Here is a 55,855-nt window from a genome sequence, read left to right on the forward strand (position 1 = left end):
CCCCTGAAGCGCACCGATTGCTCGCTGGTTTCGGACGGCGCCGCCGCCCTTGTCCTTGCCGACACCGCGACGGCGCTGAAGATGCGCCGCGCCGTCGCCTTCCGCGCCAACCAGCATGTGCAGGATTTCCTGCCGATGTCGAAGCGCGACATCCTCGCCTTCGAAGGCTGCGAGCAGGCCTGGAGCCAGGCACTGAAGCAGGCCGGCGTGACCCTCGACGATCTATCCTTCGTCGAGACGCATGACTGTTTCACCATCGCCGAACTGATCGAATACGAGGCGATGGGGCTGGCCAAGCCAGGTGAGGGGGCGAAGCTCGCCATGAGCGGCGAGACGGCGAAGGACGGCCGGCTGCCGGTCAATCCCTCCGGCGGGTTGAAGGCCAAGGGTCACCCGATCGGCGCTACCGGCGTGTCGATGCATGTGCTGAGCGCCATGCAACTCACCGGCGAGGCCGGCGGCATCCAGGTGCCTGGCGCAAAACTCGGCGGCATCTTCAACATGGGTGGCGCCGCGGTCGCCAACTACGTTTCCATTCTCGATCGGATCAGATAAAACCGGCCCCGCATTTCACGGGGAATTCATGACAAATCCGGTTCTGGTCGAGGTTCTGCGCGGCGCCATAGTCGAGAGCGCCCATCGTGGCGCCATAGCTGTTTTCGACGCCGACAATAGGCCGGTCTGGGAGGTCGGCGACACCACACGTCCGGTGTTCCCGCGCTCGGCGGTCAAGGCGATCCAGGCACTGCCGCTGGTCGAAAGCGGCACCGCGGATACCTATGGCTTCGGCAACCGCGAACTGGCGCTTGCCTGCGCTTCCCACTCCGGCGAGCCGGCGCATGTCGAACTGGCGCGGTCCATGCTGGCCAGGGCAGGGTTGGACCAAACGGCGCTGGAATGCGGCGCGCACTGGCCGTCGAACCATCAGGCGGAGATTGCGCTTGCCCGCGCTGGCGGCTTGCCAAACTCATTGCACAACAACTGCTCCGGCAAGCACTCCGGCTTCCTCTGTACCTGCGTACACTCGGGCATTGCCCATGGCGGCTACGTCAGGGCGGATCACGCCTTGCAGGAGATGGTGCGCGACGCAATGCAGGCGGCGACGGGCGCTGCCCATGGCGCCGGCGAGCGAGCGATCGACGGCTGCTCGATCCCGACCTACGCGGTGCCGCTCAGGAGCTTCGCCCTCGGCTTTGCCCGCATGGCGACTGGGACCGGTTTTGGCCCTGAACGAGCGAAGGCTGCGAAGCGGCTTTTGTCCGCCTGTATGGCTGAGCCATTCTTTGTTGCCGGCACCGGTCGCGCCGACCTTGCGCTGATGGAGGCTGCTCCTGGGCGGATTTTCGTAAAGGGCGGAGCCGAGGGGGTCTGTTGCGCAGCACTCCCCGAACTTGGCTTCGGCATCGCGCTCAAATGCGATGATGGCGCTGGCCGTGCGGTTGAATCCATTGTCGCCGCGGTCATTGCCAGGCTCCTGCGCACGGATGAGGCCCTGGCGGCGAAGCTGATCGAACTGGCAAACGCGCCCATCGAAAGCCGGGTTGGCGCCAAAGTGGGTTCGCTCCGGCCGACAGTTGCCTTCAGCTGACGTGATTGCGCTCGACGGTCAGATGCGCATAGCCGGCATTGCCTGATGAGGCGAGGTCGCCGGTCACCGGCTCGGCCCAGCGCTGGCCGATGATCGCGCCGTTCTGCGTGCCATCGATGACGTTGTCGGAAATGACGGCCGTACCGGCACCCTCGACCACGCTGACGACGATGCCGGTTCCGGCCTTGCGGATGATGTTTCCCGTGGCGACCACATTGCGCATATACGGCCCCCAGCCGATCTGCATGCCGTAGAGCGGCGCATTCTCGACGACATTGCCCGACACCGTCGTGTCGGCTTCGACGCTGATGCCGACGCCGAAGCCGGGTGGGTCGGCAGGGTAGGGGCCGCTGATCGAGAGATTGCGCACGATATTGCCCTGGCAGACCCCCATGCGGCCGCCTTCGTTGAAATTGACGATCGAGATGCCATTGGCGGCGCCGTCGACGATGTTGTTGCCAATGATCGCGCCTTCGAAGGAGAACTCGGAATAGAGCGCCGTTTCGCCCGATCGCGAGCAGGTGTTGCCGGTCATCTGCAGATTGCTGGCGCTGTTGGCGCGGATCGCCGAAAACGCGCAGTCCGAGACAATATTGCCCGAAATGACGACATTGCCCGCACGGAAGGCATTGATGCCGTTGCCGTTCTGGCCGGTTCCGCCGCTGCGCGCCTGGATCCGTTCGACGCGGTTGCCGCTGACGATGGTGCCATCCTCAGCCGCTTGCCAGCGGTGTACAAGGATGCCGCCATTGCCGCAATCGGAAACGCTGTTGCTTGAGATCTCCAGGCCGCCGGCCTCGACCGAATAGATGCCGGCATCGGCCGCGCCCGATATGTCCGAGCGCTCGATGCGGCCGCAGGCATGTTCGAGCGACAGGCCGTGCTTGCCGCTGCCTGATATCTGGCAATTGTCGACGACGAGGTGGCCGACGCGGCGAAGATCGAGCAGGCCTTGCGCATAGTCGCCCATCCAGCGGTTGCTGCCGTCGAACACCAGCCCGCTAAATTCGATATGCTCGGCCTGCTCGGCCATGAAAAGATGGCCATTGCCGCCATAGACGATCCGCGATGCGCCCGGCACGCCGGACAGCCTGACACGGCTGGGCAGCGAAAGGTTTGATACCACATAGATGCCCGGCGGCAGGAACACCGGCATGTCGCGGTCGTTGGCGTGGCGCAGCAGCTTGGCGAAGGCCTTGCTCTGGTCGTCGAGCACGCCGGGCTGCACGCCAAGGTCGGCAGCGCTGATCGAGCCGCGCATCGAGGCATTTTCGATACCGGGCAGGGCGGTCGCGACCGCCTGGTCGAGCGAGAGGCCTAAGACGGCAAAGCCGGCGGTTCCCGTGAGAAACTTTCGTCTGTTCAACATCGGCACAGATTCCCTGGAATTCTGCCCTGTGTCGCAGGAATCGTGCCAGCCCCGGTGGCCTTGCTGGCAATGGCTTGTGAAGTTGCAGCTACGCGCCTAAGTTCGACGGATGAGCAGAGCCTTCACGCGCGAAGAGGACAGCGAAAACGCCATCGCCGGCATCGGCGAGCGGCCGATCAGCACGCACCGCAATCTGGTGACGGAGCGCGGCCTGGCGCAGATCGAGGAAAATCTGGCCGAACTGCGCGACATACTGGCCAAAGCCGAGAGGCGGGCCGACCGCGAACGCATCGCGGTCGTCTCGCGAGACCTGCGCTACTGGACCGCGCGGCGTGAAAGCGCCGAACTTTCCGTTCCTGAGCCGGGCAGCGACCTAGTTCGCTTTGGCATGGGCGTCACGCTGGAAGGCGATGACGGCAGGAAGGTCCACTGGAAGATCGTCGGTGAGGACGAGGCCGACCCGGCCAAGGGGAGCATCTCGCATGTCTCGCCGATGGCCATGGCCTTGTTCGGCAAGAAAGTTGGTGACGTGGCGAGCGTCAACGGCAAGGAATGGGAAATCGTCAAGCTCTCGGAAAGCTAGAGCGTCTCACATCTAGTGCGGTAAGTGGCGCGGATCATTCGGCGAGCTTCTTAAGCCCGACTTTATATTTGTCCATGACCTCACGGGCAGCCTTTATCTGACGCTCGAAGCTGTTGGCCACGGGTCTGAGAGTAATGCCACCGTCGGTTTCGATAATTTGGAGCTGATCGCCCACCCGTAGATTCGTCAAGAAGCTCCCTCGGCACGATTACGCCTTCAGAATCGCCGATCTTGTGGATGGTCGTCTTCAAGGTGCTGCATCCCTGTTGCAACGCTGATTGTAGCGCAGCTTGTTCAGCGATGCAGCAGTGTTTAACCGGCGGCCATCAGCCGATCCATCAGCCGTTCCGCCGCTTCCGGAATGACCGTGCCAGGCGGGAAGATTTCCGCAGCACCCGCCTTGAGCACCGCGTCGTAATCCTGTGGCGGGATGACGCCGCCGGCGACGACCAGCATGTCGTTGCGACCGAGCTTCTTCAGCGCACCCTTGAGTTCGGGAATGAGCGTCAGATGTCCCGCCGCCAGTGACGAGGCGCCGATAATGTGCACGTCATGCTCGACCGCGAGTTTGGCAATCTCTTCCGGCGTCTGGAACATGGCTCCGACGGTGACGTCGAAGCCGAGATCGGCAAAGGCCGTAGCAATGACCTTCTGGCCGCGATCGTGGCCGTCCTGTCCCATCTTGGCGACGAGGATGCGCGGTTTGCCGCCTGACTTCTCCTCGAACGCCACGATCTTGTCTTGCAGCCGGTCGACCACCGGATTGTCGCCAAGCGCCTTGCGATAGACGCCGGAGATCGTCTGTACCGACGCGACATGGCGACCGAACACCTTTTCCAGCGCCAGCGAAATCTCACCGACCGTGGCGTTGGCGCGGGCGGCGCGGATGGCGAATTCGAGCAGGTTTTCGCCACCCGCGGCGGCCCGGCTCAGCGCATCCAGCGCGCTCTCGACCGCGCCGACGTCGCGCGTGCCTTTCAGCCTTTGCAGCTTCGACAATTGCCGGGCTTTGACCTCGGCATTGTCGATCTTCAGCACGTCGACCTCGATGTCCGTCTGCGGGCGATGCGCGTTGACGCCGACCAGGATCTGCTCGCCCGAATCGATGCGCGCCTGAGTGCGGGCGGCAGCCTCTTCGATGCGCAGCTTCGGGATGCCCTTTTCGGTCGCGGCGGCCATGCCGCCAAGGCTCTCGACCTCCTCGATATGGGCGAGCGCGCGCGCCGCCAGATCGTGCGTCAACCGCTCGACATAGGCCGAGCCACCCCACGGGTCGATGATGCGGGTTGTGCCGGATTCCTTCTGCAGGATGAGCTGCGTGTTGCGGGCGATGCGAGCCGAATGGTCGGTCGGCAGCGCCATAGCCTCGTCGAAGGAGTTGGTGTGCAGCGATTGCGTATGGCCTTGAGTCGCGGCCATCGCCTCGATCATGGTGCGGGTGATGTTGTTATAGGGATCCTGCGCCGTCAGCGACCAGCCCGACGTCTGGCAATGGGTGCGCAACGACAGCGAGCGCTCATCCTTCGGCAGGAAGTTCTTCAGCATCAGGCTCGACCACAAAAGCCTTGCTGCCCTGAGCTTGGCCACTTCCATGAAGAAGTTCATGCCGATCGCCCAGAAGAACGAAAGCCGCGGCGCGAAACGGTCGATATCGAGACCGGCGGCGACTCCGGCGCGGGCATACTCGATGCCGTCGGCGATCGTATAGGCGAGTTCCAGGTCGGCCGTCGCTCCGGCCTCCTGCATGTGGTAGCCGGAGATCGAGATCGAATTGAATTTCGGCATGTGCCGGGACGTGTAGGAAAAAATATCCGACACGATCCGCATCGAAGGCTTGGGTGGATAGATGTAGGTGTTGCGCACCATGAACTCTTTCAGAATGTCGTTCTGAATGGTGCCTGCGAGATTCTTCTGCGCAACCCCCTGTTCCTCGGCTGCCACGATATAGAGCGCCATGATCGGCAGCACTGCGCCGTTCATCGTCATCGAAACGGTCATCTCGTCGAGGGGGATGCCGTCGAAGAGCTGGCGCATGTCGAGGATGGAATCGATGGCGACGCCGGCCATGCCCACATCGCCTGCGACGCGCGGATGGTCGCTGTCGTACCCGCGATGCGTGGCGAGATCGAAGGCGATCGACAGTCCCTTCTGGCCGGCGGCAAGGTTGCGCCGGTAGAAGGCGTTCGATTCCTCCGCCGTCGAGAAGCCGGCATACTGCCGGATCGTCCAGGGCTGCTGGACATACATGGTCGGGTAGGGACCGCGCACAAAGGGCGGCAGGCCCGGATAGGTGTCGAGATTAGGCAGTCCCTTGAGATCGCCCTGGTTATACAGGTGCTTGACGCTCAGGCCTTCCGGCGTCAGCCGCTGGCCTTTGATCTCGATCGGTGCGCGGCGCGGCGCCGACCAGCCGACCTTGCTGAAATCCGGGATCATGACGCTACTCCGATCGCCTGATCGATCCGGATCGGAAACAGCGGCTCGCAGACCGCCACGCTTTCGGTCAGCGCTTGCCGCCTCTCGGCCGCCAGCGTTTCGACCGCACGTTCGCCTTTTGATGGGTAAAGGGTCGTGCCGATGATGGCGCGTTCGCCCGCCTGATAGGCAGCGTTGCGGCGGGCCGAGGCCGCTTGGATCCGCTTCTGGATGTGCCCTTGCTGGAGGCTGGACAGCACGCCGCCTTCCGCCTCGATCCGCTGGAACTCTTCCCAGGCCGCTTCACAGAGCTCCGCGGTGAGCGCCTCGACGGCGCCCGAACCGCAAGCAGGATCGGCGACATGATCGATATGGCTTTCATTGGCCATGATCAGTTGCGCATTGCGGGCGACGCGGCGGGCAAAGCCGGCCGGCAAACCATGCGTGATCGTGTGCGGCAGGATGGAGATCGAATCCGCGCCGCCGGCCGCTGCCGCAAAACCGGCAATCGCAGTGCGCAGGATATTCGTCTCCGGGTCCGCGGTCGTCATCATGCGGAAGGACGTTTCGGCATGGATATTGGCTGTGGACGCGGGGATCGAGCAGGCCTCCTGAACCCGCGCCCACAGCCGGCGCAGCGCCCTGATCTTTGCCATCGACACGAACTGGTCCTGGTCGACGCTCAGCGCAAAGCCAATATGGGGCGCTGCATAGACAAGCGGCTGGCGGGCCTCCTCGAACATCCTGAGATAGGAGACCGCCGAAGCCATCATCGTGCCCAGCTCCTGCGCCTCGGTGGCGCCGGCATTGTGGAAGACGCGTCCATCCGCTTCCAGCAGAACCCCTGGCACCCCCATCGAGAAAAAATGCGCCAAGGATTGCGGCATCGAAGCCTTCAAGGCCTCGATCGACATGCGCAGCCGGCCGGTTCCGGCAAAGATCGCCGCCGGATCGATGCCGAAGGACAGATTGAGCTTTGCCGGGTCGGACCGGCGCCTGGTCAGGAACGCCACCAGCCAGTCGGCCACGGCGCGGCTCCAGGGATGGGCATCGATACGAACCTGGACGCGGTTGAGCGGCACGCCGTCGAGCACCGTCTCCAGCGCCTTGGCTGTCCTTGGCAGGCCATAGCCGAATGCATTCGGCGCGCCCTCAAAAACCAGCGACAATCCGGTGGCGCCTTGCGCGACGTCTTCCAGTGCCTGGCTTCTGGCGCGGTCGATATCTGGATCGTCGATACGCTGGCTTACGATCCATGGCGATCTGGGGTTTGCCCGCACGAGAGGCTCTGCTGCCGCGCGATCGTAAAGCGGTTCAATACGAATATCGTCGTCGGTATGGGATACGAGCTTTTCCTCGAAGGATCCGCCGGCCAGCGCCTTTTCCGCCAGAGCCAGCCATCGCTGCCGCTCGGCGTTTGGAAGTTCGGCATCGTGGATCAATGCACCGGCGCCCATCCGCTCTCCTCGTCTACAGCGCCGCGCGTCCTCTGGACGCGCAAAGGACGCCGTAGCACGTTTGATCTTGCGCATGATCCCAGCGAAAATCGATCCCGATTTTAGGGGTCATGCGCTTGTCGGCCGCATCGGCCTGTAACGCCAGTCTACGGTTCCCGGTCCCATATCACAATGCGACACGCGTTCTGTGACGGCGAACCGTCAACCGATTGCCAAACATGCACAAAATCCGCAAGCTCCAAAAATCCAATTTCGACCATGGCCCCAATTTCAACCATTGCCATTGTCGCTTCGCGATAGCGTCATTATACCTGCGGCGGGGCCCCCTTGCTTTCAAGTCTTTGGGGCTTCAACACTTCAGGTTTGCGGAGACCGGACATATGGCTGACGACACAAGCATCTTCATCGGGGCGAGCCGCAAACCTGATGACAGTTACCAGCGCCCCGAACGCCTTCTGCTGCAATATGGCAATCGCCACGGCATGGTCACTGGCGCGACCGGCACCGGCAAGACTGTCACCTTGCAGATACTGGCGGAAAGTTTCTCCAATGCCGGCGTGCCGGTCTTCTGCGCTGACATCAAGGGCGACCTGTCTGGCATCGCCATGATGGGTACGGCGCAGGATTTTCTGGTCAAGCGCGCCAAGCAGGTCAAGCTCGATCCTTATGAATTCCAGGAATTTCCGGTCATCTTCTGGGATCTGTTTGGTGAGCAGGGCCATCCGATCCGCGCCACAATATCGGAAATGGGACCGCTGCTTCTGTCGCGCCTGATGAACCTTTCAGAGGCACAGGAAGGCATCATGAACATCGCCTTCCGCATCGCCGATGAGGAGGGGCTGTTGCTACTCGACCTGAAGGATCTGCAGGCGCTTCTTTCCAACATTGCCGACCGCGCCCAGGAAATCGGGGCTCGCTATGGCAATGTCACCAAGCCCTCGGTCGGCGCGATCCAGCGCACCTTGCTGGTTCTGGAGAGCCAAGGCGCGGCGAACTTCTTCGGCGAGCCGGCGTTGCGGATCGCCGACATCATGCGCACCACCCGGGACGGGCGCGGCGCCATCAGCGTGCTGGCCGCCGATAAGCTGATGATGAATCCCCGGCTCTATGCGACATTCCTTTTGTGGCTGATGTCGGAACTGTTCGAGGAGCTTCCCGAAGTCGGCGATCCCGACAAGCCGAAACTGGTGTTCTTCTTCGACGAAGCCCACCTTCTGTTCGACGATGCGCCCAAGGTGCTGATCGACCGGGTCGAACAGGTGGTTCGCCTGATCCGGTCGAAGGGCGTCGGCGTTTATTTCGTTACCCAAAATCCGCTGGATATACCGGAAACGGTCCTGGCCCAGCTCGGCAACCGGGTACAGCACGCGCTCCGCGCCTATACGCCGCGCGAACAAAAGGCCGTAAGGACGGCCGCCGACACGTTCAGGCCCAATCCCGACTTCGACTGTGCGACCGTGATCACGCAGCTCGGCACCGGCGAGGCGCTTGTCTCGACACTGGAAGCCAAGGGTGCGCCGTCCATGGTCCAGCGGACGCTGATTCGCCCGCCATCGTCGCGCCTTGGTCCGATCACGCCTGACGAGCGCCGTAAGCTGATCGCCGAGAGCCCGGTTGCGGGACAGTACGACCAGGTCATCGATCGCGAATCGGCTTTCGAGATGCTGCAGAAAAAAGCCAAGGACGCTCAGGAAGCGGAGGCGCAGCAGCAGGAAAGCGGCCGCTCACGCTGGACCATTCCAGGCTTCGGCAATGACGATCCAGTCCCCCAGACCACCGGCGGCAGGCGAGCCCCGGCGCCGAGACCCTCCAATCGCCAGACAGTGGCGGAGGCGGCGATCAAATCAGTGGTTCGCTCGGTCGGCTCATCCGTGGGCCGCGCCATTGTCCGCGGCATCCTCGGCAGTCTGTCCAGGGGCAGGTGAGGGCATCTCTTGCGGACGTCAGCTTCGCGCCATGGACGCCGTCGCGATGTAAGCCGACCGAATTGGGCCGCAAGCAGACTGTCAGCTTTCGGGATAGATAGCCCTGGTACTAAATTATTGCAGTGACCCTGCCCGCCGTGAGGCGACAACCGACCTTCGCCTGCCGGACTTCGATGCCACCTTTTCTTGCGTAGTCTATTCGTACCTGGATCGGCGCCGTGAGTGCACCCCCACGTTGACGCAAGGCACCCGCGCTTACGACACGGACACGGACGGCGCCAAGCGGTGTCGCGGCGGAAATGATCGCCGCACGGCAGGCTTGCACGACCGCGGCTGGCGTACCGGGTATCATTTTCAGTGGTCCCACGGATCCAAACGGATACCCCAGGATCGAGTTACCCTGACCTCTCCTGGAAGGCCTGAGGACGGATGGCAGGGAGATCGATTGCCTGGTGGTCTTGGCGGGGACGATGGCTTTCGCGACCGCGGGCGGACTACCGGGAGCGGTAACCGATTTGCTGTCGGCGGACGGATTGGCGTCCACACCAATACCCGCTGAAACGCTTCCGCTTGTGTTGCTGGGATTGTTGCTGGCATTGGAGCCCACGCCGCTGGTCGAAACGCTTCCGCTTGTGCTGCCGACGTTACCACTAACGCCTGCGTCGACTGATCCTGCGCCGACCGAAGCGCCAACGTTTGCTCCGCCTACACTGCCGACGCTCGCGCCCGCTCCCACAGATGTGCCTTGCGGGCCGGCGCTCACGCCAGCATCGACCCCTATGCCGCCAACGCTTGTGCCAGCCCCCACGGATGTGCCTTGCGAACCGACGCTCACGCCAGCACTGACCCCTATGCCGCCAACGCTCACTCCAGCACCGATCCCGAGACCGCCGCCCCTACCGCCCAAACCTGCGTCAAGAGCCGAGGCAGGGCCGATCGCGATCCCGATAGTCAGCGCGGCTGCAACATATTTTTTCATTTTGATACTCCCGTGCGGCATACATTCAGCTCCCTCGTCGGCACTTGCGCAGCTCGAGCTAGTTCAGTGGGCGCGTTGGGAGCAATGGTGCAGGAAGTTCGATGGCCAGCACCTCAAGTTGCGGCGACTTCCGGTACTTCACTTTCTGTTTTTTCTGCGAGCGCGGTTTGCGGGCCGGCTGGACGCCCGAATCCGATAATGCACTTGCAAGTGCACTCGCGGGGGTACGTGCTTTCAGCGCGCGCGCAGCGGCGCGACTCTTTTCCTTGACGATGTCGATCGTCTTACGCGCGGCACTCAGGCTGCGGGCCAAACCGGTAGCCCTTTCGCGCTCCTGGTCCAGCGCCGCACTCAATTCTATTGAGTTCTGCTTCATGGCATCGCGGTCCCGGCGAACAGTGTCGAGGTCACGTTCAGCTGCATCTGCTCGTTCGCGTTCCAGTGCGAGCGCTTCTCCGGCTTGCTTTGAAGCGGCCTCGGCCACCTGGCGCCCCTTTACGGCGTTGGCCTGCTCGACTGCGGCCAGATTTGCGCCTTTCTTGAGAGCATCGATAGTTTGACGCGCCGTGGCGAGTTCCTGTTCGAGGGCCGCAACTTTGTGGCGTTCAAGCGCTTGCTTCGCGGAAGCCCGAGCGGCTTCCTGATCTGCGCCCGTCTTGAGGGCAGCAATGGTTTGGCGCGTCGTGGTGAGTTCCTGTTCGAGGGCCACAACCTTCTGGCGCTCGCCATCAAGCGCTTGCTTGGCGGAAGCCTGGGCGGCTTCCTGATTTGCGCCTGCCTTGAGAGCAGCGATGGTTTGACGTGCCGCGGTGAGTTCCTGTTCGAAGGCCGCAACCTTCTGGCGCTCAAGCACTAGCTTGGCGGAAGCCTGAGCGGCTTCCTGTTTTGCACCCGTCTTGAAGGCATCGATGGTTTGACGTGCCGTTGTGAGTTCTTGTTGCAGGGCCTCGACCTTCTGGCGTTCAAGCGCTTGCTTCGCGGAAACCTGAGCGGCCTCCTGATTTGCGCCCGTCTTGAGAGCATCAATGGTTTGGCGCGCCGTGGTGAGTTCCTGTTCGAGGGCCGCAACCTTCTGGCGCCCGTCATCAAGCGCTTGCTTCGCGGCAACCTGATCTGCACCCGTCTTGAAAGCAGCGATGGTTTGACGTGCCGTGGTGAGTTCCTGTTCGAGGGCCGCAACCTTCTGGCGCTCGTCATCAAGCGCTTGCTTCGCGGCAACCTGATCTGCGCCCGTCTTGAAAGCCGCGATGGTTTGACGCGCCGAGGTGAGTTCCAGTTGCAGGAACTCGACCTTCTGGCGCTCGTCATCAAGCGCTTGCGTCGCGGAAGGCGGTGAGGCTTCCGTCAAGGGTTGCGCTTCAGGCGTGGCGCCTTGCGCGCTGTCCCAGAGATGAGCTGCCGTCTTCAGATTTTCAATAATTTGCTGCGCCGTCTCCAGGTTATGCTCGAGCGCTTCGCCTGTTCGCTGCTGCGCTTCCAGGGCCTCCGCCTGCCTGGCCAGCTCCGCTCGTGCTGCGGTCAGTTCGCGGTGCAAGGCCTCCTCGGATCCGATCGCGCCAGTTTGCGCCTTGTCCGGTTCTTTCCCGATATCGGTAGGGTCTGAAACCACGACCGACGAGCTGTCGGTCGCCGTGGCCACCGCTGACGCTTTGGGCGCCGACTGACTGTTTGCTGGAGATGCCAAAAGGAGGGTGAGCATTAACGGAACGAGGCACAGCAGAGCCTTGCACCCCATGCCACATATCCCGTGAAGTAAAATCAGGGGTCGCGGTTTAATAAAGGTGAAGTCATAGCGGAGGAATTTTGATCTGGTACTCTGCATATGACTCATTCCTGAACCTCTATGACCACGGCCCTCGCCGCTATTGTATTCTCCATTACTGACGCCGCGGTTGTGGATGCCGCGCCGTCTGGAGGTTAGCTCCTATCTCCTACTTTTCGTCATTCGAACGAACGAAACTTTCGTTCATTCACTCTGGGGGTGTTTGAAATTTCCGGAAGGCCGCCTGCTCAATGCCGCAAACGGCTCGTCGGCATGCAATCGTCAGAGTAACGTCAGGCGGGCCGCTTCCTGCTTGCCTTGGGCGAAACCGGCACGGGCGGCGGGGATGCGGGTCGCCAGATCCATCTGGTTCGTACCCATTGCGGCTCGGGAATCGGCGCCCGGCGTGATCACCTCGACGCGGCTGCCCTGCTTGCGCAGGCTCTCGACCTGACCGTCCGTCCCAGCATGACGACCTCGCTCAATGCCCTCGGGACGCCCTGGCTGACCGAGTCGATCAGCGAGCTCATCAGTTCGCGGCTAGATGTCTGCTGTTGGAATGCAGCAGGAGTTTTTATTGAATGTCTAAAATGGGGCGTAGATCTGCCTTAGGCACGCCGATTGTGGACGTCGCCTTCGGGTCCATTAGTTGCCACATGGTGCGGCAAAGTCAGAGGGCTCAGGCCGCAACTTTACAGAAAACCGGATAGAGCGAGGAAGGTCTCGCTCCTGTGCTTCGACCAACTCAGAAAACCTGGTCAGTAATCGCCCTTACCGGTCCAAGCAAGATCGATCCTTCCGGCACGCCGGCATCGATCGGAATGGCCTTCCGGTTTGCCGTTGCCACCATCTGCTGGCCGACGCCGGCGCTAACGATCACCGGTGTCTTAGAGGGCACGCGATCGTAGAGATCGATGATGTCCTGGTTTATCAGGCGAACACAGCCCGAAGACACCGATTTGCCGATCGAGTTCCACTCCGGCGAGCCGTGCAGGCGGTAGAGCGTGTCCTGGTTGCCCTGGAACAGGTAGAGCGCCCGCGCTCCAAGCGGGTTCTTCAGTCCGCCAGGCATACCGCCATTGTCGGCACTGAATTTTGCCAGCTCAGGCTGTCGGGCGATCATTTCGTCCGGCGGAGTCCATTTCGGCCATTTCTGCTTCCACTGGACGACAGCATCACCGGCCCATTCGAAACCGGCGCGGCCGAGCCCGACACCGTAACGTATGGCTTGCCCACCCGGACGCACGAGATAGAGGTGGTGGCCAACCGTATCGACGACGATGGTCCCGGGCTGCTGGCCGGTCGGATCGGGAACGATCTGGCGCAGGAACTGCTCGTCGATTTTCTCGTACGGTATGCCCGGCAAATCGAACCCGCCGTCGCTGACCGGAGCATACATTGTTGCATAGTCGAGCAGTGGTGGCTCGACATAGGCCGGAGGCGGAGGCTCGACCGGCTGTGGCCCCACAGTGGCGCAGGCGGAAACCGCAATCGAAGCGGCCCCCAGCGCTGCGGCGTTCAGAAAGCCGCGGCGGCTCAGGCGATAGGATTCGATGTCGGTTGTGAACATGGTTGCCTTTATTAAGTCTCAAATCGAAACAAAGCGTGAATACGTTCTGATCAGTACGGCGCCAGCCCTACCAATGCCCGGCGCGATAGGCGGTTCCGAATCTGGCCTGACGGTGGACAAACAAAGGCAAAGCTGTGACCGCGCTGTCCCTGTTGCACTGCGGCCACATGTCGAGTATCAGCCGCCCGTCAGCAGGCCTTCGAGCGAGGGCAGGATCAGCGCCGGCGGAAAGTCGCGGTATTCCTCGGGCTGGTTGGCGCGGTTGATCCAGACGGTCCGGAAGCCGAATTTGGTGGCGCCGGCGACGTCCCAGCGGTTGGACGACTGGAACGACACCGCTGCGGGATAGAGCCGCCAGTCTGTCGTGACCATGTCGTAGACCGACGGGTCGGTCTTGAAACGCTTGACGGTATCGACGGAGTAGACGTCGTCCAGGACCTGGTCGAGCGCGGCGGATTTGACGGCCGCTTCCAGCATTTCAGGCGAGCCGTTGGACAGGATCGCCAGTCTTGCGCCCGACGCCTTGAGCGCCTTGAGCACGGCCGGCACCTCTGGATAGCAGTCCAGCCGCCAATAGGCTTCAAGCAGTTTCGTCTTGAGCGCCTTGTCCGCGGATGGAACCTTGCGCAAGGCGAAATCGAGCGCCTGTTCGGTGAGTTGCCAGAAGTCGGCATAGGCGCCCATCAGCGTTCGCACCCATGAATATTCCAACTGCTTGGCGCGCCAGATGTCGGACAGAAGCTGGCCGTCGGGTCCGATCTGGTCGGCATGACGGCGCACGGCCGCATGCACGTCGAACAACGTGCCATAGGCGTCGAAAACGTAAGCCGCATAATGCATGGCGACAGTTTTGCGGTGCTGCGGCGCAAGGTGCAAGCACTGATTGCAGTCACGACCAGATCGGCGCCAACGGGTCGCAGCCAGGCCTGGCGCCGATGTCGGTTGGTCCGGGATCGCTGGCCCTCAACAAAATCTCGCTTATGCCCGTTGACGACAGCCGCCAAAGCATCTTCCATGGCCGGCAACAAGGCACCGAAACGGAACCAAGCAATGACACTGGCGACTGCGGCGCAATCCGCGACATGGACCTTCGTCGACGGCGACTGGTATGAAGGCAATGTCGCTATTCTCGGCCCGCGCAGCCATGCCATGTGGCTCGCCACCAGCGTATTCGACGGCGCCCGCTGGTTCGAAGGTGTCGCCCCCGACCTCGACCGCCACGCCGCAAGGGTGAATGCATCGGCGATCGCGCTCGGTCTCAAGCCGTCGATGAGCACTGACAAGATCGTCGGACTGACTTGGGATGGGCTGAAGAAGTTCGACGGCAAGACGGCGGTCTATATCAGGCCGATGTACTGGGCCGAACATGGCGGCTATATGGGGGTACCGGCCGATCCGGCATCGACCCGCTTCTGCCTATGCCTCTACGAATCGCCGATGATCTCGCCGACGGGCTTTTCGATCACCGTTTCACCGTTCCGGCGTCCAACCATCGAAACCATGCCGACCAACGCCAAGGCGGGCTGCCTTTACCCCAACAATGGCCGGGCCATACTCGAGGCCAAGATGCGCGGTTTCGACAACGCGCTGGTGCTCGACATGCTGGGCAACGTCGCCGAGACCGGGACCTCGAACATTTTCCTGGTCAAGGACGGCCACGTGCTCACACCGGCGCCGAATGGCACATTCCTGTCCGGCATCACACGCTCGCGCACGATGACTCTGCTTGGCGAATACGGTTTCAAGACCACCGAAAAGATGCTGTCGGTGCGCGATTTCCTTGAGGCCGACGAAATTTTCTCGACCGGCAACCATTCGAAAGTCGTGCCGGTCATCCGCATCGAGGATCGCAATCTCCAGCCAGGTCCGGTGGCCAAGAAGGCGCGCGAACTCTATTGGGACTGGGCACATTCGACGTCGACCGGCTGACCTGCCGTCGCTTCGCGTGCCTGCCCGTTGTTTTGACGCAGGCTCCTGGCGGAAAACCGTGTGACACTTTTCCGGAACCCGCTTAGAAAGGGAACCGGCGCTTCATTCCGGAGTTGTTCCAGCTCAATCCAGACCTATCTTAGTCCGGTATCGACACCGGGTTCTTTCCACGAGGGAGTATCATCCATGGCTTTTGAATTGCCCGCTCTGCCCTACGATTACGAGGCCTTGCAGCCTTACATGTCGAAGGAGACGCTGGAGTATCATCACGACAAGCACCACAAGGCCTATGTCGACAACGGCAACAAGCTGGCCGCGGAGGCCGGCATGGGCGATTTGTCGGTCGAGGAAGTCGTAAAACAATCCTTCGGCAAGAACGCCGGGCTCTTCAACAATGCCGCCCAGCACTACAACCACATCCATTTCTGGAAATGGATGAAGAAGGGCGGCGGCGGCAACAAATTGCCGGGCGTCCTGCAGAAGGCCGTCGACAGCGACCTGGGCGGCTACGACAAATTCAAGGCCGACTTCATCGCCGCCGGCACCACCCAGTTTGGTTCGGGCTGGGCCTGGGTTTCTGTCAAGGATGGTAAGCTGGCGATCTCGAAGACGCCGAATGGCGAGAACCCGCTCGTCCATGGCGCGACGCCGATCCTTGGCGTCGATGTCTGGGAGCATTCCTATTACATCGACTACCGCAACGCCCGGCCGAAATATCTCGAAGCTTTCGTCGACAGTCTCATCAACTGGGACCACGTCCTGGAGCTTTACGAAAAGGTCTGATCGATTCTGCAGAAAAGCCCCGGCACGACCGGGGCTTTTTCTTTTAAAAGCTCGAGATCGCAAGATTCACACAAGCGTGAGGCGAAGTTCCGGAATTATTAAGCCATCCTTGCCGTTATCGTCCTGTCTGAAGTGCCTCAACATGGAGCCAACTGAATGAGAAAGCTTGTTATCGCCATCTCTACGCTCGCCCTGGCCGGTTCGGCGGCCTTTGCCGACCCGATCCTTGACCGGCAGGCTCTGATGAAGGAACGCGGCAAGATCGTAGGCGGATTGTCGAAAGTGGCCAAGGGCGAGGAGCCTTTCGACGCAGCGGCGGTGTTGACGCAGTTACAGGCGCTTCAGGTCAACGCTGAAAAATTCGATACCGGCCTCGAAACGCTTTTCCCGGCGGGCAGCGACACCGGCGACACCACGGCTGCTCCCAAGATCTGGGAAGACATGGCCGGCTTCAAGGCGGCTGAACAGAAATATCTCGCCGACGTCAAGGCTGCTGCCGCTGCTGCTCCCGCCGACGTCGATGCCTTGAAGGCACAGTTCAACACCATCGGCGGCGATTGCGGCACTTGTCATCAGAGCTACCGGATTAAAAAGGGCTGATCGCGGGCGATGCGCCTGCTGAAAAAACTCGTCGGTGCCGCCCTCGTTCTGGGCGGCGTCGGCGCCGTTGCCGGGTGGTTCCTGTCGGCGCCGGTCAGGCTCGATGCCGAAACGTTGGCGAAACTCGGCCCTGGCGATGCCGCGAGGGGCAAGCGCATCTTTTATGCCGGTGGCTGCACGTCATGTCATTCCAAGCCGGGCTCGCAGGGCGATGCCCGCCTTCAACTGGTCGGCGGTCTCGAACTCAAGACGCCGTTCGGCACCTTCGTGCCGCCGAACATTTCGCAGGATGCCAAGGACGGCATTGGCGCATGGTCGGTCGAAGACCTCGCCAACGCCATGCTGAAGGGTGTCTCGCCGAGCGGCGAGCATTTCTACCCGGCGTTTCCCTACGCATCCTATGCCCGAATGAAGCCGGCCGACATTGCCGATCTCTACGCCTTCCTGAAGACCCTTCCGGCGGTGGCCGGCAAGGCGCCCGCCAATTCGCTGGGCTTCCCGTTCAACATCCGTCGCGGTATCGGACTGTGGAAACGGGTCTATCTGAGCGACCAGCCGGTGATTGCTTTCCCGCAGGATACGCCAGATCCAGTCATGGCCGGACGCTATCTGGTCGAGGGGCCAGGCCATTGCGGCGAATGCCACACGCCGCGGGACTTTACCGGCGGCACCACGAAGAGCGAATGGCTGGCCGGAGCCACTGCCGCCGAAGGCAAGGGCATCGTGCCGAACATTACCTCGGGCGAAGGCGGCATCGGCGAGTGGTCGCAGGCTGACATCGCCAACTATCTCGAAACCGGCTTCACGCCGGATTTCGATTCCGTCGGCGGCGCCATGGTCGACGTGCAGAGAAACATGGCCGAGCTGACGCCGGACGACCGCGTGGCCATCGCAGCCTATCTGAAGGCCGTCCCGCCGCACCCGAACGGCTATCCCGCGCGCAAGCAGACAGCGAATTAGCACCCGTCAGCCAGTTGGCGCTGGCCTAATCTCAGGCCGGCCGGCCTTCATCAGGTCGAGGATCTTTTCTAGCCGGGCGACGACATCGCTGGTTTCCAAAAGCTGCTGCTTCTGTTCGATACTGATCGACAGCAGCGGCGCGAGCGTATCGGCCAGCACACCGGGATCGCCGATGGAGGGCAGGCCGAGCCGCGCCTTGGGCCTTCGTTGAACCGAGGAAAAATCGATGTTGGCGTAGCTCTGATATGTATCGAGAACCGCGCTCGAACTTGCTGCCGCCTCCGCCGATTGGCCACGCTGCTCTTCGACCGGCGCGACCTCCGCCGCCAGAAAGTCGGCGTTGACCAGGTAAAGGATCGCGGCTCGCTGGAGGCCGGAGACGGAGACCTTGAGAACCCCATCCACCTGTGTCTGGCAGTTTATCACGTTTGCCGTGACACCCACCGGATAGAGGGATTCAAGGTTGCCGGGATCATCGTCGCCAGCCCGCTTCTGGGCGACCACGAGAACGCGGCGGTCGCCTGCCATGGCGTGCTCCACCGCGCGCCGCGTTTTGTCGCGGCCCACGAAGACCGGAACCGTCATTTGCGGAAAGAGTACGAAATCCCGCATTGGAAAAATCGGCAGATTCGCGCCGGAGGAGGGGGGCGGGCTGGCCTCGGGCGCCGGGTTTCTAGGCCCGGCGCCGACTGGTTGGCTCGCCTGAATCCTCGCAGCCAATACGTTCCAGTCGCGGAGGCCGAGGATCCTGGCAATGAGCTCGAGGCTTTCGCTGTGGGACAGGGTAACGGATTTGGCGCTCAGCACTTCGGACAGCGTTTGCGCCATGGCTTTTGCATCGCGGAAATCGCGCATGGAATCATCCTTTGCTTCGAAGAACGGAAGACGTCAGGGCTTGCGTTACTGACCCGTTCGTTCGGGCAAAGGGAGCCTGAAGTGGCTCGATACATTCACCTTACCCCGGAGGGCGCAAGCAGCAGGTTGTATCCACCTGCTTGGAAGGTGCGCTGAAGGTCCGGTGTTGTCAATCCTGCCCGCGCTGCATTCCACGTTCCCGATTTACGGGTGGCGATCGCCCAGGAAATCGAAGCCGGTCTCGAAGAAATGATTGTAGTCGCAGGTCATTTCCTCGCCGGCCGCGATGTCGCGCAACGCATATGTCTCCTCCGGCGAGGAGACGTCGCAATTCGGATTGTCGTCGTGGTTCATGTAGCGCGCATCGTCGGCTTCGAAGACGATGTAGTTCGGATCGCGGCGATCGGGATAGGAGTAGCGGTCGAGATAGTCTTTGACCGGTCCGGTTTCACGCTCATAGGTCTCGACCTCGATGCGGCGGTCGTATTTGGGATCGAGCTTCCAGACCAGTGTGCCGCGGCGAATGTGGTTCTTGGCGAAAACGCCGATGCCCTGGATGGGCGATTTGTCGAGATAGACGTCGACGAGCAACATGGCGGAAACCTTGGCGTGACTGGATGATTTGCGGCTGTGAAAAAAGCCGCGCACTGGGTAGCGCGCGGCCGTTGCAATTGCGAGCGGAAAATCAGCGGATCGTCGTTCTCGCTTTAGCGCTGCTGCAGTGCCAGACGGACGCCCAAAGCGCAGTAGATTCCGCCGACAATCTTGCCCTGCCATTTTAGCACTGTCGGATTTCGGCGCAGGAAAGTACCGAGCTGCCCGGCGCCTACTGCAAACACGACCGTACTGAAAAAACCCAGCAAGACAAAGACCACTCCCAATACAGTCAACTGAAGCATGACCGATCCATTTTCGGGCCGCACGAACTGAGGAAGAAATGCGAGGAAGAAAAGCGCGGTCTTGGGGTTGAGCACCTCGGTCAGGATAGCCTGCCGAAAAGCCTTGGCAGCGGAGATCGCAAGCACGCCGGTGGCCGGGTTGGCCGGTGTTTTTTCCATGATCGCGCGGATGCCGAGATAAACGAGGTAGGCCGCGCCGATGTACTTTACGATGCTGAACAGCGTTGCCGAAGCGGCGATAACAGCCGAAATGCCGACTATCGCCATGAAGGTGTGAACCACGTCGCCGGCCGCGATCCCGGCGCCGGTCGCGATGCCCACCCTGGTCCCAGAACTGGTTGCCCGCGCCACGGTCAGAAGGGTGGCTGGGCCTGGAATGAATACAAAGCCAAGCACAACCGCGACATACGCAGCCAATGTAGCCAGATCGATCATACGTCGGTTCCTCCGGTAAGGTTTTCCTTCCCTGCAACCTTCAGCGCAAAGGCATATGTATAGGCGATCTCTTCCAGCCGCGAAAACCGGCCAGAGGCGCCGGCATGGCCGGAATCCATGTTGATCTTGAACAGCACAGGATTATCGCCGCTCTTGCGCTCGCGCAGCCGCGCCACCCATTTGGCCGGCTCCCAATAGGTGACGCGCGGGTCGGTGAGGCCGGCCAGCGCCAGGATCGGCGGATAGTCGAGTGCGCCGACATTGTCATAGGGCGAGTAGGCGGCGATCGTGCGGTAGTCCTCTTCCGAAGCGATCGGATTGCCCCATTCCGGCCATTCCGGCGGCGTCAGCGGCAAGGTGGCGTCGAGCATGGTGGTGAGCACGTCGACGAACGGAACCTCGGCGACGATGCCGCCGACGCATTCCGGCGCCATGTTGGCGATCGCCCCCATCAGCATGCCGCCGGCCGAGCCGCCTTGCGCGACGATGCGGTCGTGGGCCGTGTAGCGCTCGGCGACGAGATGATGCGCGACGGCGATGAAATCCGTGAACGTGTTCATCTTGTGCGCCCGCTTGCCGTCATCATACCAGCCGTAGCCCTTGTCCTTGCCGCCGCGGACATGGGCGATCGCATAGACAAAACCGCGATCGACCAGCGAAAGGCAGTTGGTGTTGAACGAAGCCGGCACCGTGATGCCGTAGGAGCCATAGCCATAGAGCAGGCAAGGTGCCGATCCGTCGAGCGGCGTGTCGCGGTGATGGATGAGCGAGATCGGCACCAGCTCGCCGTCGCTGGCGGGCGCCATCAGCCGCCGGGTGACATAGTGGTCCGGGTCGTGTCCGGATGGCACTTCCTGGGTCTTCAGCAGCACGCGCTCGCGGGTGCGCATGTTGTAGTCGAAGACCTGCGCCGGCGTCGTCATCGACGAATAGGAAAAACGCATGATTTCGGTGTCGTATTCATAGGATCCGGACAGGCCGAGTGAGAAGGCTTCCTCGTCGAGTGAGATGAGGTGCTCCTCGCCGCTCTTGCGGTCGCGAACGACGATACGCGGCAGGCCTTCCTTGCGTTCCAGCCTGACCATATGATCCCTGAAGCCGATCACCGACAGGATCAGTCGGCCCGCCTCGTGCGGCACCAGTTCCTGCCAGTTGGCGCGCACCGGATCGCTGGCTGGCGCCGTCATGACCTTGAAGTCCTTGGCGCCGTCGGCATTGGTTAGGATGAAGAAGAGGTCGCCGCCTTCCTCGAGGTCGTATTGCAGGCCGGTCTCGCGCGGGCAAACCAACTTCGGTTCGGCCAGCGGCTCGTCGGCGCGCATGATACGGTATTCCGAGGTCTCGTGATCGTTGATACCGATCATGATCCACTCATTGGAGCGCGTGCCGCCGACATTCATGAAGAAGCCGGGGTCGGTTTCCTCATAGATCAGCCGGTCGTTTTCAGGCCTGTCGCCAAGGGCATGGAACAGTACCTTGGAAGGGCGATGGTTGGAATCGAGGCGGGTGTAGAAAAATCCGTCATTGCCGGCGTCCCACACGCCGCCGCCGCCCGTATCCGCAATCTGGTCGGTCAGCTCGCTGCCGCTGACGAGGTCGCGCACGCGAAGCGTGAAGAATTCGGAGCCCTTGTCGTCGAATGCCCACAAGAGCTTGCCGTGATCGGCCGAATGGTCGACGCCGCCGAGGCGGAAATAGGCCTTGCCCTCGGCCTCCGCGTCGCCGTCGAGCAGGATCTGCTCATCGCCGCCATCACGCGGCATGCGGAAATAGCGCGGCTGCTCGCCGCCAAGCTTGAAGGATGAGCCGTAGGCATAGGGCCCGTCCTTCATCGGCACGGTGGAATCGTCTTCCTTGATACGACCCTTCATTTCTCCGAAAAGCTGCTTCTGCAACGGGACTGTGTCGGCCATCAGCACCGTCTGATAGGCATTCTCGGCTTCGAGTTGAGCGCGGATATGGCTGTCGAGCAGGGACGGATTCCTGAACATCTCTTGCCAATTATCGGCTCTCAGCCAGGCATAGTCGTCCGTCCGGGTCACTCCATGATGTACGTCGAAGACCGGCCGCTTCTCTGGCTGTGGCGGGCTGACGGTCGGAAATGCTGAGTTTTTGGTCATTGAGTCTCGCTGTGGAAATTACTTGAATGAGGAATGAACACGCCGATCAGCGCATGTTCAAGGGCCGGGATACATGTTTGCGCCGGGGCTCCAGGAGATGGGCCTGAGGAGGAGAGATCATGAATATCTATTTTCGGACTGTCGCTGCTTTCGCCGTCGCATCGATAACCTTGGCTCATGCCGGCCAGTCTCATGCAACCGTGTTCGCGGCTTGGCAAGTGACCAACGTGCCGTTTGGCGATACGCTCAACGTGCGCAAGTATCCGTCAGGGGCATCCCAGAAGCAGGCTGCCTATCCCAATGGCGCGGTCCTGCAGATGACTGGCAAATGCACCGGTGGCATAAACCTGCTCGATATCGCCAATCAGCCGGCTTGGAAGCAGGAACAGAAGATCCGCTACCGCTGGTGCGAAGTCTGGCACGATCCGGCCCAGAACGGCAATTTCGTCACCGGCTGGGTCTACGGAAAGTACATCACTCCCCATTGATGGATTAGTGCCGACAGCAGCGTTGATCTCTGTTTTGCCAATGCATGTCGCGCAAAAGTGCGCAGCGGTTTTGCGACAACGACATGCATAAACAGGAACTTAAAGCGCGTCGCATGAATCTGCTCAGGTGCGACGCGCTTTAATATGCCAGCACAAGCACATCGCAACCTGCGGTTTTGTTGATTTCTGAAACAACCAGATAGCCATGCGCCACGGTCAAGCATAGCCAAGCATTCGGCCCTCTTCATCGGGCATCGCGGATGTAAAGACGGCTTGACGTTGCGTCAACGGTTGCTGGTCTGACCAGAAAATATGCCAAAGTTACAGGTCGCACGAAAGATTGAAGCTGACTGCGGAATATTTGATTGCCATCGACGAATATAGCGTAAGAAGCGAATTGACTTACTTGGTCTACAGGCCCATTAAGATACCGCGACGCGAATCGTAGTGGCTCTTTCCTGCAAAAAGTTCGCGCGATGCCCTATCTCTAGAAAAAAAGGGCGCAGACAGAAACAACTCTCGTTGGGGCCGTGAAGACCATGGATATTATCGAAACACCTTCCAGAAACAGTGATGCGCTGATCGAATTGACGGCCGATGTGGTGGCCGCCTATGTCAGCAACAATCCGGTGCCGGTCGGCGAGCTGCCGAACCTTATCGCTGATGTCCATGCCGCTCTCGGGCGCGTGGGCGGTGCCAGCGAACAGCCTCCTGCCGACAAACAGAAGCCGGCTGTAAATCCGAAACGCTCCGTCCATGACGACTACATCGTCTGTCTTGAGGACGGCAAGAAGTTCAAATCGCTGAAGCGTCATTTGATGACCCACTACGGTCTGACGCCGGACGAGTATCGCGAAAAGTGGAATTTGGACGCAAGCTATCCGATGGTTGCTCCAAACTATGCTGCTGCCCGCTCCCAACTCGCCAAGAAGATGGGTCTCGGTCGCAAGCGCAAGGGGCGCTGAATCGCGCCCTTCGCAGCCTGGATACGACAAGCGACGGCGCCCTGATGCGTGTCGCGCAAAAGCATGCCCACGGGCTTGACCTGAGGGTACGCAGCGGTTTTGCGATAGACGACATGCATAAAGCAAGAACCTAAAGCGCGTCGCATGAATCTGTTCAAACGCGACGCGCCTTAGGGCGCCGTTTTGGTTTTTGGAATAATCAGGCGGTCTGCTTCAAGGCAGCCTCGGCGTCGCGCTTGATGCGCTTGACCATCGAACGAAGACCATTGGCGCGCTGCGGCGACAGGTGCTCGTCGAGGCCGAGCCCCTTCAGGGTGGCTTCGGCGTCGGTTTTCTGGATCTCGCTCGCCGGCCGCCCCGAAAACAGCGCCAGCATGATGGCAACGAGGCCGCGCACGATATGGGCGTCCGAATCGCCCTTGAAGGTGATGACCGGGTCAGCGCCCGGTTCTTGTTCGGTCGTCAGCCACACCTGGCTGACGCAGCCGGGCACCTTGTTGGCGGGGTTGCGGTCGGCGTCGGGAAACGGCGGCAGCGCTTCACCCAGTTCGATCACATAGCGATAGCGGTCTTCCCACTCATCGAGCAGGGAAAAGTCGTCGCGTATCGTTTGGATCGTCGTGGTCATCACCCCCGGATATAGTCATCCGGCGCTGCCGCGTCACGGAAAAAGAGGAAAAACACCGCAGACGTCGAGAGGTCTGACGCGCCTGCGGTGTGTCGCCAAAATGGCGCAAACGGTCTCAATTGGTCGTCGGTGCTTCCACCGGTATCTCGACTGTCGCGGGCAGGACGATGGTCTCGGCCACGCTACCGGTCGCCACCGTGGTGTCGAGCCCGGTCGCTGGCTTGTCTTCTGTTTGTCTGTCGTCCAGCATGGCGGCCGCGATCTTGGCGGTCTCCTTGGCGCGGGCGGTGATCGTCTGCATGGCCGACTTGCCGGTCTCGCAGACGTCGGGCTTGCGTTCGCATATGCCGGCAATGTCGCCGACCGCTTCGCGTGCCGCAAACAGAGCCTGGAGAGGGCCGACGCTTTGATGGCCGGTCTCGTTGGAGCCGACACTCAACGGCAATGCCAGAAGCACCAGCGAAAACCAGAAAGCCATTCTTATCAGAAAGCTCATAGGACTGCCCTCATCCGTGACCGGATCATGCCTTCGTGCGGCATGACCTCTTTTATGGGCATGATCGTGGCACATACGCGCAAAGGACGGCTTGCCTGGTCAGCGAAAATTTTCCTCAAATTTTAGGCAAATTCGAAACGAAGCGTTTTGCAATGGATTTGCTTCAAATCCTGTCGATTTTCTTGAGTGAAAAGTAACCATCTAACTATTTGTTTTTCAATTATTTTCAGTGGGAAGGCGGTGCGCTGACGCCAATTGTCCGGCGCGCAGTCGCGGCCCGCCTGGATAACCCTCCGTTTACTATGGCGGCAATTGCCCCGGGGTTTCCGCCGCTGGCCTCCCAATATTTGTCGCATGCTGGGCATTGGTCGGCCCGGCCTTATCCATTCCTTAAACGCTGGATGCGAGTTTCAGATCAATAAAAGCGACCTGCAAAGCAGGACAGTTCACGACCGGGTGCGAGTGCGTTGAGTTCGATCGGGGCCAAATACGTTGAATTGCCCGGCGCGATGGCGGCCGGTTGCGAGCGTATGGTTCATCCATCCATCCTTGAGCAGAACGATCGCTTGCGCCAGCGCCGCTTCATCGGCGTCATGCTGGCCGCTCCGTTCTTTGCCGCGGGAGCCGCGGTCACGCTGGTCACCTCCGGCATGGGCGCGGCGGTCACCGTGGCTGCGATCTTCGCGAGTTTCGGCCTTTGCTGGTTTGCGGCCTTGCTGGTGGCGGCGACGGGCAAGATGGCGCTTGCCGGCCGGGCAGCCCTGGTGTTGGGCGGTCTCGCTGTGGCCGGTGTCATTGCCGCAGCGGGAGGCCTGGCCTCACCGGTCGCCCTGCTTGCCTTGGCGCTGCCGTTCGAAGCCTGGTGGATCGGCGGCTCGCGGCGTGCGGCACTGTGGGGGGGCGTAGCCGCGTTCGCTGCCGTCCTTCTGCAATATTTTGCCGGTTCTGTCTTGCCGCTCAATCTCACGGAGATTGCCGCGTGGCACTGGCTGCTGCCGTTGGCCTGGGCCTTCACGCTTGTTCCTCGCCTTGCAGCACATGGCAATCCGGCCGGCGCGCGGCTCGATCCGGCGACCGACGATCGGCTCGAGAACATCGTCGACGCCGTTGTCTTGCGGATCGGCAGGCATGGTGAGGTTCTGGATGCGTCGGCCAAGGCGCGCACGATCCTGAAGCTGCAACCGGAGCTGTTGTTCGGCACCGGCCTGTTCGACCGGATTCATCTCTCCGATCGTGTGGCATACCTCAGCGCATTGGCTGACATGCGTGATGGTGCATTGTCGCGCCGGCTCGATCTTCGCGTCCGGCTGCCGCAAAACGGCAATGGCGCGACGGCGGACAACTACCGGCCGTTTTCCCTTGAGCTGGCGCGGGCCGAAACACAGCAGGATGTCTTCACACTCGTCTTGCGCGAGAATGGCGAAGTAGCCCGATTGCGCGAAGACCTTGCCGCCGCGAACGAGGCGGCGGCTTCCGCCGAAGTGGCGAAGGGGCGGTTCCTGGCAGTCGTCAGCCACGAGCTTCGCACGCCGCTCAATGCCATCATCGGTTTTTCCGACATGCTGCTGCACGAAATGTTCGGCGGCTTCAAGGACCCCCGCCAGAAGGAATATGTCGGCCTGGTCAGGGAGTCCGGCCAGCATTTGCTTGCCGTCGTCACCTCGATACTCGACGTATCGAGGATCGAATCCGGCGCCTATGCGACCGAGCCGGAACCGTTCCGTTTCGTGGAAGCGGTCGAAATGTGCCAGTCGATGATGCGCCTGCAAGCCGAGGCAAAGAACATCGATCTGCAAACGCAGATCGCGCCGGATGCGGGCGAGATAAATGCCGATCGTCGTGCCGTGCAGCAGATCCTCATCAACCTCGTCTCCAACGCGATCAAGTTCACGCCCGATGGCGGCGATGTCGTCGTCGGCGCCAAGCGGATCGGCTCGCGACTGCACTTCTGGGTCAGGGACACCGGCATTGGAATTGCTGAGGAAGATTTCGAGAATCTCGGCAAGCCGTTCATGCAGATCCAGAACGACTACACGCGCCGCTTCGAGGGAACCGGCCTCGGCTTGTCGCTGGTCAAGGGCCTGGTGGCGCTGCACGACGGCACGATGTCGATCGAGAGCATGCCGGGCGAGGGCACCACGGTCACGATCAGCCTGCCGGTAAAGGGGCCAAAGGGGCGTTCGACCGACAAGCCCGGCGTGCTGCCGATGCCTGCGGCCAGGACGAAGGGGGAAGGGGACAGGAATGGCTCGCTCCGCAAAACAGCCTAAGGCGGTCAGGCGCCGTGGCAATGCGCTTCAGGGCGGCGCGGTCGCGGTTGGCAGCCTGATTTCGCGCAATCCGGTTCTGGTCGGCGGTTCGACCGCCTTCCTGGTGACGCTGTTCTATGTCTCGGCCAACGCCCTGTGGTACCAGCCCTTTCCGCATGCCGGCGCGTTTTTCGCCACCAGGAGCATCGAGGCCTTTCCTCGCGCGGACACCGATGAGCCCGAAACCACCATCAACATCGTGCGGCCCGGCCCAGCCCCGGCTCAGAGCGACCCGGTCGTCGAACAGGTTCAGGGCATATTGAAGGATCTCGATTTCTACTCCGGTACTGTCGACGGCATTACCGGGCCCAACACGCGCAAAGCCATCCAGGCCTATCAGCAAAAGGTCGGGCTCAACGCTTCCGGCGAGATCGACAGCGTGCTGCTTGATCAACTGGGCGCCACGCCAACCGCCTCGACCGTACCGCATCCGGCGCCCCGCCCGGACCAGACGGCTGCCGTTCCCATTCCGGCCTCGGCGCCGGCAGGTGCGGCAGCGCCGGCGCCCGATGCCCGCATCATCAAGATCCAGGCCGGACTGAAAGCATTCGGCAATGACGATATGCAGCTCGACGGCGTGGTCGGCGCGCGCACCAAGGCCGCGATCAAGGAATTCCAGTCGCTGTTCGGACTGCCGGAAACCGGCGAACCCGACGAGGTCGTCTACGTCAAGATGCGCGAGATCGGCCTCACCAACTGAGGTAAGCAAGACGTCGGTGGCGAAGCTCCACGGCGAACTGATGCATCGCTCCTGGGAGCATTCCGTGGGCAGTTGCCACTGCTACGGTCCAGCCCTTAAGCCACCTTCGTTGTTGATAGGCGCGTGAGTCGTGGCGCTGGCAAAGAATTGCCGTAATCGCAGCGAAAGCAAGGATCGGCGTTCTCTAAGGTTCTCCGATGCAATCCCAGCCTGCCGATCAGAAAGCTCGTATCCGTTTGCTCCAGCTAGGAGCCCTACTGCTTCTCATCGCGTTTATGACGATGAGGCCTGCGTTCTCGCGAGATGGCAGCGATACGGTCGAATGCCTTGGCGTAGCGCTTGTTCTGCTTTGCGTTGCAGGCCGAATGTGGAGCATCCTCTATATTGGAGCAAAAAAGAATCGGGAGCTGATAACCGTCGGGCCATATTCGATGACCCGCAACCCGCTTTACTTTTTTTCCATGCTTGGCGCGGCCGGCATTGGACTTTTCGTAGGCTCGCTGGTGTCGGCGTTGATACTGGCGCTTCTTGTCTATCTCGTTCTGGTCACGACAGCAGGCAAAGAGGCGGCGCACCTTGAGACACTTTTCGGCGAGCGATACCGAGAGTATGCGCGGCGAACTCCGATGTTCTGGCCGAAGCCGTCACTTTTTCGCGAAGCCGATGATGTCGCATTTTCACCTGCTGCTCTTAAGCGCACATTTCTAGACGGATTGCTTTTCATTGCAGCGCTTCCGGCGATCGAGCTTGTCGAGGTTGTCAAGGAAACCGACTTCGTTCCAATCTTTTTCGCGCTCTTCTAGGGTCCCTGCCCATGAATGGCTTTTCATGATGTGGCTGTTGTGATTCACGGTCCCGAAAGAGGCCACTGATGAATCGGAATCCGGGTAGAGCCCGGATGTCACTAGAGACCTTGCCATGCGCGTAACCACCGATCTGTGGGTGTCGGCCCTTCTGCGCCGGGTTTTCGGCGCCGGCGGCTTTGCCGCCGTGGTCAAGCGCGGCGCGACCGAGGCCGGCGCTGTCTTTGTGCTGGCGCGGGGCAGGCTGGGCGAACTTGCCTTGTTCGGGCCAGCGCCGCAGACGAGCTACGATTCGGCCAAGCCCGACGAACGTTTTTTCAGCCTGCTCGGCGCTGGCGAGGATGCCGCCGCGCTCGACGCAAGGCTGGAGAGGGAGAAAAAATTCGATTCCGATATCTGGGTGGTCGAGATCGAGGCCGGCGCGGTTCCGGTCGAGGAGCTTATTGCCGTCAAGATGCCTTGAGGCTGGCAATCGCGGGACCATTGTCGCTGTCTTGCGCCATGCGCATATCGGCGTTCGCTGCGGCGCGCACGATGCCGCGAACCGCCGTCGACAAAATCTCGGCCTTCCAGTTGCGGACCTTGTCCAGGGCCGCGTCGCGATGCAGCAGGCGGTAACGATCAAGGAAGATGCGGATCGCCTGCGGATGCGGAAACGCGGTGGGATAGACGGCGACCGCGATCAGGAACGCCTTGTCCTCGCTGAGGTCAAGCGCGCGCAAGGCTGCCAGCAGCGACGTATAGTTCTGGTTTGCCGTGAGCGACCGCGCCGTCGAGAAGTCGATGTCGAGCGCGTCGGCCAGCGCGGTCTGGAAGAATGCCGCGTTGCCGCTCAGCGCCGTCTCGCGCAGTTTGACATAGGTTTGCGCGCCGACGAACGGATTGACTGCCGCTCCGCCGCTCTCCGCATCGGTCCGCATCATCGACCTCAACCGGCGCCGTGCATTTTCGGCGCCGATGCCGGGTAGTGGCTTTCTGTGAGGGGCAGCAGGAGCGATTTCGGCGCTCTCAGGCGCATCAGTGACCGCGTCGGGCTGCAGCACGCGCACCAGCGTCGGCTTTTCGAGCGCCCTGATCAGCTGGGCGATGGTCGGGTTCAAATCCCTGCGGCGCGCGATGGCGCGTGCATGCGGCAGCCCGTGACGCCCGATGAGCGCTATGAGGTCGACGTCGCTGACGGCGCGCGAGCGGATGAGCAACGGCGCGGCGATGTCGACCGGTTCCTCGCACAGCCGCCGGACCAGCGCGGCAGGAGCATATTCGCATTCGGAAAGTGCCGCGGCGACGTAACGGCGCGATTCGACCGATACATTGCCGAAAAGCGGAAGCGTCAGATCTTCGAGTTGCGCGATCTCCCGACGGGAAGGGCGGGTGAGCGAACAGAACGCCGACACCGCCGCGCGGAACAGCCTTTCGGCCTTTCCCGATTCAGTCCGTATTGCGATTTGCCTGAAATCCGAAGATGACACGGAGGATACGCCCGACACTCGACACGATCTGGCCATGCTCAACCGGGACTGTGTCGGTTTCGCCTTGGACAAGAACAAAGATCAAGTTAGCGGCGATCCGTTAGCGTTCCGTTAACCTACTGCCATCCTTAATCAGAATTGGAGGCGTTGCGTTGTGCTCCGGGGCAACCGAGAGGAATGCACGAACCATGGGCATGGTACTGTCTTTCGTGCCGCGAACGGCGGCAACCAATCGAGCAAATCGAAACACCGGAACACCGGCGGCGGTGATCATCTTTCCCGGGGTCCGCTATGAACAGCGGCCACTGACGGGAGAGGCGCGGCCGGGCGCCGGTCCGGACAAGCCAGGCTCGTCGGCGACGATGCCAAGCTCGTCAGGGACGCTGCCTGTTCCGCACCACTGAGTTTCGGGATCAGCTTTAGAAATCCTGCAGCTCACAGGAACCCTGATTGAGAAACCGCGACACGGTTGGCTTCCAGCTGTCGTCAGGCACAAAGGCGCGGATAACGAACATGCCTTCGTCGATGGGCGCTTCGACGAAGATCGCTCCTTGCAATTCCTCGGGAAGATCCTTGCGCACCTCGATCATCTGCGCGGGCGTCAGCACCACGCTATCGAGCAGCCCCGCCGTCGCGCTGTGATCATTGAAGGAATAGACATTGTGGCCGCTGCGGTCATAGACGGAGACGGACCAGAACGGCACGTTCCCCGGCGCCTTGATCCGCACCATGCCGTCGGTCAGGTCGAACCGGCAGGCGGCCGCGTAAAACAGCGGATCGACCGACTTCACCACCGGAGCGCCGCCGGCCTCCGCGTCCAGCCTGGTCATCTTGTAGAGATCCGAGGCCATGGCCAGCCGCGACCAGGCATCGCGTTCGGAAAATTCCGGAACGAGCAGCAGCACGATGATATGCACGATGCCGGCGCCAAGCAGGCCGAGCAGGATTGCGTGCAACAGCTTACGCATTGCAGCCGACCCTCAGGATCTGCGGCAGCGTGACATCGGAAAGACCGATGCTGCTGGCGATTGGGGTATCGTAGAATGTCAGCACGAAATACATCCGCCCAGCGCCCTCGGTCAGCAGCCAATTGCCTGGCGCGGGGCGGCTGCCGACGGAAATGATCACCGAATTGTCGGGCTGGCGCAGGACCTGGTAGGACTGAAGCGCCGCAAGCCTCGGCCTGCCGGTCTGGACGACGCCGAGTGACTGATCGGCGGCGTAGAGGGTCCAGAACCGGGCCGTGGGAAATCCGCCGTCGATCTTGTAGGCGCATTGGCGCATGAGCTGTTCGCCGCCGGAATCGCGCTCGGCGATGAAGGACAATCCTTCAGCCCGCCCAAGCGCCAGCACGCCTTCGCGCGCCACGCGGGCCTTCGAATAAGGGTCCGCCGCCGGCGTGCCGATGTCGGGGAACGCCGTCCATTGGCCGATCCTGATCGCCCCGGCGCCGTCCTGCGTCTTCAGGGCATACCAGACGCTGCCGCCGCCGCCGCCGATGGCTATGGCAAGCGAAAGCAGTGTGAGCAAGGCGTTCTTGAGCATGAAGAGCCGCGGGTGAGAAAGCAGAAGCGCTGCTCGGGATATCGCGGGGCAGGGGGCCATGGCAAGCGTGGGCGCCCGATTGTCGCTCCGCAGGCTCGGCGCGGAGCGCGGCAGGTCAAAGCGCCGACAGAGTCTCCGGCGCCGCGGGAGGCTGGAGGACAGGCGCCGACTGGAACTGCTTGGTCATGTCCCGCAGCGCCTGCGTGGTCTGGCTGGACAGCACCGGCGGGCGCTCGGCGGCGGCGTCAGCCGCTGCCTTCTCGGCATTCTTCTTCTCCGCCTCCACGGCCTTGGCCGCGATCTCTTTGTCGACGAAGGGGTGTTCTAGACCGGGGATCGGCTTGAGGTCGATGTTCTGGTGCGCGTAGACCATCAGGCGCTGCCACACCATGGCCGGTAGCGTGCCGCCGGTCATGTTCCTGGTCGGGGTGAAGTCGTCATTGCCGAGCCAGACGGCGGCCGTGTAGTTGCCGGTGAAGCCGACAAACCAGGCATCGCGGTAGGATTGCGTGGTGCCAGTCTTGCCGGCGACGACGATGTTGGGCAGGGCTGCGCGCCGCGCCGTGCCCATAACCGGCACCGCCGCCAGCATGGTGTTCATATATTTCAGCGCCTGTTCCGACAGCACGCGATGCGGCGGCCGCGCATCCTTGGCCCAGTCATAGACCACCTCGCCGGTGCGGGTGACGAGTTGGGTGATGCCGTGGCGTGAGCCGACAAAGCCGTTCTGCGCGAACACGCTGTAGCCCGTCGCCTGATCCATCACGGTCATGCCCGACGTGCCGAGCACCATCGTCTTGTGCGATTCTAGCGGCGATTCGACGCCCATCGCTTCGGCCATCGCCTTGATCGGCTTGATGCCGAGATAGTCCTTGGCCAGCCGCACTGGCACTGTGTTGATCGATTTGGCGATCGCGGTGATCAGCGTGACATTGCCGGCCGATCCGCCATTGTAATTGTGAGGCGACCAGCCGCCCCAGGAGATCGGCCCGCCGGAAACGACGGAGTTCGGCGTGAAGCCATGTTCCATGGCCGTCGCGTAGACATAGGGCTTGAACGACGAGCCGGTCTGGCGCAGCGCCTTGGTGGCGCGGTTGAACTGGCTGGCGCCGTAGTCGCGGCCGCCGACAATCGCCCTGACCGCGCCATTGGTCTCGATGACGACCATGGCGCCTTCGGTGACGTTGTACTCCTTGCCGAACTGACGGAGATGGAACTCCATCGATTCTTCCGCCGCCTTCTGGATGTTGGCGTCGAATGTGGTGTGCGCGACCAGCGAATGCTGGCCGGACTTGGCTGCGATCTTCTTGACCTCGTCGAAGGCCCAGTCGAGGTAATAGTCTGGACTCTTCTGCTCGCCGCGATCGACGATTTCGGCCGGATGAAGTCTCGCCTGCAGCACCTGGCCTTCGCTCATGAAGCCGGCATCGACCAGGTTGGACAACACCACATTGGCCCGCGCGCGGGCCGCCGGCAGGTTGATATGCGGCGCGTATTTGGTCGGCGCCTTGAACAGGCCGGCCAGCATCGCCGCCTCGGCCAGGTTCAGGTCCTTGACGCTCTTGCCGAAATAGAAATCGGCCGCCGCCTCGATGCCGAATGTGCCACCGCCCATATAGGCGCGGTCGAGATAGAGCTGGAGGATTTCCTTCTTCGACAGATTGGCCTCGAGCCACAGCGACAGGAAGGCTTCCTTGATCTTGCGCTCCAGCGTTCGTTCATTGGTCAGGAACAGGTTCTTGGCGAGCTGCTGGGTGATGCTCGAACCGCCCTGGACGACGGAATTGGCCCGCACGTTCTCGAAGATCGCCCTGGAAAGGCCGAGCACATCGATGCCGTGGTGATCGAAGAAACGCCGGTCCTCGGTGGCCAGCACCGCCTTGATGACCTGGTCTGGCATCTCGTCGACCGGCACGGAATCGCGCTGGATGATGCCGCGCTGGCCGATCTCGTTGCCGTAGCGGTCGAGGAAGGTGACGGCAAAGTCGCCCTGGGCACGCCAGTCACCGGCCGTTTCCTGGAAAGCCGGCATAGCGAGCGCCAGCATGACGACGATGCCGCCGGCGCCGAGCGTGAAACCTTCGCTCAGAAGCTCGATGGTGCCGCGGCGCCAGCCGGTGACGCGAAAACGCCGGAAAAAAATGGTGGCCGCTTCCCAGAACTGGCGCGCCTTGAAGCCGATCTCGTAGAGCGAGGAATCGAGCCACGCGTCGATCGCGAGCAGCCTGGCGGCGATCGGACCTCTTCTCTTGCGTGGTTCCACAGGACTGGTCATTCCAGGAATCCGGCTGCAGCTACGCCGCGAACTGAGAAACTGCATGCGGGCAATTTCAGGGCGGCGCGGACGCCGGATTGTTCTCACCGATTTTGAGTGGGTTCACAAGGTCAAACGAAGCAACGTGTCGGGAAGTCCCCGTGATCTGCCACGCACCGACCGATGGATGCGATTGGCTATGCAGCCTTGCTCTAAACTCGCTCCGTATGCGCAATTTCGCGCAATTTCAGCATCCGTTCGCACTTGGCCATATAGTCGCGGCTGTTGGGCAGCGTATCGTTCCCACGGGTGAGTTGGATCTGGAAGACGACAAGATCCTGCCAGCGGAATGAGGCCTCGGAGGCGGCCAGATAAAACTCCCACATCCGGCAGAAGCGTTCGTCATAGATCGCCTTGGCTTTCTCCCGGTTGGCAGCAAAGCGCTGACCCCAGTGTTTCAAAGTGTCGGCATAATGCAGCCGCAGGATTTCCACGTCGGTGACGACCAGCCCGGCCTTCTCGATCGCCGGCAGCACTTCCGACAGGGCCGGAACATAGCCACCTGGAAAGATGTGTTTGCGAACAAAGGCGCTTGTCACCGAAGGCGGACCGGAACGGCCGACGGTGTGCAGCAGGACAACGCCATCCGGGTTCAGCAGCGTCGCGCACTTGTCGAAGAAAGTGCTGTAGTGATTGACACCGACATGCTCGAACATGCCGACTGAGACGATGCGGTCGAAACGCTCGCCAAGTTCACGATAGTCCTTGACGTCGAAATGAGCGCGGCTTTCCCCATCCGAACGAGCCCGCTCGGTGGCAACCGCATGTTGCTCGCTCGACAGCGTCACGCCCAGCACGTCCGTTTCGAAAGACCTGGCCAGATAGAGGCCAAGCCCACCCCAACCCGATCCGATATCGAGCACCTTGAGGCCGGGCTTCAACTGCAGTTTGGCGGCGATATGACGTTTCTTGGCCGACTGTGCCTCTTCGAGCGTCATGTCCGGTCTTTGGAAGTACGCGCATGAATACTGCATGTCGTCGTCGAGAAACAGCTTGTAGAGTTCGACAGACAGATCGTAATGTACTTCGACATTGCGGCGCGAGCGCCGCGTTGTATTGATCTGCTGGAAGCGCCGAAACGCATGCCGCACCCGGTCGAGCGCCTTCGTCCAGGCCGTATCAATGCCGGCATTGCCGATGTTTTGAAAGACAATGCGCATCAACCCCAGCACACCGCCTTCGGGAATGTCGACTTCGCTGCTCATATAGGCTTCCGGCAAGGCGAGCATCGGATCGAAGGTGATCGCGCGCTCGGCTCTCCGCGACTTGATGTGGATGTGAGCCGGCTCGCCACTGCCGTCACCGAATTTGTCGATCCGGCCGTCTGGTCCGGTGACACGAAGGCTTCCCTGCCGCACCAGCCGCTCAAGAACGTGACGCAACAAGACATTCATTGCATTCTGCCTCCGGATTGCCACGCTTCCCTCGAAGCAATCGCATTCAAATATCCGTCTGGATCAAGCAAGGGATTGCGACCATTTGCGGTCGATTCTGACCAGCACGTTTGCGAACACCCCACATTAGCGTGATCGGGCAACGGCATTCGGCATCGATGGCCCTTCGTGCGGGTGGCGATGCTGCCCGCACCAAGCCCCCGCTGAACAATTCGATGCCGATCGCAGCGCCACCCAGCCGGCGCTCCGTACATGCCCACAATGTCACCGCGCCGCGATGAAGCGCATGAAATGCGCTACGTCGGTCTCGGTGGGCTCCTGGCCGGTGAAGCTGCGCAGATAGGCCGCCAGATGACTTACCCTGGCCTCGACCGGTTCCTTGAGGTCGAGCACATAATAGCCGATCTGCATGTAGTAGAGCACGCGGGCACGGATGAAGGCATCCTCTTCGTCGTAGCCATGCCGGCGATACATATCGCGGATGGCGCTCAGCCGATCGTCGTCGGCCTGGTCGATCGCCCGGCGCACGTCGTCGGAACGGCGTGCCCATTCGCGGACGGCGAAGTCGAGCCTGGGATCGAACAGGCGCTCGTCGGCCCAGCATTCGAATACGTTCAAGACGCCCATGATGATGCTTTCGGCCGGCCGTTTCGCGCGTTCGACGATCGCCTTGGTGTTGGTTTCGTGCCAATGGGCGAGCAACTGGTCGAGCAGATCCTGGCGGCTCTGGAAATACCAGTAGAAGCTCGAGCGCGACACGCCGAGCTTCTGGCCGAGCGGCAGCACGCGCACGCTTTCGACGCCATCGGAAATCAGCGTCTGCAGCGCAAGATTGATCCAGTCCCAGCGCGTCACCTTGATGTTGCCGGGCGCCGGCTCGTCCTGTGGAGCGATCATGATCATGCACCACAATTGGCATGACGGATGACGACGCGCAAGCCGGCTGGACATCTATGTCCATAGTCTAGACACATATGTACAGTGCGTGTATGGTACCTGGGTCGAACAGCCCGGAGGAAGCCGTGAAGTCGCACTATCGTGCAGTCGTCATCGGGGGTGGTGTGGTTGGCGCCTCGGTGCTCTACCATCTGGCGCGGTTCGGCTGGGCCGACGTCGCTCTGATCGAGCGTGCCGAACTGACGGCCGGCTCCACCTGGCACGCGGCCGCCGGGTTCCACGCGCTCAACGCCGATCCCAATGTCGCGGCGCTGCAGGACTATACGATCAAGCTCTATCGCGAGATCGAGGCCGAATCCGGCCAGAATGCCGGCCTGCACATGACCGGCGGCGTCAACATGGCCAGTGACCCCGCCCGCTGGGAGTGGCTGAAATCGGCCTGGGCCGTGTTCCAGTCGGTCGGCATCGAAACCGCCCGGCTGGTGACGCCTGAGGAGATCAAGGCGATCTGCCCGATTGTCGATGTCAGCGATGTGCTGGGCGGCCTCTACGATTCCAATGAAGGCCATCTCGACCCTTACGGCACGACGCACGCCTATGCCGCGGCAGCGAAAAAGCGCGGCGCCGATGTCATCCTGCGCAACCGCGTCCTCGACCTGAAGCCGCGCGCCGATGGCGGCTGGGACGTGCTGACCGAGCAAGGCACGATCGTTGCAGAGCACGTCGTCAATGCCGGCGGTCTGTGGGCAAAGCAGCTCGGCCGCATGGTCGGTGTCGACCTGCCGGTGACGCCGATGGAGCACCACTATTTCGTCACCGAGGACATTCCGGAGGTCGCGGCGCTCGACAAGGAGCTTGGCCTCGCGGTCGATCTCGACGGCTTCGCCTATCTCCGCCAGGAGCGCAAGGGCGTCCTGCTCGGCCTCTATGAGCAGAACCCAAAGCACTGGAACATGGACGGCGCGCCGTGGGACTATGGCATTGAGCTGATCCCGGAAGATATCGAGCGCATCAGTCCGGAACTTTCCAGGGCCTATGAGCGCTTTCCCTGCCTCGCCACCGCCGGTATCCGCAAATGGGTCAACGGTGCCTTCACCTTCACGCCGGACGGCAACCCGATCGTCGGGCCGGTGCGCGGCCTGAGGAATTATTGGGTCGCCTGCGGCGTCATGGCCGGCTTCAGCCAGGGCGGCGGCGTCGGCAAATCGCTGGCCGAGTGGATGATCCAGGGTGAGCCGCAGGCCGACATTTTCGGCATGGACATTGCCCGCTATGGCGCCTTTGCCGCCAACCGCGAATATCTCCGGCAGACGACGCGCCAGTTCTATGCGCGCCGCTTCGTCATGACCTTTCCCAACGAGCGGCTGCCTGCCGGTCGGCCACTGAAACGTCCCGGTGCCTATGACGGCATGACGGCGGCGGGATGTGAATGGACCGCATCGTGGGGGCTGGAAATCCCGGCCTATTTCGCGCCCATGGGCTTTCGTGAGGAGACGACGCTGAAACGCTCCAACGCCTTTGACATCGTCGGCGACGAGGCGCTGCAGGTCCGGCGCGCCGCTGGCCTCGTCGATACATCGGCCTTTTCGCGCTATACAGTCTCCGGACCAGAGGCTGAAGCCTGGCTTGACAGGTTGTTGGCCTGCAGGCTGCCGAAACCGAGGCAGGCGAAGCTCGCGCCGATGCTGGGCCATGACGGCCGGCTGAAGGGCGATCTCACTGTCTTCAACTGGGGCAGCGGCGATTACTGGATCATGGGTTCCTATTACCTACGGGAATTCCACATGCGCTGGTTCGAGGCCCATGCGGCGGAAGGCGTGACCGTCACCGACATCTCCGACACGATATCCGGCTTCCTGGTCACCGGGCCGAACGCGCGGGCGGTTGTCGAACGCACTACGCATCAGGACATGTCGGCAAGTGCCTTGCCGTTCATGGCTTGCGGCGCGTTCGACATCGGCATGGTGCAGGCGCGTGTGGCGAGGTTGTCGATTGCTGGCGAGCTTGGCTTCGAAATCAACTGCCCGGCCAGCATGCATGCCACCTTGCGCGAAACGCTGCTCGCCGCCGGCGAGGATTTCGGCCTTGCCGAAATCGGCTTTTACGCGCTCAACGCGCTCAGGCTGGAAAAGAGCTTCGGCATCTGGTCGCGCGAATTCACCCAGGGCTATACGCCCGGCCAGACCGGCCTCGATCGCTTCATTGTTTTCAGCAAGGACGGCTTCATCGGCCGTGAGGCTGCGTTGAAGGAGCGCAAGGGCGCCACCACGCAATGCCTGGTGACTTTGGAGGTCGACGCCGTCGATGCCGATGCCAGCGGCTTCGAGCCGGTCTGGCACAAGGGCCGGCGCATTGGCTTCGTCACCTCGGGCGGCTATGGCTATTCCGTCGGCAAGAGCCTCGCGCTGGCGCTGGTCGAACGCGATTTCGCCGGGGAGGGTACTGCCTTGTCGGTACACATAGTCGGCGTCGAGCGGCCTGCACGGGTCATTGCCGCCTCTCCCTACGATCCCTTGGGCAAGGCGATGCGGCAATGAGGAGGTCCCAGCATGGTTGATGAAGCCGCACGTGATATCAGGCGCGAGCGCCGGCGCGGACGCACCGGTGAGGCCGGCAGCGAATCCAGCCGGCGGCCGGACTACCGCTCGCTGAAGAATCCCTTCCTGCCGCAACCGGTCTTTTCGACCGACCAGGTCGCAGCCATCCACGACACGGCGCTGCGGGTGCTGGAAGAACTCGGCATCAAGGTGCTGCTGCCCGAGGCACGCGCAGTCTATGCCCGTGCCGGTGCGCTGGTCGACGAGGACAGCCAGATGGTGCGCATCGGCCGCGACGTCGTGGCGGCCGCACTTGCCTCGGCGCCGAAATCGATCCTGGCACGCGCTGGCGACCGCTCGCGCGATATCGCGCTCGAGCTTGGTACGATGACGTTCCTGGCCGGCTGCGGCGCCCCCAATGTCACCGATCTCGAGCGCGGCCGGCGGCCGGGCACGCTTGCCGCCTTCGAGGACTTCATCCGGCTGGTGCAGCACTTCGACGTGCTACACATGCTAGGCCCCTGCATCGAGCCGCAGGATGTCGACAACCGCCTCCGCCACTATGCCGTCAACCGGGCGCAACTGACGCTGTCGGACAAGATCCCCTTCGTCTTCGCGCGCGGCACACCGCAGGTCGAGGACGGTTTTGCGATGATCAGGCTGGCGCGCGGGCTGTCGGAAGACGAATTCTTGAGCGACGCCCATTGCTACACCGTCATCAACACCAACTCGCCGCGTCAGCTGGATATCCCGATGGCGCAAGGCATCATCGATTTTGCCAGGGCAGGGCAGGTATCGATTATCACGCCCTTCTGCCTGGCCGGCGCCATGGCCCCGATCACCGTCGCCGGCGCGCTGACATTGCAGCATGCCGAAGCACTGGCTGGATTGGCGCTCGCCCAGATCGTGCGGCCGGGCGCACCGGTCGTCTACGGCTCCTTCTCCTCCAATGTCGACATGAAGTCGGGGGCGCCGGCCTTCGGCACGCCTGAGCATGTCAAGGCGACGCTCGGCGCTGGCCAGCTGGCGCGCTTTACCGGCCTTCCCTGGCGGTCAGGCGGCGGCAGTGCCGCCAACATCTCGGACGTGCAGGCGGCCCACGAAACGCAGTTCGCTTTGTGGGGTTCGGTGCTTGCCGGCGCCACCGTCTGCATCCATGCCGCCGGCTGGCTCGAAGGCGGCCTGAGCGTCTCCTTCGAGAAGCTGATCACGGATATCGAGGCGTTGCAGACCATTGCCGAACTCTGCGCTTCGACGCCTGGCGACAAAAGTGCGATCGGTTTCGAGGCCATCGCCGAAGTCCAGCCGGGTGGGCATTTCTTCTCGGCCGGGCACACCATGGCGCGTTACCGCACCGCCTTCTACGAACCGCTGGTCGCCGACTGGTCGAATTTCGGCAACTGGACGCAGGCTGGGTCAAAGACGGCGACCGAGCGCGCCACCGGCGTCTGGAAGCGCACGCTGGCCGACTTCCGGCCGCCGGCTTCGGCCGCCGCCAGCGCCGGCGTTCTCGACGAATTCATAGAGCGGCGCACCGCAGAGGGCGGCGCGGCGCCGGTCTCATGATGTAGTTAAGCACGCGCGTCACATTGGGCGCTTGTCGCCGGTCTTTTGCGGGTCGCGGCGTATCGTGCCGGCATCGGCTTTCCTGTGCTTGTCGGCAAGCCTGCGAATGCGATCGAAGCGGCTTTCCTCGGTCACTTTGGTCTTCGCCACAGCATTTGGCTTCGGGACGAATGCAATCATGGATCGATCTCCTTGCCGGTGGACCGCGCGCCGGGGACGATGCCCCGGCGGCTGTTTTTCAGGATCTCGTGAAGAGTTCGGTCTTCTCGGAAACCTCGAAGATGTCAGGCGGCGAGAGCGACCGCGCAGCTTTGTGCCCCCAGCCTGTCGGGCGAGGTTTTTCCGGGCATGGTCGCCCAGCCGCCTGTCTCGATGAACTGCCACCTCTGGTAGCTGTCGGTGATGGCCTTGAACTCGACAAGTTTGGCGGCAGCGTCGGACGCCGTATTGAAGCGATCGACGCAAACCGCCGAGGCCAGCTCGCCGCGCGCCGTATCGCCGGCAGTCGCCGCCAGCGCGCGCGCGGTGCCGCCGGTCACCCAGCCACCCCAGTTGAAACCGATGATCAGCGTGGTGGCGACAGTTGCAGCGCATGTCCATAAAAGCGTGGATTTGGCTGGCCGGTAATCTTCCCATCTACGCGCGAGAGATGGCTTGCTGCTTTGTGTGGCCACGGAACAGTCCTTCCTGGTTGGTGTCGGGGTCGTTGCCTGGCCTTGTTGGCCAGGCGTTTCGGATCTGTCTAGGCGATGGTCAATAGCCGCCCATGCCGCCGCCCGTCGCAGGCGCGGCATCCTTTGCCGGAATGTCGCTGATCATCGCTTCCGCGGTGATCAGAAGGGCCGCGATCGAGCAGGCGTCCTGCAATGCGGTCCGTACCACCTTGGCGGGATCGACGATGCCGGCCTTGATCATGTCGACATAGATCTCGTTCTGGGCGTCAAAGCCCTGATTGTGATCCTTGCTGTCGGAAAGCTTGCCGACGACGATCGAGCCTTCGACGCCGGAATTCTCCGCGATCTGCCGGATCGGCGCCTCGAGCGCCCGCAGCACGATCGAAATGCCGGCCGTCATATCGGCATTGGCGCCTGCCAGCCCGGCTAGCGCGGATCTCGCGCGCAGCAGCGCGACGCCGCCGCCTGGAACGATACCTTCTTCCACCGCAGCGCGCGTGGCGTTCAGCGCATCGTCGATACGATCCTTCTTTTCCTTGACCTCGGACTCGGTCGCACCACCGACGCGAATGACCGCGACGCCGCCGGCGAGTTTCGCCAGCCGTTCCTGCAGCTTCTCCTTGTCGTAGTCGGAAGTGGTTTCCTCGATCTGCCCCTTGATCTGCTGGACACGCGCCTGGATCGTGGCCTTCTCGCCTGCGCCGTCGATGATCGTCGTCGTGTCTTTTTCGATCAGCACGCGCTTGGCGCGGCCGAGCATGTCGATGGTAATGTTTTCGAGCTTGATGCCCAGGTCTTCGGAAATCATCTGGCCGGCGGTCAGCACGGCGATATCTTCCAGCATCGCCTTGCGGCGGTCACCGAAGCCCGGTGCCTTGACGGCCGCGACCTTGAGGCCGCCGCGCAACTTGTTGACGACCAGCGTCGCCAGCGCTTCGCCTTCGACATCCTCGGAGATGATCAGAAGCGGCCTGCCGCTTTGCACGACGGCTTCGAGGATCGGCAGCAGCGCCTGCAGATTGCCGAGCTTCTTTTCATGGATGAGGACATAAGGGTCCTCCAGCTCGGCGCGCATCTTCTCGGCATTGGTAACGAAATAGGGCGAGAGATAGCCGCGATCGAACTGCATGCCCTCGACGACGTCGAGTTCGGTGTCGGCGGTCTTGGCTTCCTCGACGGTGATGACGCCATCATTGCCGACCTTGTCCATAGCCTTGGCGATCATCGCGCCGACGCTGTCATCGCCATTGGCGGCGATGGTGCCGACCTGCGCGATTTCGGCCGACGACTTGACCTTCTTGGCGCGTGCCTGGATTTCCTTGACCACGGCAGCGACGGCCTGGTCGATGCCGCGCTTGAGATCCATGGGATTCATGCCGGCGGCGACGAGCTTGGCGCCTTCGCGCAGGATCGAGGCGGCCAGCACCGTGGCGGTGGTGGTGCCGTCACCGGCGAGGTCGTTGGTCTTCGAGGCCACTTCGCGCACCATCTGCGCGCCCATGTTCTCGAACTTGTCGGCAAGCTCGATTTCCTTGGCCACCGTCACCCCGTCCTTGGTGATGCGCGGCGCGCCATAGGCCTTGTCGATGATGACGTTGCGGCCCTTGGGGCCGAGCGTCACCTTGACGGCGTTGTTGAGGATTTCGACGCCGCGCAGCATACGGTCGCGTGCATCGGTGGAGAATTTGATTTCCTTGGCAGACATGATTTCTCATCCCGTTCGTTGGTGGAATCGGCCGCTTCGTTTGCGCAATCGGCTGGTCGCCTAAGGCATCGAAAGCCGTTGGCGGTTCCGCCCGATCAGGCGGCCTTCTTGGTAGCGATGGTCTTGTCGATGATGCCCATAATGTCGGCCTCCTTCATGATCAGAAGGTCCTCGCCGTCGATCTTGACCTCGGTTCCCGACCATTTGCCGAACAGGATGAGGTCGCCGGCCTTGACGTCGAGCGCGATCAGCGCGCCGCTTTCGTCACGCGCGCCCGGACCGACGGCGATCACTTCGCCTTCCTGCGGCTTTTCCTTGGCATTGTCGGGAATGATGATGCCGCCCTTGGATTTGGTGTCGCTTTCGGCGCGCCGAATGACGACGCGATCGTGAAGTGGCCGGAATTTCATGGGAACTCTTTCTGGGGCCAGCTTAGGCGGCCGCCCTTCCTTTATAAGCCTGCTAGCACTCGATTGATAGGAGTGCCAAAAAATATTCATGCCCCGTTTGGAAAATAATCAACAGTATTATTTTTCAGAGCGATTTTCGCATCTCGCCTAGTCAAAAATAATGCGAAAAATTGATTTTTAGACACGAGTTCCTATTTTAGGTTGGAAACTCGCTTTTATAATATCGATCACAGGGAGATTTTAACGATGGCGGAATCTGGCCAGAATATCATGGAGAAAGCCGAAGCGCGCTTCATGGAGAAGCAGAAGAAAACCGCTGAGCGAAACCAGGCGACAGCCGAATATGTTTCCGAGGCGAAGGCCAGAATCATCAAGACGGCAAGGCTGCGGGCGCTGCGGCTGGCCAAGGAAGAGGCCGACCGTGCCGCGGAGGCCCTGAACCCGACACCGAAGAAAAAGCGGGCAGCAAAGAAGGCTTCTGCGCCGGAGGTAAAACCATGAGCCTGACATTCCCTAATCGCAGCCGCAGCTATGACGAGGCGGGCAAGCGTATCCGCTTTGTTGGCCATGACGGCATGTTCCAGATTTCCTTCTCGGTCGCCGCCGATGCCATGTCGAAGATGCAGCCGGGAACCGCAGCCGACGAGAATGGCTATCTCGCTGCCTTCGACACGGTGTCCAGCTCCATCCATGAGGTGGCCAGGAATGCTTATGCGCGAACCCGCAAGAGCATCTACGTGCTGACCGCGGCCGATTTTCGTTAAATCTCGAAAGTCGTCGCGTTCAGGGCCAAACGCGCCAGATCCATCCCGATCCAGGCGCGCAGATGTACCGGCCGAGACCGGCGACAGCATCAGGGCTTGCGGTTCGCCTTTGCCCGCCGCTTGACATCCCGACTGTTCAGCCGGTCGACCATCGCGTCCGCATCGCGCTTGTTCATGCCGACCATGACCTGATGTTTGAGCTCGACCGGCTGGCCGGTGAAGACGTCGAAGATGGTCCAGCTATCCGGCTGCTCCATGCGCAATGCGTAACGGTTTGTCATTCTGGCGCCCTTTGACTGCCGCACCCGACCGACAGATGTCGATGGCGTCAGGCCTGCATGGTGAAGAACACTGCTGCCAGAACAGCGACCGTCCAGGCCACCACGGACAGTTTCAAGGCCAGGCCCCCGTGCAGAAACAGCATCTCCCGCATGCGGGCCAACATGCTGTTCATGCCCTTCGACACCATCGGTTTCGCTGAAATCGGAACCGATGGCTTGATCCCAAGCTTTCCAAAAACAGGCAGCAGCGATGGTTCGCGCACGAAAACGACCTCGAATGTCCGGAGAAACCAGACACGTCCATAGCACGCTTCTTCAAACTCCTTGCATGCCAAATAAAAACAGGCGGGCTGCTAAAAAAGGCGTCCCTGACGCGCCAAAGGCGGCCATAAGGTGGCCGGACGATCTGGCGCGGGAAGCTGAACGCGGTTAGGCTGGAAGCAGCACGCGTTGACGGGCGCAAAGCCTGTCCAAGCGCGACGGGCGAGGGGACGACAGATGACGGCGCCCGGCGATTTGCAGCAGGCCCTGTTCCAGAGATTGAAAAGCGATGCATCGCTATCGGCGCTGCTGGGTGGCGCCGGCCTCGTCGAGCAGGCAACCGACAACGTTGCCTTTCCCTACGTGACTTGCGGCCATACCAGCGCTTTTGACTGGGACACTGGTGCGGACAATGACGCCGATCAGCTTGTGACGCTGCATGTCTGGTCGAAAGCGTATGGCGACGACGAAACCCGTGTCATCATGGACAGCATCAAGGCGCGCCTCGCCGACACGGTGCTGGTCATCGGCCCGCATGGCCAAACACGGCTGTCGCTGGAGTTTGCCGAAGCCCGCTTTGACGAGGATTTGGCGGTTCATCATGGACTGCTGCGCTTTCGCGCCATCACGCAGGAAAACGCCTAAGGCACTTTCAATATCGGTGAAACGGAGTCTAGACTGGGCCTTCGCTGACTTCACTGGGTTGGGCGGTGAAATCTCAGATTGATTGTCGCGCGTTTCAGGGGGTATTGCGGGCATGGTTTTTCGGGCGTTCACCGTTCATTTCACGTTCAGCACCGATGCGTTACAACGCCGACCATGAAAACGCTTCGCTCCCATCTCAAACCCGCGATGCTGGCGCTCGCAGCGGCCGGCCTGTTCGCGTCGCAGGCGATGGCGCTGCCTGTCGTCATGCCTGAGCAGGCCCCACCGATCATCCTGGCCGCCTCCGACTGCTACGCGATCGGCCAGCAGGTTGCCGAGCAGTATGGCGGCACGCTGGCCAAGGCCTCGCAGTCGACGCGCGGTGGCCAGGCGGTCTGCGTCATCGTCGTGCTAGTCCCGGGCAAGGATGGGCAGCGTCCGCGCCGGTCCGAAATCGTGGTTCCGCTGAACTGACCCAATCTTCCATCCTAAAGGCCTCGTTTCCCAGGCCGCTGGAATCGGCCTATATCTGACACTGGCAACAGGCCAACGCTTCAACAGGTATCGATCCCCGCATGCGCGTACTCGTCGTTGAAGATGACAAGGATCTCAATCGGCAGATTTCTGACGCATTGGCTGATGCTGGCTATGTTGTCGACAAGGCTTTCGACGGTGAGGAAGGGCATTTCCTCGGCGACACCGAACCCTATGACGCGGTGGTCCTCGATATCGGCCTGCCGCAGATGGACGGCATCAGCGTGGTCGAGCGCTGGCGCCGCGGCGGCCGCAAGATGCCGGTCCTCATCCTGACGGCGCGCGACCGCTGGAGCGACAAGGTCTCCGGCATCGACGCCGGCGCCGACGATTATGTCACCAAGCCATTCCATATCGAGGAAGTGCTGGCCAGGGTCCGGGCCTTGATCCGGCGCGCGGCCGGCCATGCGTCGTCGGAATTGACATGCGGTCCGCTGCGTCTCGACACCAAGGCGTCCAAGGCCGATGTCAACGGCGTGCCGCTGAAGCTGACGTCGCACGAATTCCGCCTGCTTGCCTATCTGATGCACCATATGGGCGAGGTCGTGTCCCGCACCGAGCTGGTCGAGCATCTTTACGATCAGGATTTCGACCGCGATTCCAACACAATCGAGGTCTTTGTCGGGCGGCTTCGCAAGAAGATGGGTATCGACATGATCGAAACTGTTCGCGGCATGGGCTACCGCATGCGTGAGCCGGAGGCGTAAGGCGGAACCGCTGCCTACCAAGCAAACCATAAGGTCGCCGCTTTCGCTGCGGTTCTGGCCGCGGTCGCTGGCGTTCCGGGTGATCGCCTTTTCCACGATCTGGGCGATCCTCACCCTGATCGTCATCTTCACCCTCATCACCACGCTCTATCGCCAGGCGAGCGAGCGTGGCTTCGACAGCCTGCTTTCGGCCCATCTGTTCAATCTGATCGGTTCAGTCGGCGTGTCCGAAGGCGGTTCGCTGACCGGCGCCCCCGATCTTGGCGATCTGCGATTCTCGGAGCCGAATTCAGGCTGGTACTGGTCGGTGGAGCCCGCATCGGAAGGTGTGCGCGGCGACCTTCATTCTTCCTCGATGACCAAGGAGATCCCTTCGCCGAGCGTCGCCGAAGTTCCTTTCAATTCCAGCTTCCAGCGCAGCTATGCCACGGAAGGCATCGATGGCGAGGAGCTGGAAGTGTTCGAGAGCGAGTTCGTCCTCGACGCGAAAAACCGCGCCGCGCGCTTCCGCGTCATGGGCAACCAGACCGAGCTCGATCAGGAGATTGCCACCTTCCAACGCCGCCTGCTGACTTATCTTTCCCTGTTCGGCGTCGGCATGATCGCCATCAACGCCATCGCCATCCTGCTCGGCCTGCAGCCGTTGCGCCGGGTCCGCAACGCGCTTGCCATGGTGCGCGAGGGAACCGCGCAAAGGCTTGACGGCCACTTCCCGGCCGAGATCGAACCGCTTGCCAACGAGACCAATGCGCTCATCGAAAACAACAAGCGCATCGTCGAGCGCTCGCGCACGCAGGTCGGCAACCTCGCCCATTCGCTGAAGACGCCGCTGGCGGTGCTGCTCAACGAAGGGCGGGCGCTTGGCGGCGCCAAGGGCCAGCTCATCGCCGAGCAGGCTGCCTCGATGCAGAAGCAGGTCGACCACTATTTGCAGCGTGCCCGCGTTGCCGCGCAACGCGACAGCGTCGTCTACCGCACGCCGGTGGCGCCACTGGTTCAGCGCATGGTGCGCGTGCTGCAAAAACTCAACCCACAGACCAATCTCTCGCTTTCATTGCCGGCAACCGATATTACTTTTGCCGGCGAACGTGAGGATCTGGAGGAATTGCTCGGCAATCTTCTCGACAATGCGATGAAATGGGCAAAAGGCGCCGTCGCCGTGTCGGTTTCGCCAATCTCCGGCAAGGGTGGCGCCGGCAAGGAAGGTCTCGCCAATCTGTTCGAGATCAGCATCGAGGATGACGGCCCGGGCATTCCCGAGGACAAGGCGCGCGAGGTGCTGAAGCGCGGACGGCGCCTCGACGAGACAAAGCCGGGGACAGGGCTCGGGCTTGCCATTGTCGCCGACCTCGTCAACGAATATGGAGGCGCTCTGGCGCTGGAACGGTCCGGCATGGGCGGGTTGAAGGCGGTGGTTCGATTGCGGAGCCTTCAGTGATAGTTTGCGAGCAGTCGGCTACGGCCAAATTTCCGACAAACATCAACACTATGGCCACGCCGACCTCCCGAAGGCGCGACCCTAGCTCTAACTTGAGAAAACCGGTTGTTGGCATGAAGATTCGCGTCGCGCTCGTTTCCGCACTGCTCGCCGTTTCCGGCTGCACGACATTGGGCAAGGGCCCGGACGTCACGGTTGCCCCGCAGCCGGCCTCCCTGCCGCCAAGCGGCGGCAAGGTGACGACAACGATCATTTCCGCCATGGGCGGCGGCCTCGTCGGCGGATCGATCGGCTCGGGGCTCAGCGATGCGGACAAGCGCAAGGCGCTGGAAGCTGAATACAAGGCGCTCGAATACACCGCGAGCGGCCAGAAGGTGACATGGAAGGGCGACAGTTCCGGCCGCTCAGGCGAGGTCGCCGCCGCCCAGCCCTACCGCGTCGGTTCGCAGGATTGCCGGCAATACACCCATACGGTGTTTACCGGCACCGCCGGCGCCACCGCGCGCGGCACCGCCTGTCGCAACGCTGATGGCAGCTGGACGCCGCTGACCTAATGCATGTCGCCCAAAAGTGCGCAGCGGTTTTGGGGCAACGACATGCATGAAATTAAGAACTAAGGCTCAATTGCTCCGGTCCGGTTGATATTGATCAAGGACATGCGGCGCGCCGGCCGTCAAAGCGTCGCAGTGCGCCTGTGTTGGCAGCGCAGGGCTCTGCCGCTATTGGAAGAACGATGCTGTTCTGGGTCATAGCCGCCATTCTCACGCTGAGCGCAAGCCTGGCGGTGCTGCTGCCGCTGGCCAGCGGTTCGAAGGGCGCGCCCTCTGCCGGCGACCATGACCTTGAAGTCTATCGCGACCAACTGGCCGAACTCGACCGTGACGCGGCGCGCGGCCTGATCCAGCCGGCCGAGGCCGAGGAGGCGCGCGCCGAGATCGCTCGCCGCATCCTTCGCCTGGGCAATGCGGATCCGGTCGCCAAGGCAGCCGGGCCGTCGACGGCGACGCGGCTTGTCGCGACAGTTGCGGTTCTGGCGGTTCCGCTGATCAGTTGGGGTTTCTACAACGAACTCGGCTCGCCCGACCTGCCGTCGCAGCCGCTGAGCGCACGGCTGGCCAAGAATCCGGCCGACAGCTCGGTGGACGAACTGGTGGCGCGTGCCGAGGCCCATCTTGCCGCCAACCCCTCCGATGGCAGGGGTTGGGACGTGCTGGCGCCGGTCTATCTGCGCCTGCAGCGGTTCTCCGACGCGGCCGCCGCCTACCGCAACGCCATTCGCCTCGATGGCGACAGCGCCGCCCGCCAGGCCGGTCTCGGCGAGGCGATCGCCAATGCGGCCGGCGGCATCGTTTCGGCCGAGGCGCAAGACGCATTCGAGGCGGCGTTGAAGCTCGATCCAGCCAGTCCAAAGGCGAGCTTCTATCTTGCCATGGGCCTGGCGCAGGAAGGCCGCGTCTCGGAAGCGACGGCGGCCTGGCAGAAAATGCTCGGCACGTTGCCGCAGGGCTCACCGTGGCGTGGCGCCGTCGAGCAGGCGCTGGCAGAATCCGCGAACAAGGCAGTCGCAGCGGGCGAGCCCGCGAAGGGTCCGGATGCCGGGGAGGTCGATGCCGCATCGTCGATGTCGCCGCAGGACAGGCAAGCGATGATCGAGACCATGGTTGCAAGCCTCGACGAGAAACTGCGGCAAAATCCGCGCAACGCGGAAGGATGGATGCAACTCGTTCGTTCCTACGTCGTGCTGGGCAAGGCCGACCAGGCGCGCGATGCGCTGGGTCGCGGTATCGCCGTCTTTGGCCCCGACAGTGAGGAAGCCAGGAAATTCGCCGCCTTTGCCGCCTCGCTTGGCCTGACGACGACGGAGTAGACGATGACGCGCAAGCAGAAGAGACTGTCGGTGATCGTCGCTGGCCTGGCCTTTCTCGGCGCGGCCACCGGGCTGACCTTCTATGCGCTCGGCCAAAAGGCCTCCTATTTTTATATGCCCGCCGATCTGACCACCGCCAGTGTGCAGCCCGGCCAGCGTATCAGGCTGGGCGGGCTGGTTGAAAAAGGCACCATCCAGCGCGGGCAGGGCGCCACCGTCGCCTTTTCGGTGACCGACATGCACAAGTCCGTCAAGGTCTCGTATACCGGTATCCTGCCTGACCTTTTCCGCGAGGAGCAGGGCGTCATCACCGAAGGCGCCTTCGGCCCGGACGGCGTCTTTGTCGCCGACAGCGTGCTGGCCAAGCACGACGAGAACTATATGCCCAAGGAGGTGGCCGACGGCCTCAAGGCCAAGGGCGTGTGGCAGGAGAGCAAGAGTGAATAATGGTTGAAACCGGACATTTCGCGCTCATCCTCGCCTTCGCGCTGTCGCTCGTCCAGATGCTGGTGCCTTTCTACGGCGCGCGCACCGGCAACCCTAGGATGATGGCCGTCGGCGGTCCTGTCGCCGTGACCGGCTTTGCCCTCACCGCACTCTCCTTCGCGGCACTTGCAACAGCCTATGCGAGCTCCGATTTTTCGGTGGCGAGCGTCTGGGAGAACTCGCATTCACTGCAGCCGCTGATCTACAAGATCACCGGAACCTGGGGCAACCACGAAGGCTCGATGCTGCTCTGGGTGCTGATCCTGACCTTCTTCGGCGCGCTCGTCGCCGTCTTCGGCGGCAATCTTCCGGCGACGCTGCGGGCCAATGCGCTGGCCGTGCAGGGCGCGATCGGCGCGACCTTCTTTCTGTTCATCCTGACCACGTCCAATCCGTTCGCCAGGCTCAATCCGGCACCCATCGAAGGCCGCGATCTCAACCCGATCCTGCAGGACCTCGGCCTCGCCATCCATCCGCCGCTGCTCTATCTCGGCTATGTCGGTTTCTCCATCTGCTTTTCCTTCTCGGTCGCTGCCCTCATCGAGGGCCGCATCGACGCGTCCTGGGCGCGCTGGGTGCGGCCATGGACGCTGGTCGCCTGGATGTTCCTGACCGGCGGCATCGCCATGGGCTCCTACTGGGCCTATTACGAACTCGGCTGGGGCGGTTTCTGGTTCTGGGATCCGGTCGAGAACGCCTCCTTCATGCCGTGGCTGGCGGGCACGGCGCTCTTGCATTCGGCGATCGTCATGGAGAAGCGCTCGGCGTTGAAGATCTGGACGCTGCTGCTGGCGATCCTGACCTTCTCGCTGTCGCTGCTCGGCACCTTCCTGGTTCGATCCGGCGTGCTGACCTCGGTGCACGCCTTCGCCACCGACCCGACGCGCGGCGTCTTCATCCTCTGCATCCTGACGCTGTTCATCGGCGGCTCGCTGGCGCTGTTTGCCTTGCGCGCCTCGCGGCTGACGGCCGGCGGCCTCTTCCATCCGATCTCGCGCGAAGGCGCGCTGGTCCTCAACAATCTGTTCCTGACCACCGCAACCGCCACCGTGCTGGTCGGCACGCTCTACCCGCTGGCGCTCGAAGCCATCACTGGCGACAAGATCTCGGTCGGCGCGCCGTTCTTCGACCTGACCTTTGGTCCGCTGATGCTGCCGCTGCTGGCGATCGTGCCGTTCGGGCCGCTGCTGGCCTGGAAGCGTGGCGATGTTTTCGCCGCCGCCCAGCGCCTGATGGCGGCCTTTGCCCTGGCGCTCGCCGCCGTGCTGGTGACGGCGTTGCTCGTCGACGGCGCCTCGGTGTTCGCCGCGCTTGGCGTCGGCCTCGCCGTCTGGCTGGTCTGCGGCGCCCTCACCGATCTTGCAGTCAAATCCGGCGCAGGCAGCGTGGCGCCTGCCATCATGCTGCGGCGTTTCGCCGGCCTGCCGCGCTCGGTCTTCGGCACCGCGCTCGCCCATCTCGGCCTCGGCCTGACGCTGCTCGGCATCGTCGGCACGATGAGCTTCGGCGCCGAGAAGATCCTGACCGTGCGCGCCGGCGAGACCGTCGAACTGTCCGGCCACACGCTGCGCTTCGAGGGGCTCTATCCGGCCCAGGGCCCCAATTACAGCGAGGACCGTGGCCGCTTCGCCCTGCTTGGCGCCGACGGAAGCACCGCCAGCGAAATCACTTCGGCCAAGCGCTTCTATCCGGTGCGCCAGATGACGACGACCGAGTCCGGCATCAAGACGATCGGGTTCAGCCAGCTCTACCTCTCGCTTGGCGACGAGGCGACCGACGGCTCGGTTGTGGTGCGTCTGTGGTGGAAGCCGCTGGTGACGCTGATCTGGGGTGGCGGCCTGGTGATGATGGCGGGCGCCGCGATGTCGCTCATGGACCGACGCTTGCGCGTCGGCGCGCCGTCCCGGCGTCGCAAGGGGACGAGCGCTGTGCCTTCTGCGAGCCTGCCATGACCAGGTTTTCGCTCGCCGCGCTAGTGCTGCTCTTGTCGCTGTTGTTTGCCGGCAGCGCCTTCGCGGTGAAGCCCGACGAGGTCCTGGCCGATCCGGCGCTCGAGGCGAGGGCGCGCGCCCTTTCCGAGGGGCTGCGCTGCATGGTCTGCCAGAACCAGTCGATCGACGAATCCGACGCCGACCTTGCCCGCGACCTGCGCATCCTGGTGCGCCAACGCCTTGTCGCCGGCGACAGCGACCAGCAGGTGATGGATTATGTCGTTTCGCGCTACGGCGAGTTCGTGCTTTTGAAGCCGCGCTTCAGCCTGCGCAATGCGCTGTTATGGGGCATGCCGGTGTTTCTACTGCTTGCCGGCGGCGCCTTCATCGTGCTCAGCGCCCGCTCGCGTCGCTCGACGGCAACGAGTGCCCTGACTGCCGAGGAGAAGGCGGGGCTGGACAAGATACTGGGTAACTGAAACAGGTAGCGGACCTACGAGATTGGTCGCCGCCTTTTCTGTCTACGGGCCAGAATTCTGCTGCGCTGCACCCTTCGCTTGAGATAGCGGCATGGATCCCAGGGTCTCCGCGACGGAGCTTCGCTCCTGCTTCGCCCTGGGATGACGACGTCGCGAGTGCTCCCGCCAAGCCTCCGGGTGTGGCTACCTCACACCTTGCCTGTGCGCTCGGCTTCCACAGCCTCGATCACCGCGTCGATTTCCGCCATTGCTGCTTCGTGAGGCACCAAACGACCCGCCTTTGCGTCGGCTATTCCGCGCTTGATGCCTTCGAGCACCTCAGTCTCCCAATCGGTTGAGACTCGAATTCGCATGGTACGGCCTGTGGTCATTTTTGAAACCCCGTGCTCTCACGCATCCCCTCAGCCCGGCAACATTACAAAAGTTTCATGCACTGGAAATGGCGACGTAATGTGCGCCCCTCTATTTCTCCTTGCCTGAGGATGCTCACCTGAGCGCATCCCATCAAAGAGGATAAGAGAACCATGAATATTGCCCCCAATTCATATCCCCGCACCCACAAACGTCTGATGGCCGCCGCCGCTTCTGTCGCCATTGCCGGCGCAATCGGCTTCGCTGCCGTCGCCACCGGGACAGCACCGGTCCTGGCCGACGCCGTGCGTGTCGAGGCACCGCAGGTGCCTGGCTTCGCCGATATTGTCGAGCGTGTTTCTCCCGCCGTTGTCAGCGTCAAGGTCAAGGCCAGGATCGAGCCGGCGGCCGATGACGGCTCCGACCAGTCCGACGATCCGGACGGCTTCAACAATCTCCCCGACAATCCGCAACTGCGCCGCTTCTTCAAGGAGTTCCGCGGCTTTGGCGACCAGGATCAGGGTCATCGCCGTTTCGGGCGTCGCGATCACAACAACGACCAGCCGCGCCCGGTTGCGCAAGGCTCCGGCTTCTTCATCTCCGATGACGGCTATCTCGTCACCAACAACCATGTCGTCGAAGAAGGCTCGGCCTTTACCGTGGTGATGAATGACGGCAAGGAGCTCGACGCCAAGCTGATCGGCACCGACCCGCGCACCGATCTCGCCGTGCTCAAGGTCGATGGCGTCGGCAAGTTCACCTATGTCGACTTCGCCGATGATTCCAAGGTTCGCGTTGGCGACTGGGTGGTGGCGGTCGGCAATCCGTTCGGTCTTGGCGGCACCGTCACCGCCGGCATCGTCTCGGCCCGTGGCCGCGATATCGGCGCTGGACCCTATGACGATTTCCTCCAGATCGACGCTTCGGTCAATCGCGGCAATTCCGGTGGTCCGACCTTCAACCTCAACGGCCAGGTGGTCGGCATCAACACCGCGATCTTCTCGCCGTCCGGCGGCAGCGTCGGCATCGCCTTCGACATTCCAGCCTCGACCGCCAAAACGGTCGTAGAGGATCTGATGAAGAACGGCTCCGTCCAGCGCGGCTGGCTCGGCGTCGAGATCCAGCCGGTCACGACAGACATCGCCGAATCGCTCGGGCTGAAGTCCGAGAAGGGTGCGCTTGTTTCCAGCGCCCAGGACGATGGTCCCGGCAAGAAGGCCGGCATCACGTCAGGTGATGTTATCACCCAGGTCGACGGCAAGGATGTCGCTTCGCCGAAGGAACTGGCTCGTCTCATCGGGGCCTATTCGCCCGGCAAGTCGGTCGACGTCACGGTCTGGCGTGATGGCAAGAGCGAGACGCTCAAGGTCGACCTCGGCAAATTGCCCTCGAGCGACAAGCAGGCCTCGGCCGACCAGCAGCAGCCCGCCGCTCCGGCAAAGCCCGACACGCTGGCCGATCTCGGCCTCACCGTCACCAAGTCGGACAATGGCAAGGGCCTTGTCGTGACCGATGTCGACCCGGACAGCGATGCCGCCGATCGCGGCATCCAGCCCGGCGACGTCATCACCACGGTCAATTCGACGGAAGTGAACGGCACGGCGGACGTCGACAAGGCAATGGCCGATGCGGTGAAGTCCGGCCGCAAGGCGGTGCTGATGCAGATCACCCGCGACGATACCAATCGCTTCGTCGCGCTGCCTGTCGCTAAGGGCTGATCGTTCGACTTTTCCAATGCGGTGGTTTCAAACACCCCCGAGCCGCCGCATGGGAAAGGATGGAGCAAGACACGTTAGTCAGTCATCGTGTCTTGCTCCAGCGGCAGCGGGCTCCCATCGCCCGCTGCCGCGTAATGCCGAGCATGTCGCCAAAGCTGCCCCCCGGGAGCGTGAGGCGACTGTGGTGAATTGATATAAGAAACAAAGACTTATTGCGTATCCTTGAATCAGTTTATTTGCGATACACCCAGAAGGCCATGATGCACATGCCGGCCACTCAATCTTCCAGCGAAATCGCGTATAACGGCTCTATGAAGATTCTCGTCATAGAAGATGATCGCGAGGCCGCCGATTACCTCCAGAAGGCCTTTGCCGAGGCCGGGCACACCGCGCATGTCGCCGGTGACGGTGAAACCGGCTTCGCTCTTGCCGATGCTGGCGACTATGACGTGATGGTCATCGATCGCATGATGCCGCGCCGCGACGGCCTCTCGGTCATCGCCGGTCTGAGATCCAGGGGTAACACGACGCCGGTGCTGATCCTGTCGGCGCTCGGCGAGGTCGATGACCGCGTCACCGGCCTGCGCGCCGGCGGCGACGACTATCTAACCAAGCCCTACGCCTTCTCCGAACTGCTCGCCCGTGTCGAAGTGCTGAACCGTCGCGCCAGCTCCAGGGAAGCCGAAACCGTCTACCGGGTCGGCGATCTCGAGCTCGACAGGCTCTCTCATTCGGTCCGGCGCGCATCGCGCGAGATCACGCTGCAGCCGCGCGAGTTCCGCTTGCTCGAATATCTGATGCGCCATGCCGGCCAGGTGGTGACGCGCACCATGCTGCTCGAAAATGTCTGGGACTACCATTTCGATCCGCAGACCAACGTCATCGACGTTCATGTCTCGCGGTTGCGCGGCAAGATCGAGAAGGGCTTCGACAAGCCGATCCTGCATACCGTTCGCGGCGCCGGCTATATGCTGAAGAGCGGGTAGGGCCTTATGGCACTGTCCCTGCCGGCCATCATGAGGACGACGGCGGCGCGGCTTTCGGCGCTCTATCTCCTGCTTTTCGCGCTTTGCGCCGTGCTGCTCGTTCTCTACATGACCTCGCTGTCGGCGCGCATGCTGACCGCGCAGACGCAGGAAACGATCAACGACGAGGTACTCGGCCTCGCTCGGGCCTATCAGCGCGGCGGTCTGCCGGTGTTGGTGCGCGTCGTCGAGGCCCGCTCTCGCCAGCCTGGCGCCAACCTCTATCTGATCGCCGACAC

The 55,855-nt window shown here is 62.2% G+C and carries 56 protein-coding genes and 1 pseudogene (2 of these 57 cut by a window edge); 30 read left to right on the forward strand and 27 right to left on the reverse strand.

The annotated features are described in order from the left end of the window. On the forward strand, positions 1-555 hold the final stretch of the coding sequence (locus OHD62_RS29925) for an acetyl-CoA acetyltransferase (RefSeq protein WP_263790542.1). 612 nt of this gene lie to the left of the window's left edge; the window shows 555 of its 1,167 coding nt (coding positions 613-1,167); its start codon lies beyond the left edge, outside the window; its stop codon occupies positions 553-555. Between the two features lie 28 nt (positions 556-583). Beyond that, positions 584-1,588, forward strand: coding sequence for an asparaginase (locus OHD62_RS29930; protein ID WP_263790543.1), 1,005 nt, complete (start codon positions 584-586; stop codon positions 1,586-1,588). Here the strand turns inward: OHD62_RS29930 and OHD62_RS29935 are convergent. After that, on the reverse strand, positions 1,581-2,957 hold the full coding sequence (locus OHD62_RS29935; RefSeq protein ID WP_263790544.1) for a TIGR03808 family TAT-translocated repetitive protein: 1,377 nt from the start codon (positions 2,955-2,957) through the stop codon (positions 1,581-1,583). The genes OHD62_RS29930 and OHD62_RS29935 overlap by 8 nt on opposite strands. A 109-nt stretch (positions 2,958-3,066) precedes the next feature. On the opposite strand from OHD62_RS29935, the gene greA reads away from it, so the two are divergent. After that, the gene (greA, locus tag OHD62_RS29940; protein ID WP_263790546.1) at positions 3,067-3,540 is read left to right on the forward strand and encodes a transcription elongation factor GreA; all 474 of its coding nucleotides are present in this window, start codon (positions 3,067-3,069) and stop codon (positions 3,538-3,540) included. A 34-nt stretch (positions 3,541-3,574) separates the two neighbouring features. Here the strand turns inward: greA and OHD62_RS29945 are convergent. From OHD62_RS29945 to OHD62_RS29955, 3 genes and pseudogenes are all read right to left on the reverse strand, one after another. Beyond that, positions 3,575-3,791: pseudogene (locus OHD62_RS29945) on the reverse strand (AbrB/MazE/SpoVT family DNA-binding domain-containing protein). Positions 3,792-3,852: 61 nt separating this feature from the next. Further along, positions 3,853-5,976: a methylmalonyl-CoA mutase gene (gene scpA, locus OHD62_RS29950; protein ID WP_263790547.1), complete on the reverse strand. Its 2,124-nt coding sequence runs from the start codon at positions 5,974-5,976 to the stop codon at positions 3,853-3,855. Continuing rightward, positions 5,973-7,412: a methylmalonyl-CoA mutase subunit beta gene (locus OHD62_RS29955; protein WP_263790548.1), complete on the reverse strand. Its 1,440-nt coding sequence runs from the start codon at positions 7,410-7,412 to the stop codon at positions 5,973-5,975. Before OHD62_RS29955 ends, scpA begins: the two co-directional genes overlap by 4 nt. A 380-nt stretch (positions 7,413-7,792) precedes the next feature. On the opposite strand from OHD62_RS29955, the gene OHD62_RS29960 reads away from it, so the two are divergent. Further along, the gene (locus OHD62_RS29960; RefSeq protein ID WP_263790550.1) at positions 7,793-9,337 is read left to right on the forward strand and encodes a helicase HerA-like C-terminal domain-containing protein; all 1,545 of its coding nucleotides are present in this window, start codon (positions 7,793-7,795) and stop codon (positions 9,335-9,337) included. Between the two features lie 109 nt (positions 9,338-9,446). Here OHD62_RS29960 and OHD62_RS35785 read toward each other — a convergent pair whose 3' ends face one another. The 4 genes from OHD62_RS35785 to OHD62_RS29980 form a co-directional block, all read right to left on the reverse strand. After that, positions 9,447-10,316, reverse strand: coding sequence for a hypothetical protein (locus tag OHD62_RS35785; protein WP_263790552.1), 870 nt, complete (start codon positions 10,314-10,316; stop codon positions 9,447-9,449). A gap of 58 nt (positions 10,317-10,374) precedes the next feature. Beyond that, positions 10,375-12,138: a hypothetical protein gene (locus OHD62_RS29970; protein ID WP_263790554.1), complete on the reverse strand. Its 1,764-nt coding sequence runs from the start codon at positions 12,136-12,138 to the stop codon at positions 10,375-10,377. A gap of 685 nt (positions 12,139-12,823) precedes the next feature. Next, positions 12,824-13,648 carry a L,D-transpeptidase gene (locus tag OHD62_RS29975; protein WP_263790556.1) on the reverse strand — a complete coding sequence of 275 codons (825 nt, stop codon included), beginning with the start codon at positions 13,646-13,648 and terminating at the stop codon, positions 12,824-12,826. Positions 13,649-13,825: 177 nt separating this feature from the next. After that, complete coding sequence (locus OHD62_RS29980) at positions 13,826-14,488, reverse strand: haloacid dehalogenase type II (RefSeq protein ID WP_263790558.1); 663 nt, start codon at positions 14,486-14,488, stop codon at positions 13,826-13,828. A 210-nt stretch (positions 14,489-14,698) separates the two neighbouring features. Here OHD62_RS29980 and OHD62_RS29985 point away from each other — a divergent pair, with 210 nt between their 5' ends. The 4 genes from OHD62_RS29985 (at position 14,699) to OHD62_RS30000 (ending at position 17,920) form a co-directional block, all read left to right on the forward strand. Beyond that, positions 14,699-15,577, forward strand: coding sequence for a branched-chain amino acid aminotransferase (locus tag OHD62_RS29985; protein WP_263790560.1), 879 nt, complete (start codon positions 14,699-14,701; stop codon positions 15,575-15,577). A 186-nt stretch (positions 15,578-15,763) separates the two neighbouring features. Beyond that, complete coding sequence (locus OHD62_RS29990; RefSeq protein WP_263790562.1) at positions 15,764-16,360, forward strand: superoxide dismutase; 597 nt, start codon at positions 15,764-15,766, stop codon at positions 16,358-16,360. Positions 16,361-16,516: 156 nt separating this feature from the next. Further along, positions 16,517-16,960: a c-type cytochrome gene (locus OHD62_RS29995; protein WP_263790564.1), complete on the forward strand. Its 444-nt coding sequence runs from the start codon at positions 16,517-16,519 to the stop codon at positions 16,958-16,960. Between the two features lie 9 nt (positions 16,961-16,969). Next, positions 16,970-17,920, forward strand: a complete 951-nt coding sequence (locus tag OHD62_RS30000; RefSeq protein WP_263790566.1) for a cytochrome c — start codon at positions 16,970-16,972, stop codon at positions 17,918-17,920. 6 nt (positions 17,921-17,926) lie between these two features. Here OHD62_RS30000 and OHD62_RS30005 read toward each other — a convergent pair whose 3' ends face one another. From OHD62_RS30005 to OHD62_RS30020, 4 genes are all read right to left on the reverse strand, one after another. Continuing rightward, a complete protein-coding gene (locus OHD62_RS30005) occupies positions 17,927-18,775 on the reverse strand; it encodes an LON peptidase substrate-binding domain-containing protein (protein WP_263790568.1) in 849 nt (282 codons plus the stop codon). A gap of 204 nt (positions 18,776-18,979) precedes the next feature. After that, positions 18,980-19,369: an SET domain-containing protein gene (locus OHD62_RS30010; protein ID WP_263790569.1), complete on the reverse strand. Its 390-nt coding sequence runs from the start codon at positions 19,367-19,369 to the stop codon at positions 18,980-18,982. A 113-nt stretch (positions 19,370-19,482) separates the two neighbouring features. Beyond that, on the reverse strand, positions 19,483-20,109 hold the full coding sequence (locus OHD62_RS30015) for a LysE family translocator (RefSeq protein ID WP_263790571.1): 627 nt from the start codon (positions 20,107-20,109) through the stop codon (positions 19,483-19,485). Beyond that, positions 20,106-22,229: a S9 family peptidase gene (locus tag OHD62_RS30020; protein ID WP_263790572.1), complete on the reverse strand. Its 2,124-nt coding sequence runs from the start codon at positions 22,227-22,229 to the stop codon at positions 20,106-20,108. The genes OHD62_RS30015 and OHD62_RS30020 overlap by 4 nt, the downstream gene beginning before the upstream one ends. Before the next feature lie 119 nt (positions 22,230-22,348). Here OHD62_RS30020 and OHD62_RS30025 point away from each other — a divergent pair, with 119 nt between their 5' ends. After that, complete coding sequence (locus OHD62_RS30025; RefSeq protein ID WP_263790573.1) at positions 22,349-22,717, forward strand: SH3 domain-containing protein; 369 nt, start codon at positions 22,349-22,351, stop codon at positions 22,715-22,717. Positions 22,718-23,256: 539 nt separating this feature from the next. After that, positions 23,257-23,682 carry a MucR family transcriptional regulator gene (locus tag OHD62_RS30030; protein ID WP_263790714.1) on the forward strand — a complete coding sequence of 142 codons (426 nt, stop codon included), beginning with the start codon at positions 23,257-23,259 and terminating at the stop codon, positions 23,680-23,682. 199 nt (positions 23,683-23,881) lie between these two features. Here OHD62_RS30030 and OHD62_RS30035 read toward each other — a convergent pair whose 3' ends face one another. Continuing rightward, positions 23,882-24,310 carry a SufE family protein gene (locus tag OHD62_RS30035; protein ID WP_263790574.1) on the reverse strand — a complete coding sequence of 143 codons (429 nt, stop codon included), beginning with the start codon at positions 24,308-24,310 and terminating at the stop codon, positions 23,882-23,884. A gap of 115 nt (positions 24,311-24,425) precedes the next feature. After that, entirely contained in the window at positions 24,426-24,806 is a 381-nt protein-coding gene (locus OHD62_RS30040; RefSeq protein ID WP_263790575.1) for a DUF5330 domain-containing protein, read from the reverse strand. A gap of 530 nt (positions 24,807-25,336) precedes the next feature. Between OHD62_RS30040 and OHD62_RS30045 the strand changes: the two genes are divergently transcribed. The 4 genes from OHD62_RS30045 (at position 25,337) to OHD62_RS30060 (ending at position 29,081) form a co-directional block, all read left to right on the forward strand. Continuing rightward, positions 25,337-27,076, forward strand: coding sequence for a sensor histidine kinase (locus tag OHD62_RS30045; RefSeq protein ID WP_263790715.1), 1,740 nt, complete (start codon positions 25,337-25,339; stop codon positions 27,074-27,076). Further along, complete coding sequence (locus OHD62_RS30050; protein WP_263790577.1) at positions 27,051-27,815, forward strand: peptidoglycan-binding protein; 765 nt, start codon at positions 27,051-27,053, stop codon at positions 27,813-27,815. Before OHD62_RS30045 ends, OHD62_RS30050 begins: the two co-directional genes overlap by 26 nt. A gap of 197 nt (positions 27,816-28,012) precedes the next feature. Continuing rightward, on the forward strand, positions 28,013-28,618 hold the full coding sequence (locus tag OHD62_RS30055) for a methyltransferase family protein (protein ID WP_263790579.1): 606 nt from the start codon (positions 28,013-28,015) through the stop codon (positions 28,616-28,618). A 115-nt stretch (positions 28,619-28,733) separates the two neighbouring features. Then, a complete protein-coding gene (locus tag OHD62_RS30060) occupies positions 28,734-29,081 on the forward strand; it encodes a DUF1491 family protein (protein WP_263790580.1) in 348 nt (115 codons plus the stop codon). Here the strand turns inward: OHD62_RS30060 and OHD62_RS30065 are convergent. The 6 genes from OHD62_RS30065 to OHD62_RS30090 form a co-directional block, all read right to left on the reverse strand. After that, positions 29,068-30,087, reverse strand: a complete 1,020-nt coding sequence (locus tag OHD62_RS30065; RefSeq protein WP_263790581.1) for a hypothetical protein — start codon at positions 30,085-30,087, stop codon at positions 29,068-29,070. The genes OHD62_RS30060 and OHD62_RS30065 overlap by 14 nt on opposite strands. Before the next feature lie 419 nt (positions 30,088-30,506). Beyond that, positions 30,507-31,055 (reverse strand): DUF1254 domain-containing protein, encoded by a 549-nt coding sequence (locus OHD62_RS30070; protein WP_263790582.1) that lies wholly within the window; start codon positions 31,053-31,055, stop codon positions 30,507-30,509. Next, positions 31,048-31,632 (reverse strand): DUF1214 domain-containing protein, encoded by a 585-nt coding sequence (locus OHD62_RS30075; protein WP_263790583.1) that lies wholly within the window; start codon positions 31,630-31,632, stop codon positions 31,048-31,050. The genes OHD62_RS30070 and OHD62_RS30075 overlap by 8 nt, the downstream gene beginning before the upstream one ends. A gap of 115 nt (positions 31,633-31,747) precedes the next feature. Next, positions 31,748-33,907 carry a transglycosylase domain-containing protein gene (locus tag OHD62_RS30080; protein WP_263790585.1) on the reverse strand — a complete coding sequence of 720 codons (2,160 nt, stop codon included), beginning with the start codon at positions 33,905-33,907 and terminating at the stop codon, positions 31,748-31,750. A 191-nt stretch (positions 33,908-34,098) separates the two neighbouring features. After that, positions 34,099-35,340, reverse strand: coding sequence for an SAM-dependent methyltransferase (locus OHD62_RS30085; protein WP_263790587.1), 1,242 nt, complete (start codon positions 35,338-35,340; stop codon positions 34,099-34,101). Positions 35,341-35,604: 264 nt separating this feature from the next. Continuing rightward, positions 35,605-36,243, reverse strand: a complete 639-nt coding sequence (locus tag OHD62_RS30090) for a TetR/AcrR family transcriptional regulator (protein ID WP_263790589.1) — start codon at positions 36,241-36,243, stop codon at positions 35,605-35,607. Positions 36,244-36,362: 119 nt separating this feature from the next. Here OHD62_RS30090 and OHD62_RS30095 point away from each other — a divergent pair, with 119 nt between their 5' ends. Together OHD62_RS30095 and OHD62_RS30100 are read left to right on the forward strand one after the other, a co-directional pair. Then, on the forward strand, positions 36,363-38,774 hold the full coding sequence (locus OHD62_RS30095) for a GcvT family protein (protein ID WP_263790591.1): 2,412 nt from the start codon (positions 36,363-36,365) through the stop codon (positions 38,772-38,774). A 12-nt stretch (positions 38,775-38,786) separates the two neighbouring features. After that, entirely contained in the window at positions 38,787-40,340 is a 1,554-nt protein-coding gene (locus tag OHD62_RS30100; RefSeq protein WP_263790592.1) for a trimethylamine methyltransferase family protein, read from the forward strand. An 18-nt stretch (positions 40,341-40,358) separates the two neighbouring features. Here the strand turns inward: OHD62_RS30100 and OHD62_RS30105 are convergent, their stop codons facing one another. The 4 genes from OHD62_RS30105 to OHD62_RS30120 all read right to left on the reverse strand — a co-directional run bounded on the left by OHD62_RS30105 (position 40,359) and on the right by OHD62_RS30120 (position 43,129). Further along, positions 40,359-40,520 (reverse strand): hypothetical protein, encoded by a 162-nt coding sequence (locus tag OHD62_RS30105; protein WP_263790594.1) that lies wholly within the window; start codon positions 40,518-40,520, stop codon positions 40,359-40,361. A gap of 104 nt (positions 40,521-40,624) precedes the next feature. After that, complete coding sequence (locus OHD62_RS30110) at positions 40,625-41,014, reverse strand: hypothetical protein (protein ID WP_263790596.1); 390 nt, start codon at positions 41,012-41,014, stop codon at positions 40,625-40,627. Between the two features lie 79 nt (positions 41,015-41,093). Then, positions 41,094-42,719, reverse strand: a complete 1,626-nt coding sequence (gene groL, locus OHD62_RS30115) for a chaperonin GroEL (protein WP_263790598.1) — start codon at positions 42,717-42,719, stop codon at positions 41,094-41,096. A gap of 95 nt (positions 42,720-42,814) precedes the next feature. After that, positions 42,815-43,129: a co-chaperone GroES gene (locus tag OHD62_RS30120; RefSeq protein ID WP_107649902.1), complete on the reverse strand. Its 315-nt coding sequence runs from the start codon at positions 43,127-43,129 to the stop codon at positions 42,815-42,817. A gap of 246 nt (positions 43,130-43,375) precedes the next feature. Between OHD62_RS30120 and OHD62_RS30125 the strand changes: the two genes are divergently transcribed. Together OHD62_RS30125 and OHD62_RS30130 are read left to right on the forward strand one after the other, a co-directional pair. After that, positions 43,376-43,630: a hypothetical protein gene (locus OHD62_RS30125; RefSeq protein ID WP_263790600.1), complete on the forward strand. Its 255-nt coding sequence runs from the start codon at positions 43,376-43,378 to the stop codon at positions 43,628-43,630. Further along, a complete protein-coding gene (locus OHD62_RS30130) occupies positions 43,627-43,893 on the forward strand; it encodes a DUF1488 domain-containing protein (protein WP_263790601.1) in 267 nt (88 codons plus the stop codon). The genes OHD62_RS30125 and OHD62_RS30130 overlap by 4 nt, the downstream gene beginning before the upstream one ends. A gap of 89 nt (positions 43,894-43,982) precedes the next feature. Here the strand turns inward: OHD62_RS30130 and OHD62_RS30135 are convergent, their stop codons facing one another. Both OHD62_RS30135 and OHD62_RS30140 read right to left on the reverse strand, forming a co-directional pair. After that, a complete protein-coding gene (locus OHD62_RS30135; RefSeq protein WP_263790602.1) occupies positions 43,983-44,174 on the reverse strand; it encodes a hypothetical protein in 192 nt (63 codons plus the stop codon). 47 nt (positions 44,175-44,221) lie between these two features. Then, the gene (locus OHD62_RS30140; RefSeq protein WP_263790603.1) at positions 44,222-44,437 is read right to left on the reverse strand and encodes a hypothetical protein; all 216 of its coding nucleotides are present in this window, start codon (positions 44,435-44,437) and stop codon (positions 44,222-44,224) included. Between the two features lie 235 nt (positions 44,438-44,672). Here OHD62_RS30140 and OHD62_RS30145 point away from each other — a divergent pair, with 235 nt between their 5' ends. From OHD62_RS30145 to OHD62_RS30185, 9 genes are all read left to right on the forward strand, one after another. Next, complete coding sequence (locus tag OHD62_RS30145) at positions 44,673-45,080, forward strand: DUF3168 domain-containing protein (RefSeq protein ID WP_263790606.1); 408 nt, start codon at positions 44,673-44,675, stop codon at positions 45,078-45,080. Positions 45,081-45,254: 174 nt separating this feature from the next. Continuing rightward, positions 45,255-45,554: a hypothetical protein gene (locus OHD62_RS30150; protein ID WP_263790608.1), complete on the forward strand. Its 300-nt coding sequence runs from the start codon at positions 45,255-45,257 to the stop codon at positions 45,552-45,554. 101 nt (positions 45,555-45,655) lie between these two features. After that, the gene (locus tag OHD62_RS30155) at positions 45,656-46,321 is read left to right on the forward strand and encodes a response regulator transcription factor (RefSeq protein ID WP_097574085.1); all 666 of its coding nucleotides are present in this window, start codon (positions 45,656-45,658) and stop codon (positions 46,319-46,321) included. Continuing rightward, complete coding sequence (locus OHD62_RS30160) at positions 46,305-47,759, forward strand: ATP-binding protein (RefSeq protein ID WP_412177434.1); 1,455 nt, start codon at positions 46,305-46,307, stop codon at positions 47,757-47,759. Before OHD62_RS30155 ends, OHD62_RS30160 begins: the two co-directional genes overlap by 17 nt. Before the next feature lie 113 nt (positions 47,760-47,872). Beyond that, positions 47,873-48,313 carry an RT0821/Lpp0805 family surface protein gene (locus OHD62_RS30165; RefSeq protein WP_263790611.1) on the forward strand — a complete coding sequence of 147 codons (441 nt, stop codon included), beginning with the start codon at positions 47,873-47,875 and terminating at the stop codon, positions 48,311-48,313. A 179-nt stretch (positions 48,314-48,492) separates the two neighbouring features. After that, positions 48,493-49,626 carry a c-type cytochrome biogenesis protein CcmI gene (gene ccmI / locus OHD62_RS30170; protein WP_263790613.1) on the forward strand — a complete coding sequence of 378 codons (1,134 nt, stop codon included), beginning with the start codon at positions 48,493-48,495 and terminating at the stop codon, positions 49,624-49,626. A 3-nt stretch (positions 49,627-49,629) separates the two neighbouring features. Further along, a complete protein-coding gene (ccmE, locus tag OHD62_RS30175) occupies positions 49,630-50,073 on the forward strand; it encodes a cytochrome c maturation protein CcmE (RefSeq protein WP_263790614.1) in 444 nt (147 codons plus the stop codon). Beyond that, entirely contained in the window at positions 50,073-52,064 is a 1,992-nt protein-coding gene (locus OHD62_RS30180) for a heme lyase CcmF/NrfE family subunit (protein ID WP_263790617.1), read from the forward strand. The genes ccmE and OHD62_RS30180 overlap by 1 nt, the downstream gene beginning before the upstream one ends. After that, on the forward strand, positions 52,061-52,522 hold the full coding sequence (locus OHD62_RS30185; protein ID WP_263790619.1) for a cytochrome c-type biogenesis protein: 462 nt from the start codon (positions 52,061-52,063) through the stop codon (positions 52,520-52,522). The genes OHD62_RS30180 and OHD62_RS30185 overlap by 4 nt, the downstream gene beginning before the upstream one ends. Positions 52,523-52,710: 188 nt before the next feature. Here OHD62_RS30185 and OHD62_RS30190 read toward each other — a convergent pair whose 3' ends face one another. Beyond that, on the reverse strand, positions 52,711-52,839 hold the full coding sequence (locus OHD62_RS30190; RefSeq protein WP_263790621.1) for a hypothetical protein: 129 nt from the start codon (positions 52,837-52,839) through the stop codon (positions 52,711-52,713). 207 nt (positions 52,840-53,046) lie between these two features. Between OHD62_RS30190 and OHD62_RS30195 the strand changes: the two genes are divergently transcribed. From OHD62_RS30195 to OHD62_RS30205, 3 genes are all read left to right on the forward strand, one after another. Then, the gene (locus tag OHD62_RS30195; protein WP_263790622.1) at positions 53,047-54,591 is read left to right on the forward strand and encodes a Do family serine endopeptidase; all 1,545 of its coding nucleotides are present in this window, start codon (positions 53,047-53,049) and stop codon (positions 54,589-54,591) included. Positions 54,592-54,902: 311 nt separating this feature from the next. Next, complete coding sequence (locus OHD62_RS30200; RefSeq protein ID WP_165779684.1) at positions 54,903-55,577, forward strand: response regulator transcription factor; 675 nt, start codon at positions 54,903-54,905, stop codon at positions 55,575-55,577. 6 nt (positions 55,578-55,583) lie between these two features. Next, a protein-coding gene (locus OHD62_RS30205; protein ID WP_263790627.1) for a sensor histidine kinase crosses the window boundary here: on the forward strand, positions 55,584-55,855 show its beginning. It continues 1,204 nt past the right edge of the window; only the first 272 of its 1,476 coding nucleotides appear in the window; it begins with the start codon at positions 55,584-55,586; its stop codon lies beyond the right edge, outside the window.

The organism is Mesorhizobium sp. YC-39 (assembly GCF_025753795.1).
Taxonomy (GTDB): Bacteria; Pseudomonadota; Alphaproteobacteria; order Rhizobiales; family Rhizobiaceae; genus Mesorhizobium.

Excerpts from the sequence above, each read along its gene's own strand:
- OHD62_RS29930 (WP_263790543.1), top strand. The coding sequence starts at position 584 with ATGACAAATCCGGTTCTGGTCGAGGTTCTGCGCGGCGCCATAGTCGAG.
- OHD62_RS29935 (WP_263790544.1), bottom strand. The coding sequence starts at position 2,957 with ATGTTGAACAGACGAAAGTTTCTCACGGGAACCGCCGGCTTTGCCGTC.
- greA (WP_263790546.1), top strand. The coding sequence starts at position 3,067 with ATGAGCAGAGCCTTCACGCGCGAAGAGGACAGCGAAAACGCCATCGCC.
- scpA (WP_263790547.1), bottom strand. The coding sequence starts at position 5,976 with ATGATCCCGGATTTCAGCAAGGTCGGCTGGTCGGCGCCGCGCCGCGCA.
- OHD62_RS29955 (WP_263790548.1), bottom strand. The coding sequence starts at position 7,412 with ATGGGCGCCGGTGCATTGATCCACGATGCCGAACTTCCAAACGCCGAG.
- OHD62_RS29960 (WP_263790550.1), top strand. The coding sequence starts at position 7,793 with ATGGCTGACGACACAAGCATCTTCATCGGGGCGAGCCGCAAACCTGAT.
- OHD62_RS35785 (WP_263790552.1), bottom strand. The coding sequence starts at position 10,316 with ATGAAAAAATATGTTGCAGCCGCGCTGACTATCGGGATCGCGATCGGC.
- OHD62_RS29970 (WP_263790554.1), bottom strand. The coding sequence starts at position 12,138 with ATGCAGAGTACCAGATCAAAATTCCTCCGCTATGACTTCACCTTTATT.
- OHD62_RS29975 (WP_263790556.1), bottom strand. The coding sequence starts at position 13,648 with ATGTTCACAACCGACATCGAATCCTATCGCCTGAGCCGCCGCGGCTTT.
- OHD62_RS29980 (WP_263790558.1), bottom strand. The coding sequence starts at position 14,488 with ATGCATTATGCGGCTTACGTTTTCGACGCCTATGGCACGTTGTTCGAC.
- OHD62_RS29985 (WP_263790560.1), top strand. The coding sequence starts at position 14,699 with ATGACACTGGCGACTGCGGCGCAATCCGCGACATGGACCTTCGTCGAC.
- OHD62_RS29990 (WP_263790562.1), top strand. The coding sequence starts at position 15,764 with ATGGCTTTTGAATTGCCCGCTCTGCCCTACGATTACGAGGCCTTGCAG.
- OHD62_RS29995 (WP_263790564.1), top strand. The coding sequence starts at position 16,517 with ATGAGAAAGCTTGTTATCGCCATCTCTACGCTCGCCCTGGCCGGTTCG.
- OHD62_RS30000 (WP_263790566.1), top strand. The coding sequence starts at position 16,970 with ATGCGCCTGCTGAAAAAACTCGTCGGTGCCGCCCTCGTTCTGGGCGGC.
- OHD62_RS30005 (WP_263790568.1), bottom strand. The coding sequence starts at position 18,775 with ATGCGCGATTTCCGCGATGCAAAAGCCATGGCGCAAACGCTGTCCGAA.
- OHD62_RS30010 (WP_263790569.1), bottom strand. The coding sequence starts at position 19,369 with ATGTTGCTCGTCGACGTCTATCTCGACAAATCGCCCATCCAGGGCATC.
- OHD62_RS30015 (WP_263790571.1), bottom strand. The coding sequence starts at position 20,109 with ATGATCGATCTGGCTACATTGGCTGCGTATGTCGCGGTTGTGCTTGGC.
- OHD62_RS30020 (WP_263790572.1), bottom strand. The coding sequence starts at position 22,229 with ATGACCAAAAACTCAGCATTTCCGACCGTCAGCCCGCCACAGCCAGAG.
- OHD62_RS30025 (WP_263790573.1), top strand. The coding sequence starts at position 22,349 with ATGAATATCTATTTTCGGACTGTCGCTGCTTTCGCCGTCGCATCGATA.
- OHD62_RS30030 (WP_263790714.1), top strand. The coding sequence starts at position 23,257 with ATGGATATTATCGAAACACCTTCCAGAAACAGTGATGCGCTGATCGAA.
- OHD62_RS30035 (WP_263790574.1), bottom strand. The coding sequence starts at position 24,310 with ATGACCACGACGATCCAAACGATACGCGACGACTTTTCCCTGCTCGAT.
- OHD62_RS30040 (WP_263790575.1), bottom strand. The coding sequence starts at position 24,806 with ATGAGCTTTCTGATAAGAATGGCTTTCTGGTTTTCGCTGGTGCTTCTG.
- OHD62_RS30045 (WP_263790715.1), top strand. The coding sequence starts at position 25,337 with ATGGTTCATCCATCCATCCTTGAGCAGAACGATCGCTTGCGCCAGCGC.
- OHD62_RS30050 (WP_263790577.1), top strand. The coding sequence starts at position 27,051 with ATGGCTCGCTCCGCAAAACAGCCTAAGGCGGTCAGGCGCCGTGGCAAT.
- OHD62_RS30055 (WP_263790579.1), top strand. The coding sequence starts at position 28,013 with ATGCAATCCCAGCCTGCCGATCAGAAAGCTCGTATCCGTTTGCTCCAG.
- OHD62_RS30060 (WP_263790580.1), top strand. The coding sequence starts at position 28,734 with ATGCGCGTAACCACCGATCTGTGGGTGTCGGCCCTTCTGCGCCGGGTT.
- OHD62_RS30070 (WP_263790582.1), bottom strand. The coding sequence starts at position 31,055 with ATGCGTAAGCTGTTGCACGCAATCCTGCTCGGCCTGCTTGGCGCCGGC.
- OHD62_RS30075 (WP_263790583.1), bottom strand. The coding sequence starts at position 31,632 with ATGCTCAAGAACGCCTTGCTCACACTGCTTTCGCTTGCCATAGCCATC.
- OHD62_RS30080 (WP_263790585.1), bottom strand. The coding sequence starts at position 33,907 with ATGACCAGTCCTGTGGAACCACGCAAGAGAAGAGGTCCGATCGCCGCC.
- OHD62_RS30085 (WP_263790587.1), bottom strand. The coding sequence starts at position 35,340 with ATGAATGTCTTGTTGCGTCACGTTCTTGAGCGGCTGGTGCGGCAGGGA.
- OHD62_RS30090 (WP_263790589.1), bottom strand. The coding sequence starts at position 36,243 with ATGATCATGATCGCTCCACAGGACGAGCCGGCGCCCGGCAACATCAAG.
- OHD62_RS30100 (WP_263790592.1), top strand. The coding sequence starts at position 38,787 with ATGGTTGATGAAGCCGCACGTGATATCAGGCGCGAGCGCCGGCGCGGA.
- OHD62_RS30105 (WP_263790594.1), bottom strand. The coding sequence starts at position 40,520 with ATGATTGCATTCGTCCCGAAGCCAAATGCTGTGGCGAAGACCAAAGTG.
- groL (WP_263790598.1), bottom strand. The coding sequence starts at position 42,719 with ATGTCTGCCAAGGAAATCAAATTCTCCACCGATGCACGCGACCGTATG.
- OHD62_RS30120 (WP_107649902.1), bottom strand. The coding sequence starts at position 43,129 with ATGAAATTCCGGCCACTTCACGATCGCGTCGTCATTCGGCGCGCCGAA.
- OHD62_RS30125 (WP_263790600.1), top strand. The coding sequence starts at position 43,376 with ATGGCGGAATCTGGCCAGAATATCATGGAGAAAGCCGAAGCGCGCTTC.
- OHD62_RS30130 (WP_263790601.1), top strand. The coding sequence starts at position 43,627 with ATGAGCCTGACATTCCCTAATCGCAGCCGCAGCTATGACGAGGCGGGC.
- OHD62_RS30135 (WP_263790602.1), bottom strand. The coding sequence starts at position 44,174 with ATGACAAACCGTTACGCATTGCGCATGGAGCAGCCGGATAGCTGGACC.
- OHD62_RS30145 (WP_263790606.1), top strand. The coding sequence starts at position 44,673 with ATGACGGCGCCCGGCGATTTGCAGCAGGCCCTGTTCCAGAGATTGAAA.
- OHD62_RS30150 (WP_263790608.1), top strand. The coding sequence starts at position 45,255 with ATGAAAACGCTTCGCTCCCATCTCAAACCCGCGATGCTGGCGCTCGCA.
- OHD62_RS30155 (WP_097574085.1), top strand. The coding sequence starts at position 45,656 with ATGCGCGTACTCGTCGTTGAAGATGACAAGGATCTCAATCGGCAGATT.
- OHD62_RS30165 (WP_263790611.1), top strand. The coding sequence starts at position 47,873 with ATGAAGATTCGCGTCGCGCTCGTTTCCGCACTGCTCGCCGTTTCCGGC.
- ccmI (WP_263790613.1), top strand. The coding sequence starts at position 48,493 with ATGCTGTTCTGGGTCATAGCCGCCATTCTCACGCTGAGCGCAAGCCTG.
- ccmE (WP_263790614.1), top strand. The coding sequence starts at position 49,630 with ATGACGCGCAAGCAGAAGAGACTGTCGGTGATCGTCGCTGGCCTGGCC.
- OHD62_RS30180 (WP_263790617.1), top strand. The coding sequence starts at position 50,073 with ATGGTTGAAACCGGACATTTCGCGCTCATCCTCGCCTTCGCGCTGTCG.
- OHD62_RS30185 (WP_263790619.1), top strand. The coding sequence starts at position 52,061 with ATGACCAGGTTTTCGCTCGCCGCGCTAGTGCTGCTCTTGTCGCTGTTG.
- OHD62_RS30195 (WP_263790622.1), top strand. The coding sequence starts at position 53,047 with ATGAATATTGCCCCCAATTCATATCCCCGCACCCACAAACGTCTGATG.
- OHD62_RS30200 (WP_165779684.1), top strand. The coding sequence starts at position 54,903 with ATGAAGATTCTCGTCATAGAAGATGATCGCGAGGCCGCCGATTACCTC.